The sequence below is a fragment of the Streptomyces sp. NPDC040718 genome (assembly GCF_055593565.1).
This window is the reverse complement of sequence record NZ_JBVIXO010000021.1, coordinates 1-57,671: the sequence shown is the minus strand read 5'-3', so window position 1 is coordinate 57,671 and position 57,671 is coordinate 1. Positions and strand designations below refer to the sequence as shown.

The following is a 57,671-nucleotide window of genomic DNA, read 5'->3' as shown; positions in this document are numbered from 1 at the left end:
TCGGCGGGCGGGGCGCCCGTCTGGACCAGCTCCAGCACCTCCTGCGCCAGCCGGCGGCGCACCGTGCGGGCCGCGTCGCGGCGGTCCCGCTCGACCGCGATGAGCTGGGTGACGCCCTGGAGCAGGTCCAGGCGCTCGGCGGGCCAGTCGCCCGCGTCCGCCTCGACGGCCAGCAGCCAGTCCGACAGCACGCTCTCGCGCACGTCGCGGGTGGCCTGACCTGGGCCGCGACCGTGTCCCCTGATCGGGAACAGGGAGTACGTAATACCCTGGATGGACATCCGGTGCGGGCCCCTGCGGCCCGTCCGGACCGCCGCGAGGTGTTCGCTCGCCAGCGTCGCGCAGATGCCCGGCGCCAGCGGCTCGCCCGCTCCGGCGATCTGCCGGCCGGTGGGGGAGAGCACCCAGGCCCGCAGATCGAGGTCCGTGGTGAGCAGATCCAGCACCACATCGGGTCCGCCGCCCGCGGGGCCCGAGGTCATCAGACGCCGGTGGCGGTCCACGACCGCCGCGAGGTCGCCCGCGCGCTCCCCGGAGACCTGCCGCACCACGTACTCCGTGATGGTGGCGAATGCAACGTCCTCGTTCACCGCGAAGAGCGGCAGCCTGTTGCGGACGCAGGCCGAAACCAGGTCGTCCGGGATGTCTCCCAGTTCCGCTTCGCCGGCCGCGAGGCCGGCCACCCCCGCGCTCGCGAGGATTCGTACGAATGGCTCGGAGTCGGCTGAATTTCTTCGCCATGCCAGGCCGGTGAGGACAAGTTCTCCCCCCGTCAGATATCGGCTGGGATCCCTCAGGTCGGTCGTCATGACCCCGCGGACCGTCCGGTCGAGTTCTTCCTCGCCGCCCAGCAGCCGCAGCCCCAGCGCCTCGGTTTCCAGCAGTGCGCGCAGCCGCATGATGTCGCCGCCGATCTGTCTCGATGTTGCCGTTGGAAATCGGGCAGGTCGTCGCATCCTGCCTTTCATACGAATCTACAAGACGAAGGAGGGCGCCAGCCAACTCCTTCATGGTTTCGGTGACTGCACCCGAGGGACACCGGGCTTGTGTACTGGCTCCACACCGCGTTAACAGCACGTGAACGACCAGTCGAGGGCCTTCGGCCTCCTGGCTTGAAGTGAACGACCCGATTAAGAAGAAGAGAGCCGCACATGGACTTCCTTCGCCCCGCCAGCTGGGAGGAGGCACTCGCCGCCAAGGCCGAGTACCCCACAGCTGTGCCGATTGCGGGTGGCACCGACATCATGGTCGAGATCAACTTCGACCACCGCCGTCCGGAATACCTCCTGGACCTCAACCGCATCGAATTGCTGCGGGAGTGGGAGGTCGGCGAGGAGGTCACCAAGCTCGGCGCCTCCGTCCCGTACACCCAGATCATGGAGAACCTGCGCGCGACGCTGCCGGGTCTCGCGCTCGCCTCGCACACGGTCGCGTCCCCGCAGATCCGCAACCGCGGCGGCGTCGGCGGCAACCTCGGTTGCGCCTCGCCCGCCGGTGACTCCCACCCCGCCCTCCTGGCCGCCGGCTGCGAGGTCGAGGTCGAGTCGGTGCGCGGCTCCCGCCTGATCCCGATCGACGAGTTCTACACCGGTGTGAAGCGCAACGCGCTCGCCGCCGACGAGCTCATCAAGACGGTCCACATCAAGAACGCCACGGGCCCCCAGCAGTACTCGAAGGTCGGCACCCGCAACGCGATGGTCATCGCCGTCTGCGGCTTCGGCCTCGCGCTGCACCCCGACACCCGCACCGTGCGTACGGGCATCGGTTCGGCCGCCCCGACCCCGGTCCGGGCCAAGGCCGCCGAGGAGTTCCTGAACGCCGCGCTCGAAGAGGGCGGTTTCTGGGACAACGGCAAGGTCATCACCCCGTCGATCGCCAAGCAGTTCGGTGACCTCGCCTCCGCGGCGTGCAACCCGATCGACGACGTCCGCGGCACGGCGAAGTACCGCCGTCACGCGGTCGGCATCCTTGCTCGCCGCCAGCTTGTCTGGACCTGGGAGCAGTACCGCGGCACCAACGGCCGCTCGCTTGAAGGGGCTGCGTAACCATGCGCGTCAATTTCACTGTCAACGGTCGTCCGCAGGAAGCCGACGACGTGTGGGAGGGCGAGTCCCTCCTCTACGTCCTGCGTGAGCGCCTGGGCCTGCCCGGCTCCAAGAACGCGTGCGAGCAGGGCGAGTGCGGTTCCTGCACCGTCCGCCTCGACGGCGTGCCGGTCTGTTCCTGCCTGGTCGCGGCCGGCCAGGTCGAGGGCCGCGACGTCGTGACCGTCGAGGGCCTGGCGGACTTCGCCAAGCAGCGCGACGAGCACGGCCACTCCTGCGGCACCGGCGCGTGCGGCGGCAAGGGCGGCGTCTCCACGGACGAGGCCAAGCAGTGGTCCGCCAAGGGCACCGACTCCCAGACCGGTGAGGGCGCCGCGCTCTCCAACATCCAGCAGGCGTTCATCGACGCCGGCGCGGTCCAGTGCGGATTCTGCACCCCGGGTCTGCTGGTCCAGGCCGACGCTCTCCTGGAGCAGAACGCCGACCCGTCCGACCAGGACATCCGTGAGGCCCTGTCCGGCAACCTCTGCCGCTGCACGGGCTACGAGAAGATCCTCGACGCGGTCCGCCTCGCGGCCGCCCGTCAGGGAGAGGCGGTCTGATCATGGCTCAGGACACCCGCACCGTCGGAACGCCCACGAACGTCACCCAGAACCACACCAAGGGCGGCATCGGCGAGTCCACGCTCCGCCCGGACGGCACCCTCAAGGTCACCGGTGAGTTCGCGTACTCCTCGGACATGTGGCACGAGGACATGCTGTGGGGCCAGACCCTGCGCAGCACCGTCGCCCACGCCGAGATCGTCTCCATCGACATCTCCGAGGCCCTGGCCATGCCGGGCGTCTACTCGGTCCTGACGTACGACGACCTGCCGGCCGAGATGAAGAACTACGGCCTGGAGATCCAGGACACCCCGGTTCTCGCCAACGGCCGGGTGCGTCACCACGGTGAGCCGGTGGCCCTCGTGGCCGCCGACCACCCGGAGACCGCCCGCCGCGCGGCCGCCAAGATCAAGATCGACTACAAGGAGCTGCCGCTCGTCACGGACGAGGCCTCCGCCCTCGCCGCCGACGCGCCGCTGATCCACCCGGGCCGCGACGACCACCACTCCGGTCACGTCCCGCACCCGAACATCGTGCACCGCCAGCCGATCATCCGCGGCAACGTGGAAGAGGCCCGCAAGCGCGCCGACGTCATCGTCGAGGGCGAGTACACCTTCGGCATGCAGGACCAGGCCTTCCTCGGCCCGGAGTCCGGTCTCGCCGTGCCGTCCGAGGACGGCGGTGTCGACCTCTACGTCGCCACCCAGTGGCTGCACTCGGACCTCCAGCAGATCGCCCCGGTCCTCGGCCTCCCGCCGGAGAAGGTACGCATGACGCTCTCGGGCGTCGGCGGCGCCTTCGGCGGCCGCGAGGACATCTCGATGCAGATCCACGCCTGCCTCCTGGCCCTGGCCACGAACAAGCCGGTCAAGATCGTCTACAACCGCTTCGAGTCCTTCTTCGGCCACGTGCACCGCCACCCGGCGAAGCTGTACTACGAGCACGGCGCCACCAAGGACGGCAAGATCACGCACATGAAGTGCAAGATCGTGCTCGACGGCGGTGCCTACGCGTCGGCCTCCCCGGCCGTCGTCGGCAACGCGTCCTCCCTTTCGGTGGGCCCGTACGTCATCGACGACGTGGACATCGAGGCGATCGCGCTCTACACGAACAACCCGCCCTGCGGCGCGATGCGCGGCTTCGGCGCCGTCCAGGCCTGCTTCGCGTACGAGGCCCAGATGGACAAGCTCGCGGCGAAGCTGGGCATGGACCCGGTCGAGTTCCGCCAGCTGAACGCCATGGAGATGGGCACGATCATGCCCACCGGCCAGGTCGTGGACTCCCCGGCCCCGGTCGCCGAGCTGCTGCGCCGGGTCAAGGCCCGCCCGCTGCCGCCGGAGCGCCAGTGGGAGACCGCCGGCGAGAACGCGGACGTCCGCGCGCTGCCCGGTGGCCTCTCCAACACCACCCACGGCGAGGGCGTCGTCCGCGGCGTCGGCTACGCGGTCGGCATCAAGAACGTCGGCTTCTCCGAGGGCTTCGACGACTACTCGACCGCCCGCGTGCGGCTCGAGGTCATCAACGGCGAGCCCGTCGCGATGGTCCACACGGCCATGGCGGAGGTCGGCCAGGGCGGTGTCACCGTCCACGCGCAGATCGCCCGGACCGAGCTGGGCGTCACGCAGGTGACCATCCACCCGGCCGACACGCAGGTCGGCTCCGCCGGTTCCACGTCCGCCTCCCGGCAGACGTACATGACCGGTGGCGCCGTGAAGAACACCTGTGAGGCCGTCCGCGAGGCCGTCCTGGAGATCGGCCGCCGCAAGAACGGCTCCTACCACCCGGCGTGGGCGACCGCCGAGCTGCTCCTGGAGGGCGGCAAGGTCGTCACCGACGGCGGCGAGGTGCTCGCGGAGCTGGCGGACATCCTGGAGGGCGAGGACGCCATCGACCTCGAACTCGAGTTCCGCCACCGCCCGACGGTCGCCTTCGACCTGAAGACCGGCCAGGGCGACGGCCACGTCCAGTACACCTTCGCCGCGCACCGCGCGGTCGTCGAGGTGGACACCGAGCTCGGCCTGGTCAAGGTCGTCGAGCTGGCGACCGCCCAGGACGTCGGCAAGGCGCTGAACATGCTCTCCGTGGTGGGCCAGATCCAGGGTGGTACCACCCAGGGTCTCGGCGTGGCTGTCATGGAAGAGATCATCGTGGACCCGAAGACCGCGAAGGTGCGCAACCCCTCCTTCACGGACTACCTGATCCCGACGATCCTGGACACCCCGACCATCCCGGTCGACGTCCTGGAGCTGGCCGACCCGAACGCGCCGTACGGCCTTCGCGGTCTCGGCGAGGCCCCGACCCTCTCGTCCACCCCGGCCGTCCTCGCGGCGATCCGGCAGGCGACCGGTCTGGAGCTCAACAAGACGCCGATCCGTCCGGAAGCCCTTACCGGGACCCTCTAGGACGGCGTGGTCCGGGGGCCGCCAGGCCCCCGGACCGCACCCCTCGGATTTCCGGGCGGTGTGACTCGGGAACGTCACACTTCACGCCGCACCGCCCGGAGCACGAAGTACGCGGTACCGCACCGCTCGCGGTCCTCGTCACTTGGCAGAACCCCTGCAAAAACCCCCACGTAGTACCAGCGGTCACCCCCGCGCTACCCGCAGTACACGCAGTGCACATTTCGCGTCGCCTCGGGCCGTCACCCCGGGTCGTGCAGCCAACGCAGTTTCCCAAATCCCGCGTCTCCAATCTTTATGCGGGTGCCCCTTTGAACCTTGGGAGTTAGGCACCATGACCCAGTCGTCTGTGGAGCCCAAGACCACCGCGGAAGAGGCCGGCGACGGCTCTCTGAACCCCGCCGGGCGTTCTTGGCTCGACCGTTACTTTCACATCACCCACAGAGGATCCAACGTAGGCAATGAAGTTCGTGGCGGCGTCACGACCTTCATGGCCATGGCGTACATCCTCCTGCTCAACCCGCTGATCCTCTCCGGCAAGGACGTCGCCGGGGACACCATGAGCCAGAAGGCCCTGATCACGGCCACCGCCTTCGCGGCGGCCCTGACCACCCTCCTGATGGGCTTCATCGGCAAGGTCCCGCTGGTCCTCGCCGCCGGCCTGTCCGTCTCCGGCGTCCTGGCCTCGCAGGTCGCCCCGCAGATGACCTGGCCGCAGGCCATGGGCATGTGCGTCATGTACGGCGTCGTGATCTGTCTCCTGGTCGTCACCGGCCTCCGCGAGATGATCATGAACGCGATCCCGCTCGCGCTCAAGCACGCGATCACCATGGGCATCGGCATGTTCGTCGCCCTGATCGGTCTCGTGAAGGCCGGCTTCGTCGGCAAGGGCCCCGAGTTCGGACCCCCGGTCCAGCTCGGTTCGGTCGGCGAGCTCGCCGGCTGGCCGGTCCTGCTCTTCTGCGTCACCCTGCTGGGCATCTTCATGCTCCAGGCCCGCAAGATCCCCGGCGCCATCCTGATCGGCATCGTCGGCGGCACCGTCCTCGCGGCGATCCTGAACGCCGTCATGGACATCGACCCGAAGGCCTGGAAGAACGGCCCGCCGACCCTCGACGGCTCCGCCATCTCGATGCCGGACTTCTCGCTCTTCGGCAAGGTCGAGTTCGGCGGCTGGGGCGACGTCGGCGTCATGACGGTCGGCATGATCGTCTTCACGCTGGTGCTCGCGGGCTTCTTCGACGCGATGGCCACCATCATCGGCGTCGGCACCGAGGCCAAGCTGGCCGACGACAAGGGCCGCATGCCGGGCCTGTCCAAGGCGCTGTTCATCGACGGTGCCGGTGGCGCCATCGGCGGCATCGCCGGCGGCTCCGGCCAGACGGTCTTCGTCGAGTCCGCGACCGGCGTCGGCGAGGGCGCCCGCACGGGCCTCGCCTCCGTCGTCAGCGGTCTGCTCTTCGCCGCCTGCCTCTTCTTCACCCCGATCACCCAGATCGTCCCGGGTGAGGTCGCCTCCGCGGCCCTGGTGATCATCGGCGCGATGATGATGCAGAACGCCCGCCACGTGGACTGGGCCGACGCCGCGACCGCCATCCCGGTCTTCCTGACCGTGGTGATCATGCCCTTCACCTACTCGATCACCCCCGGTGTCGCCGCCGGTGTGATCTCCTACGTGGCCATCAAGGTCGCGCAGGGCAAGGCCCGCGAGATCGGCGCCTTCATGTGGGTCCTGACCGGTGTCTTCCTGGTCTTCTTCGCCCTCCACCCCATCGAGGCGTGGCTCGGCGTCAAGTAAGGCAGGGCACGTGGGCACCACCTGACCCTCCCCGCATCCGATACTGGAATCCGAAACCTCTCCGAGGAGGCCGCACATGCTGGACATCGCCGAAGAACTGAACCGGTGGGTCGAGCAGGGACGTGACTTCGCCGTCGCCACCGTGGTGGCGGTCGGCGGGAGCGCTCCCCGGCAGCCCGGAGCCGCGCTCGCCGTCGACGGCGAGGGCACGGCCATCGGATCGGTCTCCGGCGGATGCGTGGAGGGCGCGGTGTACGAGCTGTGCCGGCAGGCGATCGAGGACGGCGAGACCGTCCAGGAGCGCTTCGGCTACAGCGACGACGATGCCTTCGCCGTGGGCCTGACCTGCGGCGGGATCATCGACATCCTGGTCACCCCGGTCCCCGTGGGCTCCCCCCTGCGGGAGGTGCTCGCCATCGCGCTGCGTGCCGCCGCGCAGGGCGAGGCCGCCGCGGTGGCCCGGATCGCCGAAGGCCCGGCCGAGCTGACGGGCCGCGCCCTCGTGGTCGGACCCGACGGGTCCTTCGAGGGCGGCTTCGGCGGCCACCCCGAGCTGGACCGCACCATCGCCGAAGAGGCCCGCGCCATGCTCGACGCCGGCAAGACCGGCGTGCTGGAGATCGGCGCCGACGGCCGGCTCTGCGGAGAGCCGCTCAAGGTCCTGGTCGAGTCCAGCGTCCCGCCCCCGCGGATGATCGTCTTCGGTGCCATCGACTTCGCCTCCGCCCTGGTACGGATCGGCAAGTTCCTCGGCTACCACGTGACGCTGTGCGACGCCCGGCCCGTGTTCGCCACGAAGAAGCGTTTCCCCGAGGCCGACGAGATCGTGGTCGACTGGCCGCACCGCTACCTGGAGACCGCCCGGGTCGACGGCCGGACCGTGCTCTGCGTCCTCACCCACGACGCCAAGTTCGACGTCCCGCTCCTCGAAACGGCCCTCAAGCTCCCCGTCGCCTACGTCGGGGCCATGGGCTCCCGCCGCACCCACGAGGACCGCAACAAGAGGCTCCGCGAGGTCGGCGTGACCGAGCTCGAACTGGCCCGCCTGCGCTCCCCGATCGGCCTGGACCTCGGCGCCCGCTCCCCGGAGGAGACCGCGCTGTCCATCGCCGCCGAGATCGTCGCGAACCGCCGCGGCGGCAGCGGCGCCGCCCTCACCGGTGCGCACATCCCGATCCACCACGACACCTCGAACACGGTGATCGGCAGGATCGGCTCGGTCGCCTGAAGGGGCGGCCCCCGTAACCGAGCGAAGGCGCGGCCCTCCCGGGGGTTGCGCCTTCTGCACGTCCCGCCTATTTTACCGGCCGGTAACAGCGCTTCCCCGTATCGGAGTTGAGCGGATGTCCCGAACCGGTCACACCAAAGCACGCGCCCTCCGCCTGACGTGCGCCCTGGCGCTGGCAGGCCTCGCGGCCACCCTCGGCCCCGCCTCCCGGGCGGCGACCCCGCCGGACGGCGGCCTGCGCGAGGTGCTCTTCGTCGGCAACAACTGGGAGGGCACCGCCGACGTCCTCGCCTCCACCGGCGACCTCGCCCGCGTCGGCCGGATCAACGTCGTCCCCGACAAGGAGGAGCGGCTCCGCGAGATCTACCTCAACCCCGTCAAGCTCGGCTTCTTCCTCGGCATCCGGGCCACGGCGGGCGAGGGCCACGACCAGTTCGTCGACGACATGTACACCACCCCCGACGGCTCCGCCGTCGTGGTGTCCCGGCCCAGCTTCGCCGACGTCGTCTCCATCGACCTGCGCACCGGCCGGATCAACTGGCGCTTCCCGGTCGCCGGCCACCGTTCCGACCACATGGCCGTCTCGCCCGACGGCACCCGCGTCGCCGTCTCCGCATCCACCGCGAACACCGTCCACGTCCTCGACATCGCCACCGGCCGGCAGACCGGATCCTTCGCCACCGGCGACAAACCCCACGAGAACACCTTCACCGACGGCGGCCGGTACCTCTGGAACAGTGCCATCGGCGACGTCACCTCCGCCCTCGACGCGTCCTGGCTCGACTGGACGAAGGGCGACCGGAAGATCACCGTCGTCGACACCGAGACCTTCCGCACCGTCCGCGTCATCGACATGCGCGAACGCCTCGACGCCTTCGGCCGCAAGGACCTCTCCGACGCCGTACGGCCGGTCTCCTTCAGCCCCGACGGGTCGAAGCTCTACTTCCAGGTCTCCTTCTTCAACGGATTCGTCGAGTACGACGTGCCCTCCGACCGCATCACCCGCGTCAAGACCCTCCCCGAGAACCCCGCCACCCCCGCCGACCGCACCAAGTGGGTCAACGACTCCCGCCACCACGGCATGTCCATGAGCCCCGACGGGAGCAGGCTCTGCATCGCCGGCACCATGGACGACTACGCGACCGTCGTCGACCGCGCCACCCTCGCCGAAGGGCCGCTCGTCCCCGCCGCCAAGCCCTACTGGGCCACCGTCAACGGCGACGGCACCGCCTGCGTCATCTCCGAGAGCGGCGCCGACCAGGTCACCGCCATCGACTTCGCCACCGGCGCCAAACGCGTCTCCGTCCCCGTCGGCGACCACCCCCAGCGGGTACGAATCGGTCACGTCCCGGCCGGCTGGAGCGGCCCCGCCGGCCGCTGAGGGCCGCTGACGGCAAGCCCGGAAACCGGCCGGACCCGCCAACGGGCCCGGCCGGACGGGCAGATCCGGCCAATATGGTGTGAGCAGTCCGCGATGACCGATTAGTCTCCCGATCATGGTGGACATCCGCGAGGTACCCGAAGCCGACATCGACCGCGCTCAGGAGCTCGCCTACCTGGTCTTCCACGACCGCCCGGAACCGGAGACACGCGAACGGCACCACTCGCTGCTCGCCCGCTGCACCCGCCTGGGCGCCTACGACGGCGACGCACTGGTCGGCTTCATGGCCGCCCACCCCTTCCGCCTCTCCGTCCCCGGCGGCGGCGACCTCGCCGGCCCCGGCCTCACCTTCGTCTCCGTCGCCCCCACCCACCGCCGCCGGGGCGTCCTGACCGCCCTCATGGACGAACAGCTGCGCCGCGCCGGGGCCGACGGCAGCCCCCTCGTCGTCCTGTGGGCCTCCGAAGCCGCCATCTACGGCCGCTTCGGCTACGGCCCCGCCACCCAGGGCGCCACCATCGAGATCGACTCCACCCGGCCGCTCGCCCTGCGCATCGACCCCGACCCGCGCCCGCTGCGGCTGGTCGGACCCGACGAGGCCCTCACCGTCATCGCCCCCCTCCACGAGGCCGCCCGCAGGACCCGGGCCGGCAGGCCGAGCCGGAGCGCGGAGCGCTGGGCCGAGGAGTGGCTCTGCGAACAGGACGAGGAGGACGAGGAGCTGAGCCCGCCCAGGATCATCGCCCTCGGGGAGCCGGGTGAACCCGTCGCGGGCTACGTCCTCTACCGGACGAAGCACGAGGACGACGGGGCGCCGCCCGCCCGCGGCCCCGGCCTGGTCCGCGTCGACGAACTGGAGGCCGAGACCCCGGCCGTCGCCGCCGCGCTGTGGCAGTGCCTGGCCTCCCTCGACCTGACCGGCAAGGTGTCCGCGTGGGGACGCCCCCTGGACGACCCGCTGCTCCACTTCGCCGCCGACCGGGACCAGGTCAGGATCACCGCCCAGTACCCGGCGCTGTGGCTGCGGCTGGTCGACGTACGGGCGGCGCTGACCGGGCGGTCGTGGGCCGCGCCCGTGGAACTCGTACTGGAACTGGCCGACGTACGGCTGCCCGCGAACGCCGGACGGTTCCGGCTCAAGGCCGGGCCGGGCGGGGCGGCGTACGAGACCGCCCGCGCGGAACCCGACCTGTCCCTGGACGTACGGGAGCTGGCCGCCTGCTACCTCGGCGGGACCCGGGTCGAGGAGCTCGTCGCCGCCGGGCTGGTCGTCGAGCACACCCCCGGCGCCGCGGCCGCCCTGGACGCGGCGCTGCGCACCGGCCCGCTGCCGCACACGTCCGACGAGTTCTGACCCCCCGGAACTCGGGCCGCCGCCATGCCGAAGCCGCTGCCCAGAACGGCGGTCGACAGGGCGTCGCCCGGGCGGCGCAGGTTCTCCTCGCGGTAGCGGCCCGTCATCCGGTGCCAGTGCAGGACCCCGGCGAGCCAGTCCTGGAGCTCGCCGACGTACGCGTCGAGCCCGGCGCGGGCCCCGGCGTCCAGTCCCCAGTCGTCGTAGAGCACGGGCAACTGGTTCGCGACGATGTGCTGGAACTCCTCGATGCGCCGCTCCAGCAGGGAGTGGCAGATGTGCAGGGCCTCGGGGTAGCCGATGTCGAAGAAGTTCCGGGTGACGAGCACGTGGTTGTGCACCTCGCCCTCGAACTCCACCTCCTTCTGGTAGGAGAAGATGTCGTTGACGAGGGCCCCGGCGTCGGCAGCCGCGTTCTCCAGCGACCGGATGGTCCCCGAGCGGTAGATCTCGTCGGGGACGCCCCGGCCGTCCTGGCCGAGCCGGCACATGTACATGGTCATCTGGGAGCCGAAGGTGTGGCGGCGCATCTCGGCGTAGTCCACCGGGTCCGGGATGCGGTGGTGGAGCTGGTTCTCCACCTCCCACACCCAGCTCTCCAGCATGCTCACCATGGTCGCCCGGAACTCGGCGCGGCCGGCCGGGGGCAGGCCCGGGGCGGTGCGTGCCCACAGGTCGGCGAGCGAACGTTCCATCACGGTGGCCGGGACCACCGCGGCCGCCCCGTCCAGAGGCATCAGTGCGATGAGCCGTGCGGTGGCGGCCTTGGCGGCGGCCAGGTTCCCGGACTGCCCGAACACCAGGGGGTAGTAGTCGTCCGCGTACGTGCCCCAGCCCAGCCAGCAGGCGTTGAGCAGCAGTGCCTCTGCCGTGGCGTCGGGGTCGATGCCTGCGGAGCAGAGCGCGAAGTCGTACCCGTGCAGCTTCTGTTCGTTCCAGACGGCCGAGCCCGGGTCTCCGGGCTGGGGGTCCAGCAGCCCCATCCGGCGGCACCACTCCACCAGCCCCTCGCGGGCGTGCTCCAGGTGCGGGCTGAGGGACAGCTCGTAGGGCATGCGGATGTCGGGGATGACGGAGGGCCCGGTCCGCTCGAAGGGGACGTGGCCGAAGGAGCGGCGGCGCAGTTCCATCGAGCGCCGGGTGAAGGCGGAGCGCAGGTCGAAGGCGCTGGTGCCGGGCCCGGAGGGGAGGAAGGGCAGGGTCGGCCGCCGGGTGGCGGCGGCCCCCTCGTTCATGTAGCGGCTGGAGGCCATGTGCCATTCGTGGCCGCCCGACTGCCAGTCCTGGAGGCCCTTGGTGTAGGCGAGCACGGCCGCGGTCTCGGCGGGGGTCAGGGCGTGTTCGGCGAAGAGGCGGGGGAGTTCGGTGAGCGCGGTCTGCTCGAACTGCTGGAGGCGGGAGGTGATCAGGTCGTTGGAGATCTCGGCGGCCTGCTGGGTGGTGCACCCGAGGAAGGTCTCCAGCACCAGTACGGCATTGGAGAGTTCGCCCTCGTCCTCCACCTCGCGCTGGTAGGAGAAGATGTCGTTCCTGATGTGCACGGCGTCGGAGAAGGCGTCGCGCAGGACGCCCAGCGGCCGTGAGTGCGCCACCCGGGCGGGGACTTCGGCCGCCACGTACTCGACCAGGCCGGCCGACCAGGGCGCGCCGCCGACCTTGCGGCGCATCTCGATGTATTCGAGGGGGTTCGCGACCCGCCCGATGCCGATGTTGGCGAGCTCCCACATGGACTCGTCGAGCAGGTTCTTCGTGGAGAGGGAGAACCGTTCCCGCCAGTCCGCCGACATGGCCGGGACCGTTCGCGCCCACAGGTCGGCGAGTCCGGCCTCGACGGGGTTGGTGGCCTCGGGGAAACCTTCCGCCAGGTCCATCGGCATGAAGGCGGGCAGCCGGTCGAGGTAGGCCTTGGCGCCGGCCCGGTCCTGGGAGCGCTTGAACATCTCCAGGAAGTGGTCGTCGAAGAAGAAGACCCACACGTACCAATCGGTGACCAGGGACAGTGTTTCGCCGTCGCAGTCGGGGTGCGTGTACGAGCACAGCAGCGCGTAGTCGTGCGAGTCGAGGTCCGACTCCTCCCAGACACCGGACCCCTCCAGCATTCCGAAGGAGCGCGCCCACCGCTTGCTGTGGGCCCTCGCCTCCTCCAGGCGGGGGTTGAGGCGCGCCGGGTACGGCACGTAGAACTCCGGCAGTCGGAACGGCTGCGTCACTGCGGGGCCGGCCTTTCGTCGAGGTGCGGGGGCAGGCGCTCCGGCCCCAGCACGAGATCAGCACTGCCCTACCCCCGGCGTCGCCCGGACAAGGGGGAGTTCACCGCTTCAGGTGACGGTCGGACTGCTGTGCGGTGCGGGGGCGGCGCGGTCAGCCGGCCGGGTGGAGGGGGGTGCCGGGGTGGGCCTGCCGCCAGGCCGCGGTGTTCGGCGGGGAGGGCGTCGATGTGGTCCGCGTACGCCGGGTCCGCCGACATGACGGCGAACAGGCCGTGCTCCTCGCCCTTCCAGTGGGCGAGGAGCACGGCCTGCATGGCGCTGACCAGGGCGCGGGCGGTGGTGAGGTCGCGAGCGTCCAGGGCGCGGAGGGCGTCGCCCGCCGCGTTCGCCACCGTCTCGTGCCCGGCGGTGAACCCCTTGATCAGGGGGATCCGGCGGCAGCCGCAGTAGTGGCACATGCCAGCCGGTGTGGGGTTACCGGTCGGCTTCGCCTTCCAGGTTGCCCTCCGTGTCCAGGTAGACCTGGCGCAGGGATTCGAGGACCTGCGGGTCCGGCTTCTCCCACATGCCGCGGGACTCGGCCTCCAGGAGGCGCTCCGCGATGCCGTGGAGGGCCCAGGGGTTGGCCTCCTCCAGGAAGGCGCGGTTGGCCGGGTCGAGGACGTACGTCTCGGTGAGCTTGTCGTACATCCAGTCCGCGACCACGCCCGTGGTGGCGTCGTAGCCGAAGAGGTAGTCGACGGTCGCCGCCAGTTCGAAGGCGCCCTTGTAGCCGTGGCGGCGCATCGCCTCGATCCACTTCGGGTTGACCACGCGGGCGCGGAAGACGCGGGAGGTCTCCTCGACCAGGGTGCGGGTCTTGACCGTCTCCGGGCGGGTGGAGTCCCCGATGTACGCCTCGGGGGCCGTGCCGCGCAGCGCGCGGACGGTGGCCACCATGCCGCCGTGGTACTGGAAGTAGTCGTCGGAGTCGGCGATGTCGTGCTCGCGGGTGTCCGTGTTCTTCGCGGCGACGGTGATGCGCTTGTACGCCGTCTCCATCTCGGCGCGCGCCGGACGGCCCTCCAGGCCGCGGCCGTACGCGTAGCCGCCCCAGACCGTGTAGACCTCCGCCAGATCGGCGTCCGTACGCCAGTCGCGGGAGTCGATCAGCTGGAGGATGCCCGCCCCGTACGTGCCGGGGCGCGAACCGAAGATACGGGTGGTGGCCTTGCGCTCGTCACCGTGCGCCGCCAGGTCCGCCTGGGCGTGCGCGCGGACGAAGTTCGACTCCGCGGGCTCGTCCAGCGAGGCCGCCAGCCGGACCGCGTCGTCCAGCAGGCCGATGACGTGCGGGAACGCGTCGCGGAAGAAGCCCGAGATGCGGAGCGTCACGTCGATGCGGGGGCGGCCGAGCTCGGCCGGGGGGATCGCCTCGACGCCCGTGACGCGGCGCGAGGCCTCGTCCCAGACGGGGCGGACACCCAGCAGGGCGAGGGCTTCCGCCACGTCGTCGCCGGCCGTGCGCATCGCGCTCGTGCCCCACAGGGACAGGCCCACCGAGGCCGGCCACTCGCCGTCGTGGTCGGCGCGGTAGCGGGTCAGGAGCGAGTCCGCGAGGGCCTGGCCCGTCTCCCACGCCAGGCGGGAGGGCACGGCCTTCGGGTCCACCGAGTAGAAGTTGCGGCCCGTCGGGAGGACGTTGACCAGGCCGCGCAGCGGGGAGCCCGACGGGCCGGCCGGGACGAACCCGCCGTCCAGGGCCCGGACGACGTGGGCGATCTCGTCCGTGGTGCCGGCCAGGCGGGGGACGACCTCGTCCGCCGCGAAGGCGAGGACGTCCGACACGGCCTGCGGGTGGCCCGCCGAGACCGCGGCGACCGCGTCCGGGGACCAGTCCGCGTCCTCCATCGCCTGGACCAGCGCGCGGGCCGTCTCCTCGACGGCGTCCGCGGAGGTGCGGGTCGCCGCCGACTCGTCGAGGCCGAGGGCCTCGCGCAGGCCGGGCAGGGCCGCCGTACCGCCCCAGATCTGACGGGCCCGCAGGATGGAGAGGACCAGGTTGACCCGGCCCTCACCGGTCGGGGCGCCGCCGAGGACGTGCAGGCCGTCGCGGATCTGGGCGTCCTTGACCTCGCACAGCCAGCCGTCGACGTGCAGCAGGAAGTCGTCGAAGCCGTCGTCGTCCGGGCGCTCTTCGAGACCCAGGTCGTGGTCCAGCTTCGCCGCCTGGATCAGCGTCCAGATCTGCGCGCGGATCGCCGGGAGCTTCGACGGGTCCATGGAGCTGATCTGGGCGTACTCGTCCAGGTGCTGCTCCAGGCGCGCGATGTCGCCGTACGACTCGGCGCGGGCCATCGGCGGCACCAGGTGGTCGACCAGGGTGGCGTGCACGCGGCGCTTGGCCTGCGTGCCCTCGCCCGGGTCGTTCACCAGGAACGGGTAGACCAGCGGGAGGTCGCCGAGCGCGGCGTCCGGGGCGCAGGACGCGGAGAGGCCGGCGTTCTTGCCCGGCAGCCACTCCAGGTTGCCGTGCTTGCCGAGATGGATCATCGCGTCGGCGCCGAAGCCGCCGTCCTCGGCCGCCGCCTGGATCCACCGGTACGCCGCCAGGTAGTGGTGCGAGGGCGGCAGGTCCGGGTCGTGGTAGATCGCGATCGGGTTCTCGCCGAAGCCGCGCGGCGGCTGGATGAGGATCAGCAGGTTCCCGCGGCGCAGGGCCGCGAGGACGATGTCGCCGTCCGGGTTCGAGGAGCGGTCCACGAACATGTTGCCCGGGGCCTCGCCCCAGTGCTCCTCGACCTGCTCGCGCAGCTCGGCGGGCAGCTCGGCGAACCAGCGCCGGTAGTCGGCGGCCGGGATGCGGACGGGGTTGCGGGCCAGCTGCTCCTCGGTCAGCCAGTCCTGGTCGTGGCCGCCGGCCTCGATCAGGGCGCGGATCAGCTCGTCGCCGTCGCCGGAGACCAGGCCGGGGATCTCGGCCTCGGGGCCGAAGTCGTAGCCCTCGGAGATGAGGGTGCGCAGCAGCTCGACGGCGCTGGCCGGGGTGTCCAGGCCGACGGCGTTGCCGATGCGGGAGTGCTTGGTGGGGTATGCGGACAGGACGAGGGCGATCTTCTTGTCCGCACGCTCGATGTGGCGCAGCCGGGCGTGGCGCACCGCGATGCCGGCGACGCGGGCGGCCCGCTCGGCGTCGGCCACGTACGCGGGCAGGCCGTCCTCGTCGATCTCCTTGAAGGAGAACGGGACGGTGATCAGACGGCCGTCGAACTCGGGGACGGCGACCTGGGTGGCGGCGTCGAGCGGCGACAGGCCCTCGTCGTTCTCCTCCCAGTCGCCGCGCGACCCCGTCAGGCACAGCGCCTGGAGGATCGGCACGCCCAGCCCGGCCAGCGCGCCCGCGTCCCAGGACTCGTCGTCCCCGCCGGCGGAGGCGGTGGCGGGACGGGTGCCGCCGGCGGCGAGCACCGTGGTGATGATCGCGTCGACGGAGGACAGGGCCTGGAGCAGCTCCGGCTCCGGGGTGCGCAGCGAGGAGACGTAGAGGGGGACGGGCTGCCCGCCCTTGGCCTCGATGGCGTCGCAGAGGGCGTGCACGAAGGCGGTGTTGCCGCTCATCTGGTGCGCGCGGTAGTAGAGCACCGCGACCCGGGGGCCGGAGGCCTGCCCGGGGGTGCGCTCCAGGGCGCCCCAGGTGGGGGAGGCGGCGGCGGGCTCGAAACCGTGGCCGGTGAGCAGCACGGTGTCGGAGAGGAAGCGGGCCAGCTGGTCGAGGTTGGCGGGGCCGCCGTGCGCGAGGTAGCGGTGCGCCTCGGCGGCGATGCCGATCGGGACCGTGGAGGCCTCCATCAGCTGCGCGTCGGGGGCCTGTTCGCCGGTCAGCACGACCACCGGGCGGGTCTGGCCGGCGGCGAGGAGCACGTCGAGGCCCTCCTGCCAGGCGCGGAGGCCGCCGAGGAGGCGTACGACGACCAGCCCGACCCCGTCGAGCAGGCCGGGCAGGTCGTCGAGGGGCAGACGGGAGGGGTTCGCGAACCGGTACGGCACGGGGCCGCCGGCGACGTTCGCGGCGCGGGCGCTGAGCAGATCGGTGTCGGACGTCGACAGCAGCAGGATCATGCGGCGGCAGGCCTTCCTCGGGGTTTCCGCGCCCCGGGCAGTGAGGACAGCGGGAGTTCCTGACTCACCCGGCCGATCGCTCCGCGGGGTTCACAGTGGCGGGACCGCGCCGGAATCGCACCGGGCTTCCTCCCATGTCGCCGTCCTCGGCGATGACGGGCCGAACGGCCCGTCGGAAGGTCATCTTAGGCGGCCTTTTCCCTGGCCGGGAGTGGGGGTGGGCGGGGTGGCTCCGCCGGGCGGGGTGGGATGGGGCGCCGCGGCCGAGTGGTGCGGGCGGGGGCGGGTGCCGCGCCTTGCCGGGGGCTCTGCCCCCGCACCCCCGCGCCCCAAACGCCGGCGGGGCTGGTGGGGCCCGGTGGGCCGGCTTGGGGAGCGGGGCTGGGTGGGGGCCGGTGGGGGCCGGCGGCCGGTCCGGGGTGCGGGGCCGGCGTGGGGTGCGGGGCTGGGTGGGGCCCGTTGGGCCGGGCTGGGGCGGGGTGGCGACGGACACAGGTCGGGGGTGGGGAATCGTGGGTATGCTCGCGGCCATGCCCCAGCCCCCCTCCGCCGCATCGCGGGACGAACCCGCCATACGGGACCGCGGTGACGCCTGCCCCGGCGCGCTGCGGCTGCATGCCGCCGACGACGGGTACCTGGCGCGCGTCCGGATCCCCGGCGGGCTGCTGACCGCCGCGCAGGCGTCCGTGCTCGGGCTCGCCGCGGACCGGTTCGGGGACGGGCACCTGGAACTCACCTCGCGCGGCAACGTCCAGCTGCGCGGTCTCGCCGACGGCTGCGGCACCGGCCTCGCGGAGCTGCTCGACGGTGCCGGGCTGCTGCCCGCGCCCGGCCACGAGCGGGTGCGCAACGTCGTGGCCTCCCCTCTGGGCGGGCGCCATGTCGTGCACCGGGTCCGGGAGCTGGACCGGCTGCTGTGCGGCAGCGCCCGGGCGACGGGCCTGTCCGGGCGCTTCCTGTTCGCCCTCGACGACGGGCGCGGGGACGTCGCCGCCCTCGACCCCGACGTGACCGTGCTCGGCGGCGGTGACCGGGTGCTGGTGCGGCTCGGCGCCGGGGCCGGAGCCGTCGAGGTGGCCGCGGCCGACGCGCCCCGGGCGGCGCTGGTGGCCGCCGAGTACTTCCTCGACGCCGCCGACACGGCCGGCACCCGGGCCTGGCGGGTCGCCGAACTGCCCGACGGACACGCCCTGGACGACGGGGAGTTCGCCCTGCGGCTGGCCGCCGCCGGGCTCGGCGCAGTCCGCCTGCCCGAGGTGGCGTGGCCGTACGCGGAGCCGCCCCGGCCCGGGGTGCACGGAGGCGCGCTGTGCGTGCTGCCCCCGCTCGGCCGGCTCGGCTCCGCTCAGTGGCGGGTGCTGGCCGAGGTCGCCGACGCCTGCGGCTTTGGGCTGCGCGTGACCCCGTGGCGCAGTGTCGTCCTGCCCGGCGCGGGCGACGGCGGCCCCGTCGAAGGCCCCGCCCTGCTGGCGGCGGCCGGCCTGGTGACCGGGCCCGGCGGACCCTGGCAGTCCGTCACCGCCTGTACCGGCAAGCCCGGCTGCGCCAAGTCCCTCGCTGACGTGCGCGCCGACGCGCGGGCCGTCGTAGAGGACACGGGTGCCACGGGCGGGCTGCCCGTGCACTGGTCCGGTTGCGCCCGCCGGTGCGGCCATCCGCGCGGCACCGCCTGGGTGGACCTGGTCGCCACCCCGGACGGGTACGAACTCGACGGGCGGCCCGTCCCGTCCGCAGACCTGGCGGCCGTCCTCACGGCCGCACGCACCACCACAACACCCGCATCGCAGTGAAGAAATGAGCGAGTACACCGTGTTCGAGTACGAGAAGGACGGCGCCGCGATCTACCGCCAGTCCTTTGCCACGATCCGCGCCGAGGCGGACCTCTCCGGGCTGCCCGCCTCGGTCGCCCAGGTCGCGGTGCGCATGATTCACGCCTGTGGCATGACCGACCTCCCCCAGGACCTCGGCTACACCCCCGACGTCGTCCTGCGGGCCCGCGCCGCCCTGCACGCCGGCGCGCCGATCCTGTGCGACGTACAGATGGTCGCCAGCGGCGTCACCCGCAAGCGGCTGCCCGCAGACAACGAGGTGGTCTGCACCCTCTCCGACCCGGCCGTGCCCGCCCTCGCCGCGAAGATGGGCACCACCCGCAGCGCCGCCGCCCTCGAAGTCTGGCGCGACCGCGGCCTGTTGGAGAACTCCGTGATCGCCGTCGGCAACGCGCCGACCGCCCTGTTCCGGCTGCTGGAGATGATCGAGGAGGGCGCGCCGCGCCCCGCCGCCGTCATCGGCGTGCCCGTGGGCTTCATCGGCGCCGCCGAGTCCAAGGACGCCCTCGCCGCCCACCCCTCGGGCCTCGACCACCTGATCGTGCGGGGCCGGCGCGGCGGCAGCGCCATCGCGGCCGCCGCGATCAACGCGATCGCGAGCGAGGAAGAATGAGCGACCGTCAGGACCCGCGGGAGGACGACGCGGTGAAGGGCAAGCTGTACGGAGTCGGGCTCGGGCCCGGCGACCCCTCCCTGATGACCCTGCGGGCCGTCGAGGTGATCGCCGAGGCGGACGTCGTCGCCTACCACAGCGCCCGCCACGGCCGTTCCATCGCCCGCTCGATCGCCGCGAAGCACCTGCGCTCCGACCACGTCGAGGAACCGCTGGTCTACCCGGTCACCACCGAGACCACCGACCACCCCGGCGGCTACCAGGGCGCGATGGAGGAGTTCTACGAGGCCTCCGCCGCCCGCCTGGCCGCGCACCTGGACGCCGGCCGCACCGTCGCGGTGCTCGCGGAGGGCGACCCGCTCTTCTACGGCTCGTACATGCACATGCACAAGCGCCTCGCCGACCGGTACGAGGCCGAGGTGATCCCCGGCGTCACCTCCGTGAGCGCCGCCGCCGCCCGGCTCGGCACCCCGCTAGTGGAGGGCGAGGAGGTGCTGACGATCCTGCCCGGCACCCTGCCCGAGGAAGAGCTCACCGCACGCCTCGCCGCCACCGACTCGGCGGTCGTGATGAAGCTCGGCCGCACCTTCCCCGCCGTCCGGCGCGCCATGGAGGGCAGCGGCAGGCTCGCCGAGGCCCGCTACGTCGAGCGCGCCACCATGGAGGGGGAGCGGACCGGGATCCTGGCGGACACCGACCCGGACAGCGTCCCGTACTTCGCCGTCGCCGTCGTGCCGAGCCGCATCGGCAACCCGGGCAGCGTGCCCTCCGGCCCCGGCGAGGTCGCGGTCGTCGGCACCGGCCCCGCCGGGCCGCTGTGGCTGACCCCGGAGACCAGGCGGGCGCTGGCCGACGCCGAGGTCCTCGTCGGCTACACCACCTACCTGGACCGGGTGCCGGTCAAGCCGGGCCAGGTCCGGCACGGCTCCGACAACAAGGTGGAGTCCGAGCGCGCCGAGTTCGCCCTCGACCTCGCCCGGCGCGGAAAGCGGGTCGCGGTCGTCTCCGGCGGCGACCCCGGCGTGTTCGCCATGGCCACCGCCGTCCTTGAGGTGGCCGGGCAGGCCCCGTACGAGGACGTCCCCGTACGGGTGCTGCCGGGCGTCACCGCCGCCAACGCGGCGGCCGCCGCGGCCGGGGCCCCGCTGGGGCACGACTACGCCACCATCTCGCTCTCCGACCGGCTCAAGCCGTGGGAGGTCATCGCGGAGCGGCTGCGCGCGGCCGCCGCCGCCGACCTGGTGCTCGCCCTGTACAACCCGGGCTCGCGCAGCCGGACCTGGCAGGTCGCCAAGGCGCGGGAACTGCTGCTGGAGCTGCGCCCGCCGCAGACCCCGGTGGTCGTGGCGCGGGACGTGGGCGGCCCGGAGCAGTCGGTGCGGGTGCTGACGCTGGCCGAACTGGAGCCGTCCGAGGTCGACATGCGCACGATCCTGCTGATCGGCTCCTCTCAGACCCAGGTCACGCAGCGGCCCGACGGCTCGCGGGTGACGTGGACGCCGCGCCGCTACCCGTGACCTGACGGAGCGGTGCGGAGGGGGCTCGGGCGGGTCACCGCCCGCCCGGGCCCGCGGGCGTCGGCTGTCGGTGGTTGCCGCGCAGGGCCCCGCGGCTGACGGCCCCTCACCCGTCATCCGTCACCCGTGCCCCGTGCTCAGCCGGAGCAGCCCGCGAGGACGTCCGCGCAGCCCTCGACGCCGCGCGGGTCGACGGTGAGCAGCTGCCACGACAGCACCCCGGCCGGCGGGGAGTCGTCCTGCGGGGTGGGCTCTATGTGCGCGGTGAGCGCCGCGCCCGCCGGGAAGTTCAGCCGGGTGACCTCGCCGACGGTGCCGCACGACACGTCGAAGGAACGGTCCCCGGTGCCGCCCTCGCGCGACAGCACGAGCTTGACCCGGGGGCTCTCCTCGCTGTCGCAGGCGATGTCGAGGCGGTACGGGCCCTCCCCGCCGGTCTCCAGGGCCTTGTCGAGGCCGGTGGCGAGGAAACTCGTCCCCCGCATCGTCACGCGGCCGTCGCCGACCTCCTCGCCCAGGGCCTTGTCGGCCCGCTGGAGGGCGTCGTCGGGCTCCCAGATCCTGGGCGTCGCTTCTTGCCCGCCGTTGCCGCACCCGGTGACGAGCGCCGCGGCGGCGAGGATCAGGACGAGGGAGTGACGTATCCGCATCCCCTCAGCCTAGAGGGTGGGACGGGGGCCGTGTTCGCGGCCGGGGCCCGGCCTCAGCCCTGGCGGAGCCAGCTCAGGGCCGCCTCCACCGTGGCGGCCCGCGCCACGTCTTCCGGGACCGGGGGCCGGCGTACGACCAGGACCGGGATGCCCGCCTCGCGGGCGGCGGTGAGCTTGGGGGACGTGGCGTCGCCGCCGCTGTCCTTGGTGACCAGCACGTCGATCCGGTGCCGGGCCAGCAGCTCCCGCTCCTCGGCCAGCCCGAACGGGCCGCGCGCCAGCAGCACTTCCAGCCGCGGCGGCATCGGAGCGTCGGGCGGATCCACCGAACGCACGAGGAACCAGGTCTCGGTGAGGTGCGCGAAGGCGTGCAGCCCCATCCGGCCCGTGGTCAGGAACGCCCTGGCGCCGAGCGAGGGCAGCACGGCGGCCGCGTCGGCGAGGGAGTCCGCGAACGTCCAGTCGTCGCCCGGCCCCGGCTCCCAGCCGGGACGGCGCAGCGCCAGCAGTGGCACGCCTGTGTACGCCTCCGCCTCCGACGCGTGGAAGCTCATCCGCTCCGCGAAGGGGTGCGTGGCGTCGACGACGTGCGTGACGTCGGCGGCGACGATCCACGCGGCGAGCCCCGTGACACCGCCGAAGCCGCCGATCCTGACCTCGCCCGGCGGGAGCACGGGCGAGGAGACCCGGCCCGCGAGCGAGGTCGTCACCCGGTACGAGGTCTCGCGCGCCAGCGCCTCCGCCAGCCGGCGGGCCTCCGTCGTGCCGCCCAGGATCAGGACGTGCCGGTCGGAGTCCGGTACGCCCCCGGCCCGCTCAGCAGACATGCCGGTCGCGCTCGGGCGAGTACAGGTGGCTGTCGCGGAACTGCTCGGCGCCCAGCGTCCGGCCCACCACGATGACGGCGGTGCGCACCAGCCCGGCCGCCTTCACCTGCGCCGCGATGTCGGACAGGGTCCCGCGCAGGATCAGCTCGTCGGGGCGGCTGGCCATCGCCACCACCGCCACCGGGCACTCGGCGCCGTAGTGCGGCAGCAGTTCGTCCACGACCCGGTCGACGTACCGGGTGGCCAGGTGCAGCACCAGCAGCGCACCGCTGCGGCCGAGCGTGGCCAGGTCCTCGCCGGGCGGCATGGGCGTGGCCTGCTGGGCGATCCGGGTCAGGATCACGGTCTGGCCGACGGTGGGGACGGTCAGCTCCCGCTTCAGGGCGGCCGCCGCCGCGGCGAAGGCCGGTACGCCCGGGACCACCTCGTAGGGGATGCCGGCCGCGTCGAGGCGCCGCATCTGCTCGGCGACCGCGCTGAAGATGGACGGGTCGCCCGAGTGCAGCCGCGCCACGTCCAGGCCCGCCCCGTGGGCCCGTACGCACTCCGCGACGATCTCGTCGAGGTTCAGCTGCGAGGTGTCGACCAGCCGGGCGTCCGCCGGGCATTCGGCGAGCAGCTCGCGCGGGACCAGGCTGCCCGCGTAGAGGCAGACGGGGGCGGCGGCCAGGGTCCGGGCCCCGCGCACCGTGATCAGGTCGGCGGCGCCGGGGCCCGCGCCGATGAAGTACACGGTCATTCTGCTTCTCCTTGTGTCTGCGTGACCGGTGCCGTCCGCGTGACCGGTGCCGGCTTCGTGACCGACCACTGGGTGACCGGCATGGCCTGCCGCCAGCCCGTGAAACCGCCGACCGGCACGGCGTGCGAGACGGCCAGCTTCACCAGCTCGCCGCCGTGGCGCCGGTAGCGCTCGGCGAGGACCGCCTCCGACTCCAGGGTGACCGTGTTGACCACCAGCCGGCCGCCGGGCGCCAGCGCCGCCCAGGCCGCGTCCAGCAGGCCGGGCGCGGTCAGCCCGCCGCCGATGAACACCGCGTCGGGGGCCGGGAGTCCGTCCAGGGCGGCCGGGGCCGCGCCGACGACCACGCGCAGCGCGGGCACGCCGAGCGCGGCGGCGTTGCGGGTGATGCGGCCGGCCCGCTCGGGGACCCGCTCGATCGCCACCGCGCGGCAGGACGGGTGCGTACGCATCCACTCGATGCCGATCGACCCGGAGCCGCCGCCGATGTCCCACAACAGCTCGCCGGGGGCCGGGGCCAGCGCGCACAGGGTCGCGGCGCGCACGTGGCGCTTGGTGAGCTGCCCGTCGTGCTCGTACGCGGCGTCGGGCAGGCCGGGGGTGGCGCCGAGCCGGGGCACGCCGGATCCGGGATCCCGACGGCACTCCACGGCGACCACGTTGAGGGGGTCGCCGGGTTCGCGGTCCCAGTCCCGCGCGGTGCCCTCGTACGAGTCCTCGCGCTCGGAGCCGAGCTGTTCGAGCACCCGCATACGGCTCGGGCCGAAGCCCCGCTCTCGAAGCAGGGCGGCGATCTCGTCAGGGGTCGCCGCTCCGGCGCTGAGCACCAGGATCCGCCGGCCCTCGTGCAGCGCGGCCACCAGCCGGGCCACCGGCCGGCCGACCACCGTCACCACCTCGGTGTCCTCCACCGGCCAGCCCAGGCGGGCGCACGCGTACGACACCGACGACGGGTGCGGGCGGACCCGCAGGGCGTCCGGGCCCAGCTCCTCGGAGAGCGCGCGGCCGATCCCGTAGAACATGGGGTCCCCGCTGGCCAGTACGGCGATGCGGCGCCCCGCGTGCTCGGCCACCAGCTCCGGCACGGCCGGCCGCAGCGGGCTCGGCCAGGCGACCCGCAGCCCGCGGCACTCGGCGTGCGGCAGCAGGTCCAGCTGCCGGGGGCCGCCGATCAGCACTTCGGCCGAGGTCAGCGCGGACCGCGCGCCGGCGGTGAGCCCGGCCCAGCCGTCGGCGCCGAGGCCGACGACCGTCACCGGTACGGGGGGTGCTGCGGAGCTCACTGCGCGGTACCTCGGGGAACGGGAGAAGGGGACTGCGGCGGACGGACCCGCAGCCTATCGGGGCGCAGACCCGGCTCCAGTGCCAGGGTGACCACGACGGACGCGGCCGCCAGCACGGTGATCGCGGCCGCCGGAGAGGTGTACTGGGCCACCGCCCCGGCGAGCGCCGCGCCCACCCCCTGCATCGTGAGCATCCCGGCCGAGTGCAGCCCGAGCGCCTGCCCCTGCGTCCCCTCGGGCAGCAGCGGTACGAGCCGCTCCTGCATCAGCAGCCCGGCCGCGTAGCCGGTGGAGGCCAGGGTGACGGCGGCCGTCGCGGCGACCGGCCCCGGCTCCAGGGCGAACACCAGGTAGGGGGGCGCGAGCAGCAGCCGCAGCGGAGCCGCCAGCCGGATCCGCATCCGCTCGGGCAGCCAGCGGCCCGCGACGGTGTCCCCGGCCAGCATCCCGGCGGCGGCGCAGCCGAACAGCAGCCCGGCGTGCGCGGGGTCGTACGGGACGAAGAGCGACTCGCAGCCCACGATGAGCCCGTTCGGCACCCAGAGGGCGAGGTACAGGGTCCGCCGGGCCGGATCGGACAGCAGCAGCCGGTTGACGCGCCAGGTCTCGGGGGGCGACGGCCTGCCCCCGGCCCGGGGAGCGCGGCGGCGCAGCCCGAAGCGGACCGTGAGCGCGGCGGCCGCCCCGAGCCCCGCCGACACCAGCAGCACCCCGCGCGGGGAGAGCGCGCCGAGCAGCACCCCGCCGGCGGCGAAGCCGACGACCTGCGTGACCCCGGCGGCGACGGCGAGGAGGGAGCGGCCGAGAAGGTAGTCCCCGGGCGGCAGGATCTCGGTGAGCAGCCCGTAACGGACCCCGCCCGCGAGGGAATCGGCCAGCCCCTGTCCCAGCAGCACCGCGAACACCGCCCACAGCGGCAGTCCGGGGACGGCGAGCAGCCCGGTCCCGGCGGCGGCGAGTGCGGCGAGCCCCGCGAGCGCGCCGCGCGGCGGCAGCCGGTCGGCGGCGGCCATCAGCAGGGTCGCGCCGAGCACCTGGGCGAGGGAGGGGCCGAACATGGCGAGGGCGGACAGCAGGGGACTGCCGGTCCGCCCGTAGACCAGCACCCCGAGGGCGAGCCCACCGGTGGTGGAGGCGGCGACGCGGAGGGCGGCGGCGAGGAAGAAGGGGGAGAACTCGGGGGTACGGAGAAGGAGGGAGCGGTAGCTGCGCGACATGCCGGGAGTTTCCGACGGGCGGCACGCGACCCCCCAGAGTTTCGCGCGGACGCGAAAGCCGGCCGGTGCCGGTCCGCGTGGCGGGGGCCAGCGGGTCGTCTGCGGGTCGTGTGCCGCTGCGCGGGGCGAGGTCCCCTACCCGCCCTTCCACCGTTCCCCGGGCGCTGCCCGGACCCCGCGCCTCAAACGCCGGCGGGGCTGAAGGATCCCCGGGGGGGCCACCCCGGACCCGCGCCTCAACCGTCGGCGGGGCTGGAGAGCCGGGGCTGCGCCCCGGATCCCGTTGTGCTCGAACGCCGCGCGGGCTGGATTCGCGCAGCGAATTTCCAGCCCCGCCGGCGTTTGAGGCGCGGGGGTCCGGGGGCGGAGCCCCCAGAGGGGTCCGGGCGGAGCCCGGGGAACGGGCGAAGGGCGGGGCGGGGAGCAGCCCGCGCAGCGGCGGCCCCGGCCCGGGACCCGCGTGACCCCCGGCCAGGCGGGCCCCGGCCCGGGACCCGCGTGACCCCCGGCCAGGGGCACGGCATGATCGGGGCGGCAGCCCCGGACGACCCGGGGCCCGGACACCGGCAGGGGGCGGCACACCATGGGATGGTGGCGGATCGACACCGACGCGCTCGCGCGCAGCCGCTTCGTCGTGTCCCCCCTCGCCGAGACCACCGCCGCCCTCATGGCCCTGGAGCGCCGCACCCCCGCCCACCCCGCCGAGCGGGCCTGGCTCGCGGACCGGCTGCCGCACTACCGGGCCCACCTCGCCGCCGAGCCCCTCACCGCCGCCCTCGTGCGGGCCGCCCTCGGCCGGCTGTGGATCGCCGGGTACCTGACCCCGCCGGCCCACCAGGACGGCCGCGCCTTCGCCGACGAGGTCGCCACCGTCCGCGCCGCCCCGGACGCGGTCGTCCGTACCGACCTGCGCGCCGCCACCGGCCGGCTCCCCGCGGGCCTCGACCGGGCGCGCGGACTCGGCCCGAGGACGGCCGAACTGCTGGACTGGGTCTGGGAGGAGGCCGTACGCCCCGACTGGGACCGGCGCCGCCGGATCGCGGAGGCGGACGTGCTGGTGCGCACCGCCCAGCTCGGCCGGGAGGGCTGGGCGGCCGCCCTGGCGGGGATGCGGCCGGGCATGGCCTGGCTGGGCGGCGGGCGGCTGCGGGTCAACCTCCAGCAGCGCCGGCCGCGCGAGCTGTCGGGGGAGGCCGGGCTGGTCTTCGTACCGGTGACGCACGCGCACGGCTGGGTCTCCTGGACCGGTACGTCGCGGCACGCGCTGGTGTACCCCTGCGCGGGCCAGCTCACCCAGCCGGGTCCCGGGTCGGCCGCGCCGGAGGCGCTCGTACGGCTGCTGGGGCCGGTCCGGGCACGGGTGCTGGTGCTGCTGGAGAGCCCGAAGTCCACGACGCAGCTGGTGGCGCTGACCGGGTACAGCCTGGGGGCGGTGGCCGGGCAGCTGAAGGTGCTGCTCGCGGCGGGGCTGATCCTGCGTCGGCGGGCGGGCCGCAGCGTGCTCTACGGACGGGTCGCGGCCGGGGACGTACTGGTGTCGGCGGCGGGTGCCCCCGAGTAGGGTGCCCGCGGCCGCCCCGGACCGGGGCCGCCCCGTCCGGTTGCCCCCGCACGCGCCCCCGGCCGCCCCCTCCGCCCCGCCCGCGCCCCGGCACGCAACCGTCCGCCCCCGGCCGGGGCCTGACCCGGGCCGCCCCGGCGGTCGGACACTCGTCCCATGGACGACACTCCGGACAACCACACAGAATCCCCCGGGGACCACGCGGTGGTCCTCGGGGCCGGCCTGGCCGGGCTGCTGACGGCACGGGTCCTGGCGGGGCGGTTCGCCCGCGTCACCGTCGTCGAACGGGACGAACTGTCCCTTCACGGGCCGGAGTTCCGCCCCGGCCTGCCGCAGTCCCGGCACGCGCACGTGCTGTGGGCGCGCGGTGTCGAGCTGATGGAGCAGCTGCTGCCCGGCACCACCGCCGAGCTGATGGCGGCCGGCGCGGCCCTGCTGGAGTCGCCGCGCGACTTCCTGTGGCTGAGCCCCGCCGACTGGTTCCGGCCCGTACCGGGGGCCGGGATGCTGGTCGGCAGCCGGGAGCTCCTCGACTGGACGCTGCGCCGCGCCGTGCTGCGCGACGGCCGGATCCGGATGCTCGGCGGCCGGCTCGCGACCGGGCTCGTCGGCGGGGCGGACGGCCGTTCCGTGGCCGGCGTGACCCTGCGCGACGGCGGCCGCCTCGCCGCCGCGCTCGTCGTCGACGCCACCGGCCGCACCTCCAAGGCGCCCGCCTGGCTGGCGGCCCTCGGCTACCCCGCCCCGGCGGTCACCCGCTACGACTCCCACCTCGGCTACTCCAGCCGCCCGTACGCCATCCCCAAGGCCGCCCTGGACGACCCGGAGCGCCGCTGGCACGGGATGTACGTACAGGGCCGCCCGGAGAGCCCGCGCGGGGGAGTGCTGGTGCCGCTGGAGGGGGACCGCTGGCTGGTCACCCTGATCGGCAACGGCGAGCACGCCCCGCCCACCAAGGACCCCGAGTTCCTCCGCTTCGCCCGCACCCTGCGCAGCCCCGCCCTCTACGACGCCATCCGCGACGCCGAACCGCTGGCCCCGCCCGCCGGCTTCCGGGCCACCGCCAACGAGTGGCGCCACTACGAGCGCATGGACCGCTGGCCCGAGGGCCTCCTCGTCGTCGGCGACGCGGCCTGCCGCTTCAACCCGGTCTACGGGCACGGCATGACGGTGGCCGCCATCACCGCCCAGGCCCTGGGCGACGCCATCAGGGGCCTCAGCACCGCCCAGATCCCGGCGCAGACCCGGCGCGTCCAGCGGCACACCACCACCGCGGCCAACGTCGCCTGGCAGATCGCCACCAGCGAGGACCTGCGCTACCCGGGCACCGAGGGCCCGCCGCCGGACCGCGCGACCCGCGTCCTCCAGGCGTACATGTCCCGCGTCATGGCCGGGGCCAACACCGACCCGGCCATCTCGGCCCCGTTCTTCGGCGTCCTGTCCCTGTCCACCCCGCCGAACACCCTGCTCGCCCCGGGCACGATGCTCCGCGTCCTGTCGAAGTGGCGCCTGCCCACCTCGCCCCGCACCACGACGGCCTACCCGCCGCACCACGGACCGGCCTAACCGCGGACGGCCCGCTCGTACAGCTCGCGCACACCGTCCCCGAAGCGACTGCTGTACGAAGTCACCTCGTCCCCGCCTCCATCGCGGCCGCCGATCACCCCGATCAGGGTCCCGGCCGCGGTCAGGACGGGGCCGCCACTGGTCCCGTTGGGCACGTCCGCGCAGTCCAGCCGCAGCTGTGTGGACCCGGCGGCGACGGCCGTGTTGGCGCACCCCAACGGCTGCTCGGCGTCGTTGGGGTAGCCCACCAGCCGGGCGGGGGCGGGCAGTTGCTGCCCGAAGCGGACGGCGTGCGCCCCGGTCACGTCCTCCAGCCGCTGCCCGGGATGCCCGGGCCGGCGCACCCGGATGAACGCCACGTCGTAATCCGGATCCGCCGATGACACCCACCGCGGATCCACGTCGACCCGCGTCGGCACCCACACCCCGAACGGTGCCTTCCCGTCGGCGTACCCGGGCACGAACGCCAGATTGGTCCGGAACCCGCTGGCGTACACGCAGTGCGCGGCGGTCACGACGAGATCCCCGTCGGCGGAATGCACCACGCTCCCGGAACAATGATGCTCGTCGTCCCAGTCCATCCCGGGCGAGAACAGCGCTCCGATGGCCGGCTCGGGCTCGACGTCGACCGCCCGGAGCGGCTCGGACGCCTTCCAGCCCGCCCCGCCCGGGGCTGCCCTCCGCTCCCCACCCCCCTCGACGAGGGTCTCCAGCACCCCACGGGCGGCCTCATCGGCCAGCCGCGCGTCCTGCACGTAACTCCCGCGATCGGTGTCCCCCGCGGCCACGGTCCCGAAGCGCCCCACGGCGAAACCCACCCCGGCGACCACGAGCGCGGCGCAGACCCCGGCCAGCACACACACCCGCACGGCCCTGCCCGTCATGCCCCACTCCCGAAGATCGCCACCACCGCCCAACGCCCCCGGCTTGCGACAGGTTCCCCTGCGGAACGTGTCCGTCCTCACAGCTCCCGGCCCCGTACGGGCGAGCGCCCCGCCGGGAGGGTCCGGCGGGGCGCTCGGGTGCGGGCGGGGTCAGGGGGAGGGGGTGAGCTGGAGGGTGGTCTGGGTGGGGGTTTCCCTCGTGACCTCGATGTGGGTGCCGGTGTCCGGGACCTTGACGCCGAGTTGGGGGAGGTCCGCGTTCCAGTAGGTGCCGCGGCGGTCGTCGAAGGCGCGGACCCCCGGCTGGGAGGGGACGGTCAGGGCGGTGCCCGGCCGGTGGAGGGTGATGCGGTCCGTCGGGCGGGTCGAGAAGGGGGCGTCGAAGGTCTGGGCGCGGGCGTTGAGGAGGGTGCCGTCCGGGAAGCGGAGGGGCGCGGGCCGGGCGTCGACCGGGAGGAGGAGGCCGTTGCCCGGGTGGGCCTTGGTGGTGTTGTCGCTGTACGCGGTGTCCCAGAGCCAGAGCAGGACGCCCTGCTGGTACGGGTAGAACTCCACGCGCTGGTCCGTGGAGGCGAAGTTGTACGGGCCCGTCTTGAGGAAGGAGCCGTAGCCGGTGTGGCGGCGGTTCTCGGCGAAGTAGGCGCGGGGGTGCGCGGTGGTGCCGGTGCGGCCCTCCGTGCGGGACCACTTGACCGGGGTCCAGCCGTTGTCGTCCCGTTCCGCCCCGTCCTGGAGGAGGGTGCGGCCGTCGGCGGCCGTGATGCGGATGTCGTCGAGGGTGGCGCCGCGGCCGTGGGTGTTGCTGTCCGAGGTGGTGCGGAGCCGGAGGTGGGTCGTGGACGCGGGGAGCGGGACCGTGAGGTCCGTCCAGGACTGTGACGTGCCCGAGATGCCCTTGGGGGGTACGGGGGCGCCGCCGAGGGTGCCCGGGAGGGCCGTCCAGGTCTTGCCGCCGTCCGTGGAGGCCTCCGCCGTGAGGAAGTCGAAGTCCTGTTCCAGGTCGTACCAGACGCGGGCCGAGAGGGTGGCCGGGCCGGTGGCGGGGTCCAGCGGGCGGGTCAGGGTGTTGTCCATGAAGTCGCCGGTGCCGCTCCACCACTGGCGGGCGCCCTCGTAGGGGTCGGTGAGCTCGGTGCGGGTGGTGGAGGGCGGGAGGTGGACCAGGAGGGCCTGGGGGTCGTCGGTGTTGTAGCCGGAGACGCCGAGCGTCGCGCGGGTCCTGCGGCCCGCGTCGGCCTCCGTGTAGTCCAGCCAGCCCAGTTGGAGCTTGCTCCACGGGTCCAGGTCGCCGGGGAACTGCCCGGTGGTGTTGGGCCCCTTGCCCAGGTACGAGGCCGAGGACATCAGGGACCAGAAGTTGACGCTGTTGTCCCCGTCCGAGCTGTAGAGGTCGGGCAGCCCGAGGTCGTGTCCGAACTCGTGGGAGAAGAGGCCCGCTCCGCTGTTCTCGCCGCCGGTGAGGTAGTCGCCGGCCCAGATCCCGGTGTCGCCGACCGGGGTGCCGCCGGCCTTGTTGCCCTCCGGGCCCGCGCTGCCGGCCTGGTTCCAGTACGCGAACCAGCGGTGGGCCCAGACCGCGTCCTTGCCCTGGGCGCCGCCGCCCCAGGTCTGGTCCTTGCCCGCGTGGACGACGACCAGGTGGTCGAGGTAGCCGTCGGGCTCGTCGAAGTTCCCGTCGTGGTCGGCGTCGTAGCGGTCCCACACGTCGTACTGGGCGAGTTCGGACCTGATCTGGTCGGGGGTGCGGCCCTTCGCGCGCTCGGCTTCGTACCAGGCCGTGGTGGAGTCGCGGACCAGGTCCCAGTTGGTGCGGCACTGGCCGGGCTCGGTGCAGTTGTCCGTGCCGTAACGGGCCTCGTTGTAGGGGACCTTGACCCAGTCGGTGACCTTGCCGTCGATGTCGTAGCGGCCCGAGGACTGGAGGTTGTAGTAGGCGCGCATCGAAGCCGAGCCGGGCTGGGGGGAGAAGAACTGCTGCTGGTAGTAGTTCTTGTCGAAGTCCTTTCGCCAGAGGGTGTGGTTGTCGTCCTTGGCGGGCTTGCCGATGGTGTTGTGCAGGGGGCCGGGGGTGCCTCCGAAGCGGGGGTCGGTCCGGTCGCCGAACTCCGCGAGGATGACGAAGACCTTGTCCTTGCGCCGCTGGGCCAGTTCGACGTACTGGCCGCCGATCTTCGCTGTGCGGGGGAGGGGGCCGGCCGTGCGGGCGGCGGCGGAGCCGCCCGAGGTGCCCGCCGCGACGCCCTCCAGGGCTTGGCGGCGCAGGGCCTGGCGCTGGAGTTCCAGCGGGGCGAGCGGCGGGGAGGCGGCCTGTTCGGCGTGGCCCGCCGGCGGGGCGGGCGGGGGCGCGGTGGCCGCCAGGGCGACGGGGGCGGGCAGGAGGGCGAGGGCGGCGAGGGATATCGCCGCTCCCGCCGTGGCGAGTCTGCGCAACGGAGGTGCCCTTTCGGGGAGTTCGGTGCCGAGGGTCGGGGGCTCGGGGCAGGTAATATTTCACATGTCACAGGTGATGGGTAGGGGGCTTGAGCCGGTGAATGCGGCCGGGCCGGACGAACCCCGACGCGGAAGGGCCCCCTCCCGCCCGTATCCCCCGAGGGGGCGGCGTCGTTGTGCCCCTGAGGGCTCCCGGGGGTACCGGTCCGCCCCGCCCCGGAACCCGAACGCACAGGGGGAGACGAGCGCATGCCCCTCGAACCGCCGTACCCCGCACTGCCCCTCGACGCCCCCTGGGAGCGCCCCGGCATCGGCGCCGCCGCCCCCGACGGCCCGCCGGGGCCGTGGCACCAGCCGTGGGACCGGCTCACACCCGCCGAAGCGGCCCGGGCGCGGGAGCGGCTCGCGGGCCGGGAGTACGAGTTCCAGGCCTCCGACGACACCACCGGCGACCCCGTACGGCGGATCTTCACCGGGGCCCGGCTGCGCGCCGACGCCGAGCAGACCGCCCGCCTGCTCGCCCCGTACGCACCCGAGGCGATCGTCAGCTTCGCCCCGCCCCGGCACGCCTACGGGGCCGCCGCGACCGTGCTGCTCCCCGCCGTGACCGGGCTGCCCGTATGGTTCTGGCCCGCCGGCGACTGTCCGCCGCCGGCCGTCCCGGCCCGGCGGATCGCCGTCGTCGCCATCCCCTCCGCCTTCCGGGCCATGGCCCGCTACCCGCGCTGGACCGCCTCGTTCGAGCAGCTCACCCTCCTGCACGGCTCCGCCGAACTCCCGCCGGAGGCACGCCGGTTCGAAACCGACGCCCGCGCCGTGCTGATCGAGCTGCTCGGCTCCACCGAGACCGGCTCCGTCGCCCACCGCACCGGCTGGGACCCGGCCGGGCCCTGGACGCTGCTCGACGACGTCGCCTTCGCCGCGCCCCCCACCGGCGCGGAGGGCCCGCTCACCGTCACCGGGCCGCGGCTGTCCGCGCTCCCCGACGGCAGCCGGCCCGACCGGCACGAGATGGACGACGTGGTCCGCCGCCTCGGCGACCGGCTGTTCCTGCGCCTCGGCCGCCGCGCCCAGCTGGTGCGGATCAACGGCGTCCGGTACGACCTGGGCGCCATCGCCGCCCGGCTGCGCGCCGCTCTCCCGGGCGCGGACGTGGCCTGCGTACGCGTCACCGGCCCCGCCGGGCCCCCGCACGGGGAGGCGTACGACGTGCTCGTCGCCGGAGGCGGCCCCCTGACGGCGGACGGCGTACGGGCAGCCGCGCGCGGCCTCGGGGCCGAACCCCGCCTGGTGCGCCTCGTGGACAGGATCCCGCGCGGCCCCCTCGGCAAACCCCTGCCCGCACAGATCACCCCGCCCGACTGACCCCGAGAGGACGTGCGCCGTGAACCGGCAGCCCGAAGACGTGAAGACGGTCCCCCTCACCCCCGAGGTGTACGCCTACGTGCTCGCCCAGGCCGAGCCGCAGAGCGAGGTCCAGCGGCGGCTCGTCGAGCGCACCCGCGCCCTCGGAGACCGGGCCGTGATGCAGATCCCGCACGAGCAGGGCGTCCTCCTCACCCTCCTCGCGAAGCTGATCGGAGCCCGCCGGATCGTGGAGGTCGGCACCTTCACCGGCTACTCCGCCCTCGCCCTCGCCGCCGGTCTGGTCCCCGGCGGACAGGTCCTCACCTGCGACGTCTCGGCGGAGTGGACCGCGATCGCGCAGGAGGCCTGGAAGGAGGCCGGGCTCGCCGACCGCATCGAGCTGAAGCTCGGGCCCGCCCTGGAGACCCTGCGCGCCCTCCCGGCCGAACCGGTCGTGGACCTGGTCTTCCTGGACGCGAACAAGGACGGCTACCGGGCCTACTGGGAGGAACTGGTGCCCCGCGTACGCCCGGGCGGACTGATCCTCGCCGACAACGCGCTCTTCGGCGGCGACGCGGCCGACCCGCAGGCGCGGGGCAACGGGCTGGCCGTCCGCGAGTTCAACGCCCACGCCCGCGCCGACGACCGGGTGGAGTCGCTCCTCCTGCCCGTCGCGGACGGGCTGCTCTTCGCACGCAAGCTCTGAGGCCGCCGGACCGCCCGGCCCGCGGTCTCCGGTCGTCAGTCGTCGTCCGAGACACCGAGGTCGCGGCGCATGGCGGTCCGCATCTCCTTCAGCAGGTCCCAGATCGCGTACTGGTCGCGGGCCGCCGTCTCCCTCGTCTCGCCCGGCTCGGGGGCGTCCCGTTCGAGGCGCTTGACCTGGCCGTAGACCTGGGTCAGGGCGTGGTTCACGGCGCTCGCCGTCACGAGCACCGCGTCCGGGGCGATCATCTGCGCCTCGGAGTAGCGGTCGCGGTGCGTGCCCTTCGCCTCGTCGAGCGCGTCCCGGTCGGCGTCCGTCACGGCCTGCTCCCGCATGAGGTGCAGGTGGCGGTTGAGGGCGGTGACGAACTGCCGCGAGTCCCGGTTGAGTTCCGCGTAGCAGGTGCGCCGGAGCGAGCGGCTCTCGCGGATCTCCTCCTGCGCGCGCACGAGTTCTATCTCCCGGCGCTTGGCCCGTTCCGAGCCCCGCTGGGTCAGCAGCGACCCTCCCAGCGTTCCGGCGACGCCCGCCACCGCGATGACCACCGAGTTGAGATCCACCCAAGCGCTCCGTCAAGTCCTCCGGCCCCGTGCCCGACGCACACGGCCCAGCCCGCCAAGTCTGCCGCCCCCGGCGCCGGCCGGGGGCGGGCGCCCCACTTCGCCGGGTCCGAACCGGCCGTTCAATGGGCCGGGTCGGGTGCTCGGCGCTATCGTGCCGGGCGGGGGAGAGCGACGAGGGGGCGGTGCGGTCATGCGGTTTCTGTTCGTTCACGGTACGGGGGTGCGGCGGGAGCGGCACGACGCCCTGTTCGGGCTGGTGCGGGAGCGGCTCGGGGCGCGGTTTCCCGGGTCCGAGGTCGACTCCTGCTTCTGGGGCGAGCGGTTCGGCGCGGAGCTGAGCGCCGGCGGGCGCTCCGTACCCGGGACGCCGGCGGGGCCCGACGGGGGCGCCGAGGCCGCCGAGTGGGGGCTGCTGCTGGCCGACCCGCTGTGCGAGCTGCGGGTGCTGGCCGAGGCCGGCTGGGCCCGGGAGGGCGAGGGCGAGGGGGAGGAGGACGACCCCTTCGCGATGCCCGGCTTACGGCCCGCCGGGGAACGGGTGCTGGAGCTGCTGCACCGGCTCGCCGAAGCCGAAGCCGAGATCGGAGCCGAAACCGAAACCGAAACCGAAACCCCCTGGGGCCCCGGCGGCGGCCCCGACGAGCTGCGCGCCCTCCTGGACGGCACCGGCCTCGCCGCCGGGTTCCGGCCCGCCCTCCAGGCCGCCGCCGACTCCTCCGAAGCGGCCCGCGCGGGCACCCGCGCCACCGCCGAACCGCAGGCCCGCGAGCTGGCCACCGCCCTCTCCCGGGCCGTCACCGCCGCCGCACTCGCCGCCGCCGGGGCGGACGCCGACTGCACCGCCGCCGAACGGGACCGGCTCGTCGAGCTCCTCACCACCCGCCTCGGCGGCGGCGCCCGCGTCCCCGGCGCCCGGGCCGCCGCCGTCCTCGGCCGGCTCGCGATGCGGGTCACCACGCAGCCCCTGCTCAACGCCTGGCGGGGCTCCCTCACCGTCGGCGCCACCCCCGCCCTCGGCGACATCCTGCGCTACCAGGCCAGAGGCGCCGGTCTGCGGGCGTACCTGCACGAGCGGATCACCGCCCGGCCGGGCCCGACCGTACTGATCGGCCACAGCCTCGGCGGCATCGCCCTCGTGGACCTGCTCGCGCTGGCCGCCGCCGACGGCGTACCCGTACCCGGCGCCGAACTGCTCGTCACCGTCGGCTCGCAGGCCCCGTACCTCTACGAACTCGGCGCCCTCACCGCCCTCGCCCCCGGCAGCCGGCTCCCGTACGGCTTCCCGCGCTGGCTCAACGTGTACGACCGCCAGGACGTGCTCTCCTACCTCGCCGGACCCGTCTTCCCCGGCGACCCCCGCGTCACCGACCACGAGATCAGCAGCCGCCAGCCCTTCCCCGCCAGCCACAGCGCCTACTGGAAACAGCAGTCCCTCTACGAGCGCATCGAACGGGCGGTGACCGAAGCGGGGATCGGGTGACGGCCCTCGGCCGGCCGCACCCCGACGTGAACCCCCGGCGCACCTTCGCGCTCGTCGCGGGCGTCGAGCGGTACGAGATCAGCCACCACTGGAACCTGCGCGGCCCCGCCCGCGACGCCCTGCGCTTCGCCCGGTGGCTGACCGGGCCCGGGGAGGTGCCCGCCGCGAACGTCCGGCTGCTGCTGTCCCCGCTCGACGACCCCGACGCCCTCGACTGGTCCGCGTCCGAGGGCCTGGCCGCGCTGCGGACCGCGCACCGGCCCGCGACCGAGGCGAACGCCCGCACCGCCCTGATCGACGAACTCCCCGAATGCGACGGGGACCTGCTGTGGATCTTCTGGGCGGGCCACGGCTACCTCGGGCGCGACCGGGAGCTGATGCTGCCCTGCGCCGACGCCCGCCCCGGCCACATCCGCCACCTCAACCTCGACGCCGCGCTGCGCTGGTGGCGCACCGACCTGGTCAAGCACCGGCGGTTCCCCCTCCAGGCCGCACTGGTGGACGCCTGCCGCGTCGACGCGCCCCGCGACAGCCGCTGGAACTTCGGCAGCGCCGACTACGGCGGCGGCCGCACCGTCCCCGGGCGGCGGCAGTTCCGGCTGTACGCCTCCCGCGAGGGCGAGGCCGCGCAGAACGACGCCGAACGGGGCGCGGGCCGCTTCACCGAGGCCCTGCTCGGCGAGCTCGGGAACCGGTCCGTGGGGGAGGGCGCCGCAGTCCTGCCCGACGCGGCCCGCAGCATCCACCTGGCCTTCCGGGGACTGCGCGAACGCGGCGAGGGCTGGCAGCTGCCCCAGTTCCTCGTCGACCGGGACTGGGACGCCAACTCCTTCCTGGACGACGACCTGCCCGGCCCGTCCCTGCCCCGTGCCCCCCGCCTCGACCAGACCGGATGGGACGGGCTCGGGGAACTCTTCGAGGGCCGCGACCTGCCGCGCTGCGCGTACGAGGCCTACGCCTGGGCGTTCAAGGCGGCCGGCTGCACCACCCCCGTCGACGGCGGGCTGCCCGCCGACACCCTCCTCGACGTGGTCGCCGACCTCGACGAACGGCAGGGCGGCCGCACCGGAATGCCGCTCGCGGTGCCCTTCGTGCACTTCCTCGCCGACCGGACCGCCCGCCCCGGCGGCGGCCCCGGCGGCGGCCCGGGCGACCCCGAATGGGCGGCGGCGCTCGCCCGGTGGGTACGCGCCACCCGCGAGCGGCTCGGCCTGCCCGCGCTGCGCCCGCCGCCCGCCCCCGCCCGCAAGGCCACCCTGCACGTGCGCCTGGAGTCCCCGCCCGGCGGCGAGGACGGCCTGCTGGCCCGGATGTGGCTGCGCGGCGAACGGACCCGCCACGTATGGGAGTCGGAGGGCAGCCCCGTCCCACTGGCCGCCGTGCGCGCCGAACTCGTACGCCGCCTCGCCGAGGGAGATCCCGGCGCCGGGCAGCCGTACGGGAGCATCGGGCGGATCGAGTTCCACGTGCCGTACGAACTGCTGGAGACGGACTTCGACCAGTGGCCGGTCCCGCGCGGACCCGGCGGCCGGACCCGCCCCCTCGGCGCGGTCCACGAGGTGGTGGTGCGCTGTCCGCAGGAACGCGAGGACACCCGCACCGAATGGCGGACCAAATGGCGCTGGCTGCACGTCCACGACGGCCGCCACCCCGACGCCGTGCGGCTGGTCGAGGACGAGGACGTCACCGACGCCCTCGGGCTGCGGCTGGGGGCCCGCCCGGCACCCGCCTGCGTCCTCGGGCACGTCTCGGCGAACCGTACGTCCGACCTGCTGGAGTCCCTGCTGGAGGGCGGGGTGCCCGTCGCGGTGTGGCGGCGCGGCGGCGGAGCGCCGGCCGGCGGGCTGCCGGCACTGCTCGCGCCCGAGGCCGGGCCCGGTACGCCCGCGGTGTTCGAGCTGCCCGCCCGGGTACGCGAGGCGCGCCGGGCCGCCGTCGGCCAAGAACCGGGAGGGGAAGACCAGTTGGTGTTGTTGTGGGACGATCCGGACGACACGGTCGACCTCCGCTCCCTGGCCTGACACCGCCACCCACGACCCCGCCCGCAACGGCCGGCCTGCGGCCACGATCCGAACGCACCACCCGCGAAGAGACGATGGAGGCACAGGCAGTGGCGAAGGACTGGTGGCTGTACCAGGGCGCGGGCCCCGGCGAGGAACGCCGCACCCGGCTGGAAGCCGGAACGCCTCCGCCCTGGCGGGACTTCACCGGCGTCCCCGACCCCTCCTACGGGCCGCCCGGCTGCTCCGGCGAGGCCTGGGAGCGCACCCGCAGGCGCGGCGAGGGCTACGTCCCGGACGATCCCGAGAAGGACGTGGTCAACACCGCCCTGCACCTGCGCCGGCCGCTGCTGATCACCGGAAAGCCCGGCGTCGGCAAGTCCACCCTCGCCTACGGCATCGCCGCCGACCTGGCCCTGGGCCCCGTACTGCACTGGCCGATCACCAGCCGCACCGTGCTCCGCGACGGCCTCTACCTCTACGACGCCATCGGCCGGCTCCAGGAGGCCGGACTGGAACAGGTCCGCGCCCCGGGCACCCGCCTCCCCGGAGCCGCCGAAGGACCCGCCACGGCCCCCTCCATCGCCCGCTACCTGCGCCTCGGCCCGCTCGGCACGGCCCTCCTCCCGCAGAGCCGGCCGCGGGTCCTGCTCATCGACGAGATCGACAAGAGCGACATCGACCTGCCCGGCGACCTCCTCACCGTCTTCGAGGACGGCGGCTTCGTCATCCCCGAACTGGCCCGCCTCGCCAAGGAAGACCCCACCGTCGCCATCGGCACGGACGACGACCCCGACGCCGGCGTCACCGTCACCCAGGGCCGCGTCCAGTGCAGCTACTTCCCCGTCGTCATCCTCACCAGCAACGGCGAACGCGACTTCCCGCCCGCCTTCCTGCGCCGCTGCGTCCGCCTCCACCTGGAAGCGCCCGGACCCGAGAAACTCGCCCGCATCGTGCGCGGACGGCTCGGCGTCGACATCACCGGCGAGGCCGCCGCCGAGTACCAGGACCTCGTACGCAGCTTCCTCGAACGGGCCGAGGACGGCGACCTGGCCACCGACCAGCTCCTCAACGCCATCCAGCTGCGCCTCGCCGGAGCCTGGTCGGCACCCGCCGACCGCGACCGCTTCCTCGCCACCGTCATGCAGCACCTCACCGGGCCGAGCGCGTGATCGAGAGGCTCCTCGCCGCCTTCGCCGAAGGCGCCGGGGACGGCGCCGCGCCCCGCACCGCCGTCGGCCCCGAAGAGATCGCCGACATCCTGTGGCTGGCCGCCCGCGTCGACCCGGCCGGCGCCACGGCCCGTGACGGGAACGCACGGCAGCCCGCACCGCCGGAGCCGGACGAGGCCCCGCCCGCGCCCCCGGGCCCCGCCCCCGACGCCGGCCGGACCGGCCCGCCCGCCGCCGGGTCCGCCCAGCTCTTCCCCGCCGTCCCCGCCCCGCCCGAGCGGCCCGCCGGGCCCGGCGCCGACACCGGCGCGCGGCGCGGCGTACCGCTGCGGCTGCCCCGCACCGCCTCCCTCGACGACCCGCTCGCCCTGATGCGGTCGCTGCGGCCCGTGGGACGACGTTCCATCGGCGGGCCGGGGGAGGAGCTGGACGAGCAGCTCACCGTGGAACGCAGCATCGAGGCGATGGTCCCCACCCCGGTGCTGCGTCCCGCCGAGAGCCGCTGGCTCGACCTGGCCCTCGTCGTCGACTCCCACCCCTCGATGCTGCTCTGGGCCGACCTGGTGGCCGAGCTGCGCGGGGTGTTCACCCGCAGCGGCGTCTTCCGCGACGTCCGCACCTGGCAGCTCACCGGCACCGCCCCCGGCGGCACCCCGATGCTCGCCCGGGGCCGCGGCGGCCCGCCCCGCAACCCGCTGGAACTCGCCGACCCCGCCGGCCGGCGGCTGATCCTGCTCGTCTCCGACACCGTCGCCGGGGGCTGGCAGGAGGCCCCGCTGCTGCGCGTCCTGCGGCACTGGAGCACCCACAACGCCGTGGCCGTGCTGAACGTACTGCCCGAACGGCTGTGGACGCGGGGCGCCGTCCGCCCCGTCCCCTTCGCCGTCCGCTCAGACCGGCCGGCCGCCGCCACCCGCTCCTGGCAGGCGGTCCCCGCCGCCCGGCGGGCGCGGGGCGGCGGACCCGTGGTCCCGGTGGTGGGGCTCGCGTCCGGCAGCCTGGCCCGGCTCGTGCGCACGGTGTCCGGGGACGGGCGTTGGCGTCGGCTCGCCTGCCTGCGCCTGGACGCCGCCCCCGCGCCCGCCGCCGCGCCGCGCCGGGACACCACCGCGCTGGAGGCGGTCGAGCGCTTCCGGGCGAGCGCCTCCCCGACCGCCCAGCAGCTCGCCGCCCACCTGGCCGCCGTACCGCTCACGCTGCCGGTGATGACCCTGGTGCGGCGCTCCCTGCTGCGCGACTCCGAGCACGGGCACCTGGCGGAGGTGGCCCTCGGGGGGCTCTTGGCCCCGTGGGAGGGGCAGCAGCGGCCGGAGGAGGCGGAGTTCGACTTCCTGCCGGGGGTACGGGAGGTGCTGCTCGGCTCCCAGCTGCGCGGGGACGTCGCCGCGGTACGGGAGCTCGTGCGCCGCCGGGTCTGGGAGTTCATGTACCGCCACCGGGGCACCGGCCCCGACTTCTCGGCCACCCGGGTCACGACGGGCGCGGAGGGGCGCCGCCGGGTCCCGGAGGGGGCCTTGCCGTTCGCGGAACGGCCTTCGCCCGTGCGTCGCTTCGAGGTCCGGCTCGCCGAACAGCGCGGGGTGCGGGACGCCGTCGTGCAGGTGCGTTTCGAGCCGCTGGCGGAGCCGCGTGAGGTGGGCACCCTGCTCGGCCCCCGGCTGGTGCTGACCGTCGGCGACGTGGAGCAGCCCCGGGACGCCGTCGCCTGGGTGAGGCGGGTGGACGGCAGGGAAGTCGCCTGCCGGCCCGTGTGGTGGGACGGGGCGAGCCCGCGGGTGCTGCTGCTGGAGAGCGGGGAGGACCTGGCGGACCCGCGGCGGTTCGAACCTCCGGAGTGGGGGGCGCCGCCGGAGGACCAGGCCGCGGAGGTGGAGGCCGTCGTCGACGGCTTCGGGGAGGACCAGACGCGGCGTTCCTTCTTCGGCCAGTTGCTGCTGTCCGCCGGTGCCCGCAACGGCGAGCTGCTCCGGCTCCCCGTCGACCTGGGGGACTGGCTCCACTTCCGCGGTTCCCCGGTCTCCAGCGACGGGAGCCTGATCGGTGTCGTGCACACCGTCCGGCCCGACCGGATGGTCTTCCTGACGGCCGAGGCCTTGCTCGCGCAGGCCGGCTTTCGGGAAGTGCTGGAGGAGCGGGCGTACGGGACCGGGGTCACTCTCGCGGTGCGGGTCGGCGGGGGTTCCCGCATGTCTGCGGGGCTGGGCGCGATCCTGTTGCAGGAGATGGCCGAAGCGAGGGTGGCCGGGGGGTTGCAGCGCGGGCTGCGGTTCTCACTGTCCGGGCCGGGAGCCTACAGCGGGGCCGGGTTCGTACTGACGGCGTTGCCGCGGGCCATGGCCCGGCTCGCCGACGGGAAGCCGGAAGGGCTGCAACCGCCGCTCGCCGTGGCCCTGGCAACCGGGCGAGCCGATGCCTCGGCGGAGGATCCCGACCGGATCCTTCGCAGCTCCGTGATCACGGAGCTGCTGGCGTCCGGGGGGCCCGGGCACGCACAGCGCCTCGTGGTCGCGGTCTCCCCGTCGCTCTACGAGGAGCTCCACGAGCTCCTCGGCCCTCTGGCCGTGCGCCTCCTCAAGCCACTGGGGGAGGACTCCGGGGGATGGCTGCTCGTCGGGGATCCCGGCCGGCTGGCGGAGCTGCTGGCGGACGCCGGGACGTACCGCCGGGAGGAGTCCGTCTGGCCCCGCTGTGGTCACGTAGCCTCCGGCCAGAGTGCCGCGGGGTGCATCGGCATCAGGGTGACGGGCTACCAGAGCTGCCTGGCCCACATGACGCGCTCCGAGCAGGACGCCTACCTGAGCACCCTGGAGCCCACCTCCTCCGTCGACTTCCGGGGGACCACCTTCGAGGGAGGACTGCTGGGGAGGGTGCTCGACGCGCTTCGGGAGCCGGGGACGGGACGGGTGCGGCTGGGCTCGGCGGACTTCACCCGGGCGTGCTTCAAGGACGACTGGGTGGCCGTGGCAGGGATCTTCACCGGCGAAGCCGACTTCACCCGCGCCGTGTTCGAGGGCCAGGCGGGATTCACCGCGAACACCTTCGCCGCGGACGCGTCCTTCCACCGGGCCGTCTTCGTCGACGAGGCGCGCTTCGGGTACGCGAAGTTCATGGGCTCGGCGACATTCGACGGTGCCGTCTTCGAGCACGCGGCGGTCTTCGAGAAGGGCGCCTTCGAGGGGGCGGCCGCTTTCGACCGCGCCGTGTTCGTCCGAGCGGCGCGGTTCGACGAGGTCATCTGGTACGAGGCCGTCTCCTTCGGGCGCGCCGTCATGGAGGAGGGGGCGGTGCTCGACGGGATGGCGGTGCGCAGGAGGGCGGACTTCGGCCGGGTCGTCTTCAAGGGGCGAACGTCGCTCGGTGATTCGACCTTCCACGGACCGGCATCCTTCGCCCGCGCTGTGTTCGAGGGGCCGCTGTCGGCGGCCGGCGCCCGCTTCGCGCACGTGTCGGACTTCGAGGCCGTGGTCTGCGAGGGGGAGGCGGTGTTCCGTGACGTCCGCTTCGACGGTCCGGCCGTTTTCGCCCGTGCCCTCTTCCACGGCCTGGCGGCATTCGACGGGGCCTGGTTCGAGGAGCGGGCGGGCTTCGAGGGCGCCCTCTTCAGGGGGCCGGTACTGATCAAGAACACCTGGTGCACGGAACCGGTCACCTTCGGCGGCGCCGTCTTCGAGGGCATGTTCCGGTGGGTCGATTCGAAGGTGGGCGCGGCAGTGGCCGGTTTCGACGGTGTCGTGTTCCGGGGCCCGGTGCGTTTCCAGCGCGCCGAGTTCAGGGGCGACGCCCTCTTCGACGGCTCGGCCTTCGACGGAGCCGTCACCTTCGAGGACTGCGACTTCCGGGCCGTCCTCTCCCTGGAGCACACGACCTTCCGCGGGCCGGTCTCGCTCACCGGGGTCACGCTCGCCCGGCCGCTCCGGCTCCCCGACTTCTGGACCTCGATCGAGTCGGACGGCGTGTGGGAGATCACCTCCCCCGAGCGTCCGGAATCCGGTGACACCTGAGGCATTCTGGCCACTTCAGAGCCAACCCGAGCACCAGGAGCCCCAGTTGACCCGCGCGCCGCACGGCACCGGTACCCGCCACGTCCCCTTCGACCGCCTCCACAACTTCCGCGACATGGGCGGCTACCGCTCCGCCGACGGCCGGGAGCTCCGCTGGGGGAGCCTCTACCGGGCCGACTCCCTCGGCAAGCTGGACGGCGCCGACTGGGACCGCTTCCTCGGGCTCGGCGTGCGGACCGTCATCGACCTGCGCTACCCCTGGGAGATCGAGGCGAAGGGCCGGATACCGGAGCCGGAGCGCTTCACGTACGCCAACCTCAGCATCGAGCACCGCCCCTACGACCAGGCCGAGATCGACCCCGCCCTCGACCCCTGGCGCTACCTCGCCGACCGCTTCGCGGAGGTGGCCGAGGACGGCGTGGACGAGATCCGGCGGGCCATCGAGCTCATCGCCGACGGCCCCGGCCCCGCCGTGGTCCACTGCACCTCCGGCAAGGACCGCACCGGCCTGATCGCCGCCCTGGTCCTGACCCTGCTCGACGTCCCCGAGGAGGAGGTCCTGGCCGACTTCGCCCTCACCGAGCTCGCCACCGAGCGCCTCACCGCCGACTGGCACGCCGCCAACCCGGGCCGCACCATGCGCTGGCCCTCGTACGGCCGCGCCCCGGCCACCGTGATGGAGCTGGTCCTCGCCGACCTGACCAGCCGTTACGGGTCCCCGTCCGGGTACCTCACGGACGCCGTCGGCATCACCCCGGACACCACCGCCCGGCTGCGGGAGCGGCTGCTCGTCTGAAAAACCAGGTGCTCCGGCCGGTGCGCGCCGCCTACAGTCGCGGTGCGCGCCGCCGCCAGGGCGGTGCCTGCCGATGCCGAGCGAAGAGAAGGGGAACCGGGCCATGCGTACGAACCGCACCGCCGCCGTCGTTCCCCCCTGCCGGTACGACGTGATCCCGGTGTCCCGCAGCGCGCGGTAACAGCCGCGCGGCTGTCGCCGTACGCCCGTGACGCACCCCTGAACACGAAACCCCGCCGGCCCTGCCGCGGGGTGGACCGGCGTCACGGGAATCGCGCCGCCCTCTTCCCACCCCAGGCACCGAAAGGCCCGGGCCATGCGCACCGACCCACGACACACCAGCACCAGCACCACTGCCGCCGCCGTTCGCAACCTCGGCATCCTCGCCCACGTCGACGCCGGCAAGACCACCGTCACCGAGCGGATCCTCTTCGCCACCGGCGCCATCCACAAGCGGGGCGAGGTCCACGCCGGCACCACCGTCACCGACTACGACCCCCAGGAACGCGACCGCGGCATCACCATCTTCGCGGCGGCCGTCAGCTGCGCCTGGGACGGGCACCGGGTCAACCTGATCGACACGCCGGGGCACGTGGACTTCGCCGACGAGGTCGAGCGCTCCCTGCGGGTCCTCGACGGGGCGGTCGCGGTCTTCGACGCCGTCGCCGGGGTCGAGCCGCAGAGCGAGTCCGTGTGGCGGCAGGCGGACCGGCACGGCGTGCCGAGGATCGCGTTCGTCAACAAGCTCGACCGGGCGGGCGCCGACCTCGACGGGGCCGTCGCCTCCATCCGGGAGCGGCTCGGCGCCGTGCCCCTGGTCGTGCAGCTGCCGGTCGGACGGGAGGACGGTTTCACCGGCGTCGTCGACCTGCTGCGGATGCGCGCGCTGCTCTGGCGCGCCGGCGACGGTTCGTACGAGACGGTGCCGGTGCCCGAGGAGCTGCTGGAGGAGGCGCGGCGAAGGCGCCGGCTCCTGGAGGAGACGGTGGCCGAACTCCACGCGGAGGCCCTGGAGGAGTTCTGCGCCGGCGCCGGGCTGGGCGAGGGGACGCTGGTCCGTGCCCTGCGCGAGCTGACCCTCGCCGGGGACGGCGTGGTCGTGCTGTGCGGTTCGGCGTACCGCAACCGGGGGATCGAGCCGCTGCTCGACGCCGTGGTGGCGTACCTGCCCGCACCGGGCGACATGCCGCCGGTGCGGGAGCGGGCCGCCGACCCGGCGGAGCCGCTGGCCGCGCTCGCCTTCAAGGTGACGGCGACGGCGACCGGCCGGCTGACCTACCTGCGGGTCTACTCGGGCACCCTGCGCAAGGGGGACTCCGTGCTGGATCCGGCCACGGGCCGGACGGAACGCGTCGGGCGGATCCTGCGGGTGCAGGCCGACCGGCACGAGGAGCGGCAGGAGGCGGTGGCCGGTGACATCGTCGCCGTCGTCGGGCTGAAGTCGGCGCGGGCGGGTACCAGCCTGTGCGCGCCGGAGGCGCCGCTGCTGCTCGAACCGCCCGTGGTGGCGGACCCGGTGGTGTCGGTCGCGGTCGAGGCGGGCCGCGGTACGGACACCGGGCGGCTCGCGTCCGCGCTGGCCCGGCTCGCCGAGGAGGACCCCTCCCTGGTGGTGCGGACCGACGCGGAGACCGGGCAGACCGTGCTGTCGGGGCTGGGCGAGCTGCACCTGGAGGTGGCGGTGGAGAAGGTGCGCCGTCTCCACGGGGTGGAGGTCGTCGTGGGCCGGCCGCGGGTCTCCTACCGGGAGACCGTCGTGCGCGGGGTGGCCGGATTCGTGTACCGGCACGTCAAACAGGACGGCGGCGCGGGCCAGTTCGCGCACGTCGTGCTCGACGTGGAGCCGCTGGCGGAGCCCGGTTTCGAGTTCCGTTCGGCGGTCACGGGCGGCCGGGTGCCGCAGGAGTACGCGCGGGCCGTGGAGGCGGGCTGCCGCGACGCCCTCGCCGAGGGCCCGCTCGGCGGGCATCCGGTGACGGGGCTGCGGGTGGTCCTGACCGACGGGGCGACCCACTCCAAGGACTCCTCGGAGATGGCGTTCCGTGCGGCGGGCCGGTTCGCCCTGCGCGACGCCCTGCGCACCTGCGGGGTGGAGCTGCTGGAGCCGGTCGCGGAGGTCACCGTGACCGTTCCGGACGAGGGTGTCGGCGCGGTCCTCGGGGACCTCGCCGCGCGCCGCGGCCGGGTCACGGGCTCGGCCGGGCAGGCCGGGACCACGGTGGTCACGGCGACGGTGCCCGTGGCCGAGCTGTTCGGGTACGCGTCCCGGCTGCGCGGCCGTACCCAGGGCCGGGGCGGTTTCACCAGCCGCCCGGCGGGTCTGGCCCCCGTCCCCGCGGCGGTGGCCGCGACCCTGACGGCCCGCTAGCACCGCCGTACCCCCTCCCAGGGCCCCGTCCCGGCTTCGGCCGGGGCGGGGCCCCGGCGTTCCCGCCCGGGTTCCGGCACCTCTCTTACATACCCCCCATGGGTATGCTACGTTGCTACGCGAAGGTACCCCCCAGGGGTATATGGCAGAGGAGGGTCAGGGCAATGTCAACCGTCAATCCCCGGCGCTGGTGGGCACTTGGCGTGCTTGCCGCCGCCCAGTTCATGGTCATCATGGACACCTCGATCATCGGGGTCGCGCTCCCCGAGATGCAGAAGGACCTGGGCTTCTCCCAGGGCGAGCTCCAGTGGGTCTTCAACGCCTACGTGATCGTCTTCGGCGGGTTACTGCTGCTCGGCGGGCGGCTCTCCGACCTGTTCGGGGCCCGCAAGATCTTCGCCACCGGCTGGGTCGTCATGATCGCGGGGTCGGTGCTCGCCGCCGCCGCGCAGAGCGCCTCGGTGGAGATCGCCGGCCGGGCCGTCCAGGGAGTCGGCGGCGCGCTGATCGCGCCCTCGGCGATGACGCTCCTGATGATGCTCTTCGGGCACAACCCCAAGGAACTCGGCAAGGCGATGGCCCTCTACGGCGCCGCCGCCCCCGCCGGCGGTACCGCGGGCGTGTTCCTCGGCGGCGTGTTCACCGAATGGGTGAGCTGGCCGTGGGTCTTCATCATCTACGTCCCGATCGGCGTCGCGACCCTCGCCGCGACCAAGCTGCTGCCGGCCGTCCAGTCCCGCCGCGGTTCCGTCGACGTCCTGGGCGCCGTCGCCGTCACCGCCGGACTCGCGCTCGCCGTGTTCGCCGTCGTCAGGGCCCCCGAGGTCGGCTGGGGCGCCACCGCCACCGTGCTGGAGCTCGTCGGCGCGGCCGTCCTGCTCGCCCTCTTCTTCGTGATCCAGAAGACCGTCCGCGAGCCGCTCATGCCGCTCAGCGTGTGGCGGATCCCGCGCCTGGGCTCGGCCAACCTCGCGATGACGCTGCTCGGCGCCGCCTGGATCCCGATGTGGTACTTCCTCAACCTGTACCTCCAGCAGGTGCTGAACTACGGCGCCTTCGCCTCCGGCGCGGCGCTGCTCCCCATGACGGTGCTGCTGATGATCTTCATGACGGCCATCACCGCCCGCCTCATGGGCCGCTTCGGGGCCAAGCCGCTGATCGTCACCGGCCTGCTCGCGCTCGCGGCAGGTCTGGTCTGGCTGGCCGCCGTCGAGCCGACCGGCACCTTCCTCGTCGACGTCCTGCCCGCCTCGCTCGTCGCCGCGCTCGGCATGGCCCTCGCCTACATCCCGGCGATGATCGCCGCGATGTCCGGCGCCCCGCAGGAGCAGGCCGGCCTCGCCTCCGGCATCGTCAACACCACCTACAACGTGGGCTCCGCCCTCGGCCTGGCCGCGCTGACCGCGCTCGCCACCACCCAGGGCGCCGGCGAGCTGGGCGACCTGCCCGCCCTCACCGACGGGTTCAGCGCCGCCTTCATCGGCGCCGCGGTCATCGCCGCCGCCGGCGCAGTGATCACCCTGCTCGTGATGAAGGGCGACAAGTCCGCCGCCCCGGCCTCCGCTCCCGCCGCCGACGCCCCCGCGTCGCGCAGCGAGACGGCGGGGGTGTGACGTACGGGACCGCCCGCACTCACCCAAGGGGTCGCCCGACGTCCGTCCCGGACGTCGGGCGACCCCTTTTCCGAACCCGGAGCCCGAACCCGGAGCCCCGCCCCCGAGCCCTCACCCGGACCCCGTACCCGAACGAAAGGGAGACCCCTCGATGAAGGACATCCGCACCCGCGCCGTGCACGTGGCCCACGAGCTCGAAGTCCCCACGAGCCGGCCGCTGTCCGTACCGCTCGTCCAGTCCTCCGCCTTCGCCTTCGACTCCGCCGACGAACTGGCACGGGCCATGGCCGGCCCCGACGGCGACTACGTCTACAGCCGCCGCGGCAACCCCACCGTGCGCGCTCTGGAGCGCACCCTCGCCGGACTGGAGGGCGGGGCCTCCGCCATCGCCTTCGCCTCCGGGATGGGCGCCATCAGCGGGGTCCTGCTCGCCCTGCTGCGCCCCGGCGACCAGGTGATCGCGCAGCGCTGCCTGTACGGGGGGACGTACGCGGCGCTGAGCGACCTGAAGGAGCGCTACGGGGTGCGCGTCGACCACATCGGCGGCGACGACGCGCGGGAGTTCGAGGCGCTCGCCGGGCCGCGCACCCGGCTGCTGGTCCTGGAGACCATAGCCAACCCCACCGGCCAGGTCCCCGACCTGCCCGGCCTGCTGGCGGCGGCCCGGCGCCGCGGGGTGATCGGCGCCGTGGACAACTCCCTGGCCTCGCCCGTCCTGTGCCGGCCGATCGAGCACGGCGCCGACATCGTGCTCCACTCCACCACCAAGTACCTCGCCGGGCACTCCGACGTCCTGGGCGGCGCGGCCGTCTTCGCGGACGACGCCCTGCGCCGGGAGGTGTGGCCGCGCACGGTCGAACTCGGCGCCAGCGCCGACCCGTTCGCCGTCTGGCTGACGCTGCGGGGCATCGCCACGCTGCCGCTGCGGATGCGCGAGCACTGCGCCAACGCGGGCCTGCTGGCGCAGCGGCTGGCGGCCCATCCTGCGGTGGCGGCCGTCCACTGGCCGTGGCTGGGAACGCACCCTTCGTACGCGATGGCCCGCAAGGTGCTCTCCGGCGGCGGCGGGCTGCTCTCCTTCGACCTGCACGGCGGCCGCGCGGCGGGCCGCGCCTTCGTGGAGGGGGTGCGGCTGGCTCGGCTCGCGCTGTCCCTGGGCGGGGTGGAGACGCTGGTCACGCACCCTGCCAGCACCTCCCACCGGGAGCTGGACGAAGGGGCGTTGGCGGGCGCCGGGATCGGTCCGGGCCTCGTCCGGATGTCGGTCGGCATCGAGGACCCGGAGGACCTCTGGCAGGACATAGAACAGGCACTGCGGTCTTCTTTTGGGTTGACAAAATAATCGGCTGATTCGTAGATTGGTTCACGCCAGAGAAACCACTCCTCTCCGTCAAGGGGGTTGCGTGATGCGCTACTTCGAGGACTTCCGGACCGGTGACGTCCACGAACTGGGCACCGTCACCGTCACGGCGGAGGAGGTGCTGGAGTTCGGCAGGCGCTTCGACCCGCAGCCCTTCCACACCGATCCGGAGCTCGCCGCCCAGACCCCCTTCGGCGGCCTGATCGCCAGCGGCTGGCACAGCGCCTCGATGTTCATGCGCCGCTACGTCGACGGGCTCCTCGCCTACAGCGCCTGTACCGGCTCCCCCGGCGTCGACGAGATCCGCTACCTGCGGCCCGTCCGCCCCGGGGACGTGCTCACGGCGCGCGTCGAGGTCCTGGGCTCGCGCCCTTCGCCGTTCAACCCGCGCACCGGCGTCGTCCGGCCCAAGTGCACGCTGGCCGACGCCGACGGGAACGTCGTCTTCAGCATGATCCTGCACAGCATCTTCGAGCGGCGGCCCGCCGAGTGCGACGCACCGCACCCCGCCGCCGCCGAGGACCCGGTCGTCCGCGTGCGGTCCCTGGCCTGACCCGAGGGCCACGGCCTGACTTTCCCCTGCCCGACGAGTGAAGGGAGCCTCCCGTGGAGGCCGTATCCCGCACCGCCCAGTGGACCGCCGCCGCGCGGGCCCTGGAAACCGAGCGCGAGGACCGGCTGTTCGCCGACCCGTACGCGCGCACCGTCGCCGACACCATCGGCTTCGACCTGCTGGAACGCTACGCCGGAGCCGGCACCGTGCCGTTCCTCGCCATCCGCACCACCTACCTGGACCGGGCCATCCTCCGCGCCGTCCAGGACCACGGCATCCGCCAGGTCGTGTTCCTCGCCGCCGGCATGGACACCCGCTTCTTCCGGCTCCCCTGGCCCGACGGCGTCACGGTCTACGAACTCGACCGCCCCGCCCTCCTGGAGGCCAAGGCCGGGATGCTCGCCGGTGAGCCGGCCCCCGCCGGCCGCACCCGCGTCACCGTCCCCGTCGACCTCACCCAGGACTGGACGGGCCCGCTCCAGGAGGCCGGCTGGCGAGCCGACCAGCCCGTGCTGTGGGTCGTCGAGGGCCTGCTCTTCTTCCTCCCCGAGGAAGCCGTGCGCGGCCTCATCTCCAAGCTCGCCGGCCACTCCGTGCCCGGATCCGTCCTGCTCGGCGACGTCATCAGCAGGGCCGCCCTGCAGAACCCGCTGTCCCGGCCCTTCCTCAAGTGCCTCGAAGAGGACGGGAACCCGTGGCTCTTCGGCACGGAGACCCCCGAGGAACTCCTCGCCGAATGCGGCTGGGACGTGCGCGAGGTCCGCCAGCCCGGCGAGGACGGCGCCGACTTCGGCCGCTGGCCCTACCCGGTGCCCGCCCGCAGCGTCCCGCGCGTCCCGCGCTCCTTCCTGTTCACCTGTGACCTCCCGACCGCCGAGGTGAAGGCAGCATGACCGCCGTCCACGACTTCCACCAGCGCGTCATCAGCGATGCCGGAGCCGCCGTACGCGGCCTGACCGTCGCCCTCGGCGAACGGCTCGGCCTGTACCGGGCGCTGGCCGAGGCCGGCCCGCTGACCCCCGCCCAGCTCGCCGCGCGCACCGGGATCGACACCCGCTACGCCGAGGAGTGGCTGCACGCCCAACTGAGCGCCGGGTACGTCGAGCGCCACCCGAGCGCCGGCACGTACACGCTGCCCGCCGACCACGCCCCCGTGCTCGCCGACCCCACCGCGGTCACCTTCGCCGCCGGGTTCTTCACCGCCCTCAAGGCCCTCTACGGCACCGAGGACCTGCTCGTCGACGCGTACCGCACCGGCGACGGCGTCGGCTGGGCGGAACACGACCCCGCCCTCGACACCGGCATGGGCAGCTTCTTCCAGCCCACCTACCAGCACCGCCTCGTCCCCGAGTGGCTGCCCGCGCTCACCGGTGTCACCGGCAAGCTGGCCGCCGGCGGCACCGTCGCCGACGTCGGCTGCGGCGTCGGCCACACCACCCTGCTGATCGCGAAGGCCTTCCCGCAGGCGACCGTCCACGGCTTCGACTACTCCGAGGAGGCCGTCTCGATCGCCCGCCGGCTGGCCGACGAGGCCGGGCTCTCCGACCGCGTCGTCTTCGAGGTCGCCTCCGCCGACGACTACCCCGGCACCGGCTACGACCTGGTCACCTTCTTCAACGCCCTGCACGACATGGGCGACCCGGTCTCCGCCGCCCGGCACGTGCACAAGTCCCTCGACGCGGACGGCACCTGGATGCTCGTCGAGTCGAACGTCTCCCCCGACGACATCGACACCCAGACCCCGGCCGCCCGCATGTTCATGGCCCTCTCCGCCGTCATGTGCCTGCCCGTCGCCGTCGCCCAGCGCGGCCCCCACGCGCTCGGCAACCACTCCGGCGAGGAGGCCTTCCGCGCCATCGCCGAAGAGGCCGGTTTCACCCGCTGGCGCCGGGCGACCGAGACCCCGGTCAACGCCGTCTACGAAGTCCGGCCGTAGCCGCCGCACCCGGCCCGCGCCGAGCGGGGCCGCCCCGGCGGCCCCGGCACCACCACACACCCCGAGGAGTCACCATGGGCGTGAGCGCCCCCCTGCCGGTCACCGACCGGTTCCTTGAAGTCCTGGAACGCCTCAGCCACCGCTCCATCGAGGAGTACTACAACCCCTACCAGCAGTTCGACTGGCCCGAGAAGCTCGACGAGGGCCGTATGTGGATGACCCCCGAGCTGCTCACCGTCTACGGCACCCCCTTCTACGAGGAGCTCGGCGAGGAGACCCTCCGGCGCCTCTCCAAGTGGGAGAGCATTAACTTCTACAGCCTCAACGTGCACGGCATCCGCGAGCTGCTCATCGAGGTCGTCGGACGCATCCACATGCCCGGCTTCGAGGTGCCCTCGGACTTCTTCCACCATTTCATCGGTGAGGAGAACGAGCACATGTGGTTCTTCGCCGAGTTCTGCCGCCGCTACGGCGACAAGATCTACGGCTCCACCGCCCTGCGGGCCGACTCCGCCTGGGAGCCGGAGGTGGAGAACTTCCTGGTCTTCGCCCGGATCCTGTTCTTCGAAGAGCTCGTCGACCACTACAACACGCGGATGGCGCGGGACGAGGACCTCTGCCACACCATCCGCGAGGTCAACCGCATCCACCACCAGGACGAGTCCCGGCACATCGCCTTCGGCCGCGAGCTGGTCTCCCTGCTCTTCGACCGCATGCGCGAGGCCGTCCCCGCCGCCCGCGTCGCCGAGGTCGAGGCGTACCTCAAGCGGTACGTCGTCTACAGCCTCAACTCCCTCTACAACCCGCACGTCTACCGCGACGCCGGCATCGCCGACCCGGTGGGCCTGCGCAACGCACTGGTCGCCGACGAGCGCCGCCGGCCCTTCGAGCGCAAGACCATCCGCAAGCCGCTCGGATTCTTCCTGAAGACCGGGATCTTCACGGACGACGTCCTGCCCGTCGTCTGAGAGGCCCACCGCCGTCCGAGAGGTGACTCCCCATGACCGCCATGACCACCGCCGCCACCGCCAGAGACACCAAGGGCCTGCCGTCGCTCGGCCCCGAGGGCACCGCCCTGCTGCGGCTGCTCGACGACACGTTCGAGAGCTGGGGCGTCCAGGCGGGCGCCCGCTCGATGACCATGCCCCCGCTGCTGCCGGCCGCCGACCTGGCCCGGCTCGACTACTACGACAACTTCCCCCACCAGGCCGTCGTGGCGGCGCCGCTGAACCTGGACGTCCGGGAGACCAGCGAGTTCTGCGCCGACACCGGCTGCTTCCCCTGTGACGCACTGGAGCCGGCCGCCCTCGGCCTGCCGTCCGCGTCCTGCTACGCCGTCTACATCGACCACCAGGGCCGCCCGGCCGCCGACGACGAGCTCGTCACCGTGGTCGGCTGGTGCTTCCGCAAGGAGGCCCACTACGAGGGCCTGCGCCGCCAGCTCGGCTTCCGCATGCGGGAGATCGTGGCCATCGGCACCCGCGAGCACGCCGAACGGCACCTGGCGACCTTCACCCGGCGGATCAACGCCTTCGCCGAGGCCCTGGACCTGCCGCTCAGCCGCGAGGCCGCCTGCGACCCCTTCTTCGACAAGGGCAGCTCCAAGGCCGTGCTCCAGCGCCTGACCCCGGTCAAGCACGAGTTCCTGTACGAGGACCTCGCGATCGCCTCGGTCAACACCCACCGCAACTTCTTCGGGGACCGGTGCGAGATCCCCCTCGCCTCCGGCGGCGGCCCCGCCTTCACCAGCTGCGTCGCCTTCGGCCTGGAGCGCTGGCTGTCCGCGCTCACCCGGCGCCACGGCAGCTGGGGTGCGGCGACCGCCGCGGTCCTGCGCGCGAACGCGGCCGGGCCGGCGATCTGAGGTGCCGACCCGACCCGTCGCCGCCCCGCCGGCGGGCGGCCTGGGCTGGGCGAACCTCGGCATGGACATCGTGTCCGTCACCCGTGTCCGCCGGCTGCTCGCCCTCTACGGCGAGGACTTCTTCCAGCGCATGCTCACCCCCGGCGAACTCGCCGACTGCCGTACCTCCGCCAAGCTCGACGTACTGAGCCTGTGCGGGCGGATCGCCGCCAAGGAGGCGGCGTTCAAGACCCTTCGCGTCCGCGCCGTGTTCCTGCCCTGGCGGGACATCATCGTGCGGCGCTCCGAGGGCGGCTGGCCGCTCGTGGAACTCCACCGGTCCGCCGCCGAGATGGCCCGGCGGTCCGGCATCGCCGGGATCACCGTGACCATCAGCCACGACGTGGACTACGCGGTGGCGGTCGCCGCCCCCGTACTGGATCCGCTCACCGTCCCGGAGCAGCTCCCGGAGCCGGGCCCCGCCCCGGAGCCCGCACCCGTGCCCCCCACCCCACCCGTACACAGCACTTCAAGGAGAGACACCATGTCCGACGGTCTGCAGCTCGTGAAGAACTGGCTCCTCGCCCGCCACGAGGAGCTCGACGACATCGCCGGCGACCTCGACCTCATCGAGACCCGGCTGATCGACTCGCTGTCCTTCGTCGAGTTCGTCTTCCTGCTGGAGCAGCACAGCGGTCGCGCCATCCAGCTGGAGACCCTGGAGGTCAACGAGATCCGCACCCTCGACGCCATCCGCACCCACTTCTTCACGGCCAAGGTGGGCCAGGCGTGAGCAAGCGGCTGTTCACCTCCGAGTCGGTGACCGAGGGTCACCCCGACAAGATCGCCGACCGGATCAGCGACACGATCCTCGACGCGCTCCTCGCCCAGGACCCGGCCTCCCGCGTCGCCGTGGAGACCCTCATCACCACGGGCCAGGTCCACATCGCCGGAGAGGTCACGACGACGGCGTACGTGCCGATCGCCGCACTCGTCCGACAGGCCGTTCTGGACATCGGCTACGACTCGTCCGCCAAGGGTTTCGACGGCGCGTCCTGCGGTGTGTCGGTGTCCATCGGCGCGCAGTCCCCGGACATCGCGCAGGGCGTCGACACGGCCTACGAGCAGCGCGTGGAGGGCGAGGGCGACGAGCTGGACAAGCAGGGCGCGGGCGACCAGGGCCTGATGTTCGGCTACGCCTGCAACGAGACGCCCGAGCTGATGCCGCTGCCGATCCACCTCGCGCACCGCCTCTCCCGCCGGCTCACCCAGGTACGCAAGGACGGGAAGATCCCGTACCTGCGTCCCGACGGAAAGACGCAGGTCACCATCGAGTACGACGGCGGCAAGCCGGTCCGCCTCGACACGGTGGTGGTCTCCTCGCAGCACGCGGGCGACATCGACCTCGACGCGCTCCTCACCCCGGACATCCGGGAGTTCGTGGTGGACCACGTGCTGGGGCAGCTGGCCGAGGACGGCATCAAGCTGGACACCGAGGGCTACCGGCTGCTGGTGAACCCGACCGGCCGCTTCGAGATCGGCGGCCCGATGGGCGACGCCGGCCTCACCGGCCGCAAGATCATCATCGACACGTACGGCGGCATGGCCCGCCACGGCGGCGGCGCCTTCTCCGGCAAGGACCCGTCGAAGGTCGACCGCAGCGCCGCGTACGCGATGCGCTGGGTCGCCAAGAACGTCGTCGCCGCCGGCCTGGCCACCCGCTGCGAGGTCCAGGTCGCCTACGCCATCGGCAAGGCCGAGCCCGTCGGCCTCTTCGTCGAGACCTTCGGCACCGGCACCCTGCCCGACGAGCGGATCCAGGAAGCCGTCTCCGCCGTCTTCGACCTCCGCCCCGCCGCGATCGTCCGCGACCTCGACCTCCTGCGGCCGATCTACGCCCAGACCGCCGCCTACGGCCACTTCGGCCGCGAACTCCCCGACTTCACCTGGGAGCACATCGACCGCGTGCCCGAGCTCCGCAAGGCGGCCGGGGTCTGACATGCGAATCGCTGTCACCGGGTCCATCGCCACCGATCATCTGATGACCTTCCCCGGCCGGTTCGCGGACCAGCTGCTCGCGGACCGGCTGGACCGGGTCTCCCTGTCGTTCCTCGCCGACGACCTGGAAGTGCGCCGGGGCGGGGTGGCGGCGAACATCGCGTTCGGGCTGGGCGTGCTGGGACTGCGCCCGTCGCTGGTGGGCGCGGTGGGCGGGGACTTCGAGCCGTACCGGCTGTGGCTCAAGGACCACGGGGTCGACACCGACTCCGTGCACGTGAGCGACACCCGGCACACCGCCCGCTTCGTCTGCACCACCGACCGGGAGCAGAACCAGATCGCGACCTTCTACGCGGGCGCGATGGCCGAGGCCCGCGAGATCGACCTGCGGGAGGTCGTCGCCCGCAGCGGCCGGCCGGACCTGGTCCTGGTCTCGCCGGACGACCCCGAGGCCATGCTCCGCCACACCCGGGGCTGCCGCGAACTCGGCATCCCCTTCGCCTCCGACCCCTCCCAGCAGCTGGCCCGGCTCGGCCGGGACGAGGTGCGGCAACTGGTCGACGGCGCACAGCGGCTCTTCACCAACGAGTACGAGTCCGCCCTGCTGTGCGAGCGCTCCGGACTCACCGAGGAGCAGGTCCTGCGGTGCGTCGGCTCCTGGGTCACCACGCGAGGCCAGGACGGCGTACAGATCCGCACGGCCGACCGCGAGCCGCTCACCGTGCCCGCCGTTCCGGTCACGGACGTCGCCGACCCGACCGGCGTCGGCGACGCCTTCAGGGCCGGCTTCCTCGCCGGCACGGCCTGGGGCGTACCCGAGCGGTACGCGGCCCGACTGGGCTGCGCGGTCGCCGCGACCGTACTCGACCACACCGGCACGCAGGAGTACCGCCTGGAGCGGGAACCGCTGCTGGCCCGTCTCCGCGACGCGTACGGCCCGGCCACCGTGACGGAACTGTCCACACACCTGGAGGCACTGGAATGAGCCGGTCACTGCGGGAGGAGCTCGCGGCGCGCGTCGTCGTCGCGGACGGCGCCATGGGCACCATGCTCCAGGCAGCCGACCCCACGATGGACGACTTCCTCGGACTGGAGGGCTGCAACGAGGTCCTCAACCTCACCCGCCCCGACATCGTCCGCTCGGTCCACGACGAGTACTTCGCCGTCGGTGTGGACTGCGTCGAGACCAACACCTTCGGCAGCAACCTGTCCGCGCTCGCCGAGTACGGCATCGAGGACAGGGTCTACGAACTCTCCGAGGCCGGAGCCCGCATCGCCCGCGAGTCCGCGGACGCGCACACCGCCCGGGACGGCCGACCCCGCTGGGTGCTGGGCTCCATGGGACCGGGCACCAAACTGCCCACCCTCGGGCACGTGGGTTACGAGCTCCTGCGCGAGGCCTACCAGCAGAACGCCGAGGGCCTGATCCGGGGCGGCGCGGACGCGCTGCTCGTGGAGACCACCCAGGACCTGCTCCAGACCAAGGCCGCCGTCATCGGCGCGCGGCGGGCACTGGACTGGTGCGGCATGGGGGACCTCCCGCTGATCGTCCAGGTCACCGTGGAGGCGACGGGCACGATGCTGCTGGGTTCGGAGATCGGTGCGGCGTTGACGGCGCTGGAGCCGCTGGGGATCGACATGATCGGTCTGAACTGCGCGACCGGTCCGGCGGAGATGAGCGAGCACCTGCGCTACCTCGCCCGC

General features: G+C 73.7%; 42 protein-coding genes, 1 pseudogene and 1 riboswitch (1 of these 44 running past the window's edge). Of the genes and pseudogenes, 31 read left to right on the top strand and 12 right to left on the bottom strand.

The features are described from left to right. Positions 1-899, bottom strand: partial view of a PucR family transcriptional regulator gene (locus ACZ597_RS33135; protein WP_471338639.1) — the 5' portion only. Its footprint begins 778 nt before the window's first position; the window shows 899 of its 1,677 coding nt (coding positions 1-899); it begins with the start codon at positions 897-899; its stop codon lies off the left edge, out of view. Positions 900-1,151: 252 nt separating this feature from the next. Between ACZ597_RS33135 and ACZ597_RS33130 the strand changes: the two genes are divergently transcribed. The 7 genes and pseudogenes from ACZ597_RS33130 to ACZ597_RS33100 form a co-directional block, all read left to right on the top strand. Next, positions 1,152-2,045, top strand: coding sequence for an FAD binding domain-containing protein (locus tag ACZ597_RS33130; RefSeq protein WP_471338637.1), 894 nt, complete (start codon positions 1,152-1,154; stop codon positions 2,043-2,045). A gap of 2 nt (positions 2,046-2,047) precedes the next feature. Then, complete coding sequence (locus ACZ597_RS33125) at positions 2,048-2,647, top strand: (2Fe-2S)-binding protein (protein WP_471338635.1); 600 nt, start codon at positions 2,048-2,050, stop codon at positions 2,645-2,647. 2 nt (positions 2,648-2,649) lie between these two features. Continuing rightward, a complete protein-coding gene (locus tag ACZ597_RS33120; protein ID WP_471338633.1) occupies positions 2,650-5,049 on the top strand; it encodes a xanthine dehydrogenase family protein molybdopterin-binding subunit in 2,400 nt (799 codons plus the stop codon). Positions 5,050-5,380: 331 nt separating this feature from the next. Continuing rightward, positions 5,381-6,844: an NCS2 family permease gene (locus tag ACZ597_RS33115; protein WP_471338631.1), complete on the top strand. Its 1,464-nt coding sequence runs from the start codon at positions 5,381-5,383 to the stop codon at positions 6,842-6,844. A 76-nt stretch (positions 6,845-6,920) separates the two neighbouring features. Then, on the top strand, positions 6,921-8,072 hold the full coding sequence (locus tag ACZ597_RS33110; protein ID WP_471338629.1) for an XdhC family protein: 1,152 nt from the start codon (positions 6,921-6,923) through the stop codon (positions 8,070-8,072). A 115-nt stretch (positions 8,073-8,187) separates the two neighbouring features. Beyond that, positions 8,188-9,453, top strand: coding sequence for a YncE family protein (locus ACZ597_RS33105; protein ID WP_471338627.1), 1,266 nt, complete (start codon positions 8,188-8,190; stop codon positions 9,451-9,453). Between the two features lie 115 nt (positions 9,454-9,568). Further along, a pseudogene (locus ACZ597_RS33100) lies at positions 9,569-10,744 on the top strand (GNAT family N-acetyltransferase); the annotation flags it as partial. On the opposite strand, the gene ACZ597_RS33095 reads toward ACZ597_RS33100, so the two are convergent. From ACZ597_RS33095 to cobN, 3 genes are all read right to left on the bottom strand, one after another. After that, positions 10,675-13,017, bottom strand: coding sequence for a terpene synthase family protein (locus ACZ597_RS33095; RefSeq protein ID WP_471338625.1), 2,343 nt, complete (start codon positions 13,015-13,017; stop codon positions 10,675-10,677). The pseudogene ACZ597_RS33100 and the gene ACZ597_RS33095 sit on opposite strands and share 70 nt — an antisense overlap. 68 nt (positions 13,018-13,085) lie before the next feature. Beyond that, positions 13,086-13,475, bottom strand: coding sequence for a hemerythrin domain-containing protein (locus ACZ597_RS33090; protein WP_471338623.1), 390 nt, complete (start codon positions 13,473-13,475; stop codon positions 13,086-13,088). Positions 13,476-13,491: 16 nt separating this feature from the next. Then, the gene (gene cobN / locus ACZ597_RS33085; protein WP_471338621.1) at positions 13,492-17,115 is read right to left on the bottom strand and encodes a cobaltochelatase subunit CobN; all 3,624 of its coding nucleotides are present in this window, start codon (positions 17,113-17,115) and stop codon (positions 13,492-13,494) included. A gap of 53 nt (positions 17,116-17,168) precedes the next feature. Then, positions 17,169-17,268, bottom strand: a riboswitch (cobalamin riboswitch). 377 nt (positions 17,269-17,645) lie between these two features. Between cobN and ACZ597_RS33080 the strand changes: the two genes are divergently transcribed. The 3 genes from ACZ597_RS33080 to ACZ597_RS33070 are packed head-to-tail and all read left to right on the top strand — an operon-like array spanning position 17,646 to position 21,074. Continuing rightward, the gene (locus ACZ597_RS33080) at positions 17,646-18,905 is read left to right on the top strand and encodes a cobalamin biosynthesis protein CobG (protein ID WP_471338619.1); all 1,260 of its coding nucleotides are present in this window, start codon (positions 17,646-17,648) and stop codon (positions 18,903-18,905) included. 4 nt (positions 18,906-18,909) lie between these two features. After that, positions 18,910-19,557, top strand: coding sequence for a precorrin-8X methylmutase (locus ACZ597_RS33075; RefSeq protein ID WP_401255352.1), 648 nt, complete (start codon positions 18,910-18,912; stop codon positions 19,555-19,557). Beyond that, positions 19,554-21,074 carry a precorrin-2 C(20)-methyltransferase gene (locus ACZ597_RS33070; protein WP_471338617.1) on the top strand — a complete coding sequence of 507 codons (1,521 nt, stop codon included), beginning with the start codon at positions 19,554-19,556 and terminating at the stop codon, positions 21,072-21,074. Before ACZ597_RS33075 ends, ACZ597_RS33070 begins: the two co-directional genes overlap by 4 nt. Before the next feature lie 137 nt (positions 21,075-21,211). Here ACZ597_RS33070 and ACZ597_RS33065 read toward each other — a convergent pair whose 3' ends face one another. The 5 genes from ACZ597_RS33065 to ACZ597_RS33045 are packed head-to-tail and all read right to left on the bottom strand — an operon-like array spanning position 21,212 to position 25,790. After that, positions 21,212-21,724: a hypothetical protein gene (locus ACZ597_RS33065; protein ID WP_471338615.1), complete on the bottom strand. Its 513-nt coding sequence runs from the start codon at positions 21,722-21,724 to the stop codon at positions 21,212-21,214. A gap of 53 nt (positions 21,725-21,777) precedes the next feature. Continuing rightward, a complete protein-coding gene (locus ACZ597_RS33060) occupies positions 21,778-22,551 on the bottom strand; it encodes a cobalt-precorrin-6A reductase (RefSeq protein ID WP_471338613.1) in 774 nt (257 codons plus the stop codon). Next, positions 22,541-23,290: a precorrin-4 C(11)-methyltransferase gene (cobM, locus tag ACZ597_RS33055; RefSeq protein WP_470979816.1), complete on the bottom strand. Its 750-nt coding sequence runs from the start codon at positions 23,288-23,290 to the stop codon at positions 22,541-22,543. Before cobM ends, ACZ597_RS33060 begins: the two co-directional genes overlap by 11 nt. Beyond that, entirely contained in the window at positions 23,287-24,573 is a 1,287-nt protein-coding gene (cbiE, locus tag ACZ597_RS33050) for a precorrin-6y C5,15-methyltransferase (decarboxylating) subunit CbiE (protein ID WP_471338611.1), read from the bottom strand. The genes cobM and cbiE overlap by 4 nt, the downstream gene beginning before the upstream one ends. Beyond that, on the bottom strand, positions 24,570-25,790 hold the full coding sequence (locus ACZ597_RS33045) for an MFS transporter (RefSeq protein ID WP_471338608.1): 1,221 nt from the start codon (positions 25,788-25,790) through the stop codon (positions 24,570-24,572). Before ACZ597_RS33045 ends, cbiE begins: the two co-directional genes overlap by 4 nt. 583 nt (positions 25,791-26,373) lie before the next feature. Here ACZ597_RS33045 and ACZ597_RS33040 point away from each other — a divergent pair. Together ACZ597_RS33040 and ACZ597_RS33035 are read left to right on the top strand one after the other, a co-directional pair. Beyond that, complete coding sequence (locus ACZ597_RS33040) at positions 26,374-27,351, top strand: transcriptional regulator (protein ID WP_471338606.1); 978 nt, start codon at positions 26,374-26,376, stop codon at positions 27,349-27,351. Between the two features lie 156 nt (positions 27,352-27,507). Next, positions 27,508-28,917 carry an FAD-dependent oxidoreductase gene (locus tag ACZ597_RS33035; RefSeq protein WP_471338604.1) on the top strand — a complete coding sequence of 470 codons (1,410 nt, stop codon included), beginning with the start codon at positions 27,508-27,510 and terminating at the stop codon, positions 28,915-28,917. Here the strand turns inward: ACZ597_RS33035 and ACZ597_RS33030 are convergent. Together ACZ597_RS33030 and ACZ597_RS33025 are read right to left on the bottom strand one after the other, a co-directional pair. Next, positions 28,914-29,801 carry a trypsin-like serine peptidase gene (locus ACZ597_RS33030; RefSeq protein WP_471338602.1) on the bottom strand — a complete coding sequence of 296 codons (888 nt, stop codon included), beginning with the start codon at positions 29,799-29,801 and terminating at the stop codon, positions 28,914-28,916. The genes ACZ597_RS33035 and ACZ597_RS33030 overlap by 4 nt on opposite strands. A 150-nt stretch (positions 29,802-29,951) precedes the next feature. After that, on the bottom strand, positions 29,952-32,231 hold the full coding sequence (locus ACZ597_RS33025; protein WP_471338600.1) for an immune inhibitor A domain-containing protein: 2,280 nt from the start codon (positions 32,229-32,231) through the stop codon (positions 29,952-29,954). Positions 32,232-32,480: 249 nt separating this feature from the next. Here ACZ597_RS33025 and ACZ597_RS33020 point away from each other — a divergent pair, with 249 nt between their 5' ends. Both ACZ597_RS33020 and ACZ597_RS33015 read left to right on the top strand, forming a co-directional pair. Further along, the gene (locus ACZ597_RS33020) at positions 32,481-33,596 is read left to right on the top strand and encodes a class I adenylate-forming enzyme family protein (RefSeq protein ID WP_471338598.1); all 1,116 of its coding nucleotides are present in this window, start codon (positions 32,481-32,483) and stop codon (positions 33,594-33,596) included. Between the two features lie 19 nt (positions 33,597-33,615). Next, positions 33,616-34,284, top strand: coding sequence for an O-methyltransferase (locus ACZ597_RS33015; protein ID WP_471338596.1), 669 nt, complete (start codon positions 33,616-33,618; stop codon positions 34,282-34,284). 35 nt (positions 34,285-34,319) lie between these two features. Here the strand turns inward: ACZ597_RS33015 and ACZ597_RS33010 are convergent, their stop codons facing one another. Continuing rightward, the gene (locus ACZ597_RS33010) at positions 34,320-34,844 is read right to left on the bottom strand and encodes a hypothetical protein (protein ID WP_471338594.1); all 525 of its coding nucleotides are present in this window, start codon (positions 34,842-34,844) and stop codon (positions 34,320-34,322) included. Between the two features lie 193 nt (positions 34,845-35,037). Between ACZ597_RS33010 and ACZ597_RS33005 the strand changes: the two genes are divergently transcribed. From ACZ597_RS33005 to ACZ597_RS32925, 17 genes are all read left to right on the top strand, one after another. Continuing rightward, a complete protein-coding gene (locus tag ACZ597_RS33005; protein ID WP_471338592.1) occupies positions 35,038-36,327 on the top strand; it encodes a hypothetical protein in 1,290 nt (429 codons plus the stop codon). Next, a complete protein-coding gene (locus ACZ597_RS33000) occupies positions 36,324-38,348 on the top strand; it encodes a VMAP-C domain-containing protein (RefSeq protein ID WP_471338591.1) in 2,025 nt (674 codons plus the stop codon). The genes ACZ597_RS33005 and ACZ597_RS33000 overlap by 4 nt, the downstream gene beginning before the upstream one ends. Before the next feature lie 74 nt (positions 38,349-38,422). After that, positions 38,423-39,499 (top strand): AAA family ATPase, encoded by a 1,077-nt coding sequence (locus ACZ597_RS32995; RefSeq protein WP_471338589.1) that lies wholly within the window; start codon positions 38,423-38,425, stop codon positions 39,497-39,499. Then, complete coding sequence (locus ACZ597_RS32990) at positions 39,496-43,500, top strand: SAV_2336 N-terminal domain-related protein (RefSeq protein WP_471338587.1); 4,005 nt, start codon at positions 39,496-39,498, stop codon at positions 43,498-43,500. Before ACZ597_RS32995 ends, ACZ597_RS32990 begins: the two co-directional genes overlap by 4 nt. Positions 43,501-43,546: 46 nt before the next feature. Continuing rightward, entirely contained in the window at positions 43,547-44,296 is a 750-nt protein-coding gene (locus ACZ597_RS32985; protein ID WP_471338585.1) for a tyrosine-protein phosphatase, read from the top strand. 316 nt (positions 44,297-44,612) lie between these two features. After that, positions 44,613-46,664, top strand: a complete 2,052-nt coding sequence (gene fusA, locus ACZ597_RS32980; RefSeq protein WP_471338583.1) for an elongation factor G — start codon at positions 44,613-44,615, stop codon at positions 46,662-46,664. A gap of 164 nt (positions 46,665-46,828) precedes the next feature. Continuing rightward, a complete protein-coding gene (locus ACZ597_RS32975; protein WP_471338581.1) occupies positions 46,829-48,277 on the top strand; it encodes an MFS transporter in 1,449 nt (482 codons plus the stop codon). 151 nt (positions 48,278-48,428) lie between these two features. Next, complete coding sequence (locus ACZ597_RS32970) at positions 48,429-49,619, top strand: trans-sulfuration enzyme family protein (protein WP_471338579.1); 1,191 nt, start codon at positions 48,429-48,431, stop codon at positions 49,617-49,619. Between the two features lie 64 nt (positions 49,620-49,683). Continuing rightward, positions 49,684-50,190 carry a MaoC family dehydratase gene (locus ACZ597_RS32965; protein WP_471338577.1) on the top strand — a complete coding sequence of 169 codons (507 nt, stop codon included), beginning with the start codon at positions 49,684-49,686 and terminating at the stop codon, positions 50,188-50,190. Positions 50,191-50,243: 53 nt separating this feature from the next. After that, positions 50,244-51,083: a class I SAM-dependent methyltransferase gene (locus tag ACZ597_RS32960; RefSeq protein ID WP_471338575.1), complete on the top strand. Its 840-nt coding sequence runs from the start codon at positions 50,244-50,246 to the stop codon at positions 51,081-51,083. Beyond that, positions 51,080-52,126, top strand: a complete 1,047-nt coding sequence (locus ACZ597_RS32955) for a class I SAM-dependent methyltransferase (RefSeq protein WP_471338573.1) — start codon at positions 51,080-51,082, stop codon at positions 52,124-52,126. Before ACZ597_RS32960 ends, ACZ597_RS32955 begins: the two co-directional genes overlap by 4 nt. A gap of 74 nt (positions 52,127-52,200) precedes the next feature. Then, a complete protein-coding gene (locus ACZ597_RS32950) occupies positions 52,201-53,094 on the top strand; it encodes a diiron oxygenase (protein ID WP_471338571.1) in 894 nt (297 codons plus the stop codon). 32 nt (positions 53,095-53,126) lie between these two features. Beyond that, positions 53,127-53,990, top strand: coding sequence for a class-II aminoacyl-tRNA synthetase family protein (locus tag ACZ597_RS32945; protein ID WP_471338569.1), 864 nt, complete (start codon positions 53,127-53,129; stop codon positions 53,988-53,990). Position 53,991: 1 nt separating this feature from the next. Next, positions 53,992-54,762, top strand: coding sequence for a holo-ACP synthase (gene acpS / locus ACZ597_RS32940; RefSeq protein WP_471338567.1), 771 nt, complete (start codon positions 53,992-53,994; stop codon positions 54,760-54,762). Next, positions 54,759-55,967: a methionine adenosyltransferase gene (gene metK / locus ACZ597_RS32935; RefSeq protein WP_471338563.1), complete on the top strand. Its 1,209-nt coding sequence runs from the start codon at positions 54,759-54,761 to the stop codon at positions 55,965-55,967. The genes acpS and metK overlap by 4 nt, the downstream gene beginning before the upstream one ends. A gap of 1 nt (position 55,968) precedes the next feature. After that, positions 55,969-56,952 carry a carbohydrate kinase family protein gene (locus tag ACZ597_RS32930; protein WP_471338560.1) on the top strand — a complete coding sequence of 328 codons (984 nt, stop codon included), beginning with the start codon at positions 55,969-55,971 and terminating at the stop codon, positions 56,950-56,952. Continuing rightward, a partial coding sequence (locus tag ACZ597_RS32925; protein WP_471338558.1) for a homocysteine S-methyltransferase family protein occupies positions 56,949-57,671 on the top strand: 723 nt, incomplete at its 3' end. The genes ACZ597_RS32930 and ACZ597_RS32925, both read left to right, overlap by 4 nt.

Coding starts and splice junctions, on each gene's coding strand:
- ACZ597_RS33130 (WP_471338637.1), top strand. CDS start 1,152: ATGGACTTCCTTCGCCCCGCCAGCTGGGAGGAGGCACTCGCCGCCAAG.
- ACZ597_RS33125 (WP_471338635.1), top strand. CDS start 2,048: ATGCGCGTCAATTTCACTGTCAACGGTCGTCCGCAGGAAGCCGACGAC.
- ACZ597_RS33120 (WP_471338633.1), top strand. CDS start 2,650: ATGGCTCAGGACACCCGCACCGTCGGAACGCCCACGAACGTCACCCAG.
- ACZ597_RS33115 (WP_471338631.1), top strand. CDS start 5,381: ATGACCCAGTCGTCTGTGGAGCCCAAGACCACCGCGGAAGAGGCCGGC.
- ACZ597_RS33110 (WP_471338629.1), top strand. CDS start 6,921: ATGCTGGACATCGCCGAAGAACTGAACCGGTGGGTCGAGCAGGGACGT.
- ACZ597_RS33105 (WP_471338627.1), top strand. CDS start 8,188: ATGTCCCGAACCGGTCACACCAAAGCACGCGCCCTCCGCCTGACGTGC.
- ACZ597_RS33090 (WP_471338623.1), bottom strand. CDS start 13,475: ATGTGCCACTACTGCGGCTGCCGCCGGATCCCCCTGATCAAGGGGTTC.
- cobN (WP_471338621.1), bottom strand. CDS start 17,115: ATGATCCTGCTGCTGTCGACGTCCGACACCGATCTGCTCAGCGCCCGC.
- ACZ597_RS33080 (WP_471338619.1), top strand. CDS start 17,646: ATGCCCCAGCCCCCCTCCGCCGCATCGCGGGACGAACCCGCCATACGG.
- ACZ597_RS33075 (WP_401255352.1), top strand. CDS start 18,910: ATGAGCGAGTACACCGTGTTCGAGTACGAGAAGGACGGCGCCGCGATC.
- ACZ597_RS33070 (WP_471338617.1), top strand. CDS start 19,554: ATGAGCGACCGTCAGGACCCGCGGGAGGACGACGCGGTGAAGGGCAAG.
- ACZ597_RS33065 (WP_471338615.1), bottom strand. CDS start 21,724: ATGCGGATACGTCACTCCCTCGTCCTGATCCTCGCCGCCGCGGCGCTC.
- ACZ597_RS33060 (WP_471338613.1), bottom strand. CDS start 22,551: ATGTCTGCTGAGCGGGCCGGGGGCGTACCGGACTCCGACCGGCACGTC.
- cobM (WP_470979816.1), bottom strand. CDS start 23,290: ATGACCGTGTACTTCATCGGCGCGGGCCCCGGCGCCGCCGACCTGATC.
- ACZ597_RS33045 (WP_471338608.1), bottom strand. CDS start 25,790: ATGTCGCGCAGCTACCGCTCCCTCCTTCTCCGTACCCCCGAGTTCTCC.
- ACZ597_RS33040 (WP_471338606.1), top strand. CDS start 26,374: ATGGGATGGTGGCGGATCGACACCGACGCGCTCGCGCGCAGCCGCTTC.
- ACZ597_RS33035 (WP_471338604.1), top strand. CDS start 27,508: ATGGACGACACTCCGGACAACCACACAGAATCCCCCGGGGACCACGCG.
- ACZ597_RS33030 (WP_471338602.1), bottom strand. CDS start 29,801: ATGACGGGCAGGGCCGTGCGGGTGTGTGTGCTGGCCGGGGTCTGCGCC.
- ACZ597_RS33020 (WP_471338598.1), top strand. CDS start 32,481: ATGCCCCTCGAACCGCCGTACCCCGCACTGCCCCTCGACGCCCCCTGG.
- ACZ597_RS33005 (WP_471338592.1), top strand. CDS start 35,038: ATGCGGTTTCTGTTCGTTCACGGTACGGGGGTGCGGCGGGAGCGGCAC.
- ACZ597_RS32995 (WP_471338589.1), top strand. CDS start 38,423: ATGGAGGCACAGGCAGTGGCGAAGGACTGGTGGCTGTACCAGGGCGCG.
- fusA (WP_471338583.1), top strand. CDS start 44,613: ATGCGCACCGACCCACGACACACCAGCACCAGCACCACTGCCGCCGCC.
- ACZ597_RS32975 (WP_471338581.1), top strand. CDS start 46,829: ATGTCAACCGTCAATCCCCGGCGCTGGTGGGCACTTGGCGTGCTTGCC.
- ACZ597_RS32970 (WP_471338579.1), top strand. CDS start 48,429: ATGAAGGACATCCGCACCCGCGCCGTGCACGTGGCCCACGAGCTCGAA.
- ACZ597_RS32965 (WP_471338577.1), top strand. CDS start 49,684: ATGCGCTACTTCGAGGACTTCCGGACCGGTGACGTCCACGAACTGGGC.
- ACZ597_RS32955 (WP_471338573.1), top strand. CDS start 51,080: ATGACCGCCGTCCACGACTTCCACCAGCGCGTCATCAGCGATGCCGGA.
- ACZ597_RS32950 (WP_471338571.1), top strand. CDS start 52,201: ATGGGCGTGAGCGCCCCCCTGCCGGTCACCGACCGGTTCCTTGAAGTC.
- ACZ597_RS32945 (WP_471338569.1), top strand. CDS start 53,127: ATGACCGCCATGACCACCGCCGCCACCGCCAGAGACACCAAGGGCCTG.
- ACZ597_RS32930 (WP_471338560.1), top strand. CDS start 55,969: ATGCGAATCGCTGTCACCGGGTCCATCGCCACCGATCATCTGATGACC.